Below are 57,671 nucleotides of genomic sequence, written 5' to 3'. Positions count from 1 at the left end.
AGACATGTCAGCACCTTCGAATTTGCTGTCGTTACCAACAATATGGTCAACAGCGACGGTTGCCATCTTGTAACCAGGAGCAACTAGTCCGTAGAAGGTTTCGTTCCAAGAAGCACACTCACCAATCGCATAGATGTTCTCATCAGAAGTCTGACAGAAATCGTTAATAGCGATACCACCGCGTGGAGCAACGTCTAATTGCATGTCACGAGCAAGCTTGTCTTGAGGACGAATACCCGCAGAGAACACGATGAAGTCTGTTTCTAGTTCAGTACCGTCTGCAAAACGCATAACGTTACGTGCTTCTTTACCCTCAGGAGCGATTTCAAGTGTATTTTTGCTGGTGTGAACCTTAACACCCATGCTCTCGATTTTTTGGCGTAATTGATTACCACCCGCTTGGTCTAGCTGTTCAGCCATCAGTTTTGGTGCAAATTCAACTACGTGAGTTTCTACGCCGAGCGCTTTCAGTGCACCTGCCGCTTCGAGACCAAGTAGACCGCCGCCGATAACCACGCCGACTTTACTCTTCTTCGCACACGCTTCGATCGCTTTTAGATCTTCGATAGTACGGTAAACAAAGCAGTCTTTACTTTCACGGCCCTTGATAGGTGGGACAAATGGGAATGAGCCAGTCGCCATAATCAGCTTGTCGTATTGAATTTCACGACCAGTACTAGAATGGACAATGCGTTTCTCACGGTTAACGTTAATTGCACGTTCACCAATCAACATGTTCACACCGTGCTTGTCGTAGAAACCTTCTTTAACCAAAGATAACTCGTCCGCTGTGTGGTGAGAAAAGTAAGAAGAAAGGTGGACTCGGTCATAAGCGACACGCGGTTCTTCACAGAAAACAGTAATGTCATACTGGGATGCATCTGCCTTCTCTACTAGGTCTTCAATGTAACGGTGTCCTACCATACCGTTACCGATAACAACCAGCTTCAACTTGCTCATAATACTTCCTAAGGGTTAGGTTCTTTATCTGAGCCAATTGTTAATTGTGAAAGAAAATTAATACATGATGTAAATCAATTACAGTTTTAAACTACCCTAAAGGGGTAGGAACACAATTTAACCGATTGCAAAACGTAATTATGTTACACATAACGTAACGAACTCTCATTTGTTCGTTACATCTCAACTTAATTCGCCATAGTCTCATTAAATTTTAAGCGCATGTCGCATTTATCATCTACACACCATGAGACAGTCAACATCACATATGAATGAATGATTAATGAAAATCAGTCTTATTTTTGGGGCAATTTAGATAAACCATTGATGATTCTATAAGTAACCACCTGAAATTGATTCATATCATTTATAAGACAAAGTCTCACCAGTTAGCATGGTCAAGTAACTACAAGAAAAACAAAAAATTACTAGTCATCCATTCGCATGGAGCTAATGAGCCAACAATTGGAACCTTATATGATAAATTCAACGCTCAATAAAGATTACTGCGCTACTGCTAACCTCATTTCGACAACAGATGCTTCAAGCCACATCACTCACGCAAACGACGACTTTTGTAATATTGCGGGTTACGATCGTCACGAACTTATCGGTAACCCTCATAATATGGTGCGTCACCAAGACATGCCCAAACAGGCTTTTGCTCAGCTCTGGTCCTATTTAAAAGAGGGAAAGAGTTGGATGGGTTTGGTTAAGAACCAATGTAAAGACGACAATCACTATTGGGTATCTGCTTTTGTTACACCAATTAAAGACGCAGACGGCAACACCATTGAATACCAATCCGTACGCTCGAAACCAACTGACGAACAAATTGAGCGCGCTGAATCACTGTATAGTAAGCTATCTTCTAACAAGACAACGGCTAAGCTTCGACTCCCTCTGCACCTACTATCAATCGTACTAGCCGCTATGTTTACGGTCACGTCGCTTATTTCAGCCGTATTGAGTCCAAGCCTGCTTTCTTTACTCAGCACTTTTCTAGGCTTAGTCATGGTCGGCTGTACAATTTATCAAAACAAACGCTTTGCCCAGGTAAAAACGCTAGCGCAAGATGCCTACTCTAACCCATTAATGGAGAAGCCTTACACCAATCGCTATGATGACTATTCTCAAGTAGAACTCGCTCTGATGATGAAGAAAGCGGAACTGCGCGCTGTAACCGCTCGTGCGACAGAAACTTCAGGCAAAATATTGATTTCTGCGGAAGATGAATTTGGAACGATCCAATCTATTGGTCAAAGCCTAGACCAACAATGTCACGAAACAGAGCAGGTGTCTGCGGCAGTTGAAGAGTTGACCCAATCCATTAATGAGGTCTCTAATGCAGCATCCGCCGCTTCAATGTTGGCCGAAGAGGCTGACCAAGAGTCCAATCGAGGCCTTGAGAGCATTCAAGCGACAATTTCAGAAGTTAATGTCATGGCAAGTGAACTTGCTCAAGCGCAATCGATCATTACTCAGTTGTCACAAGATAGCCAAAAAATCGATAGTATCTTAGAAGTCATCACCACCATCTCAGAACAAACCAACTTATTGGCGCTAAACGCTGCTATTGAAGCAGCAAGAGCCGGTGAAACCGGGCGCGGTTTTGCAGTGGTTGCTGATGAGGTAAGAAATCTTGCTTCCAAAACGGGTACATCGGCTAACGAGATTCATACCATGATTCGCCACCTTCAGGGAACTGCCGAAAATGCAGTCGAAGCGATGGCTAAAGGCATCACGCTATCAAATCAGTGTAAAGAGCGAGCCAATAACACCGGACAAGTTCTCGATTCTATTTCAAGTAAGCTTAATTTGGTTACCGACAGTAGTCTTCAAATCGCTGCTGCTGTTGAACAACAAGCCAGTGTCACGCAAGAGATCAACCGCAACATCATCAACATCAAGACCTTATCTGACGACACATCCGAGACTTCTCGCACTTCTATTCAGCGTACGAGTGAACTCGTTGAAAAACTCGAAGGTTTAGAGCGGTTAATGAGGCAGTTCCAAGTTAACTGATAAAAGACCCAACTAGTGATGTCACCTCTTCTCACTTCTCTTCACGCGCTGAGGTGACATTCGTTCCATATTTATACAAGTTATACCACCAGGAAAACTCAGCACACACAGGACTAGTTAGCCTCAAAGATCAACACATTCATTAACTTAGTTGAAACATTCCGCAATCTTGTCGTTCACAATGTAAGCTATCATTTGAATAGCGTGATCTCTATTCAGATTTTGCCTTGATTCCACCTATAAAAAGCATATGATGAAAGCCATATTCAAGCTTTGGCATATTTAAATTTACAAAGGCGACAAGGATGGAGCTAGACATTTTTAATCCTTCTCGGCAGTTACGCCGAGCAGTGTTATTTTGGCTTAGTACGCTACTAGCATTCATCTCGGCATCTGTTACCGCATACCACCTTGTTGTCCAACATTACAGCCCACATCACTATATAGAAACGGCATTTGGACTGTTTTCACTTTATATCGCTTACCACACTTACCAAGAAAGCATCTCAAAAGCCTTCATTGTCGCTTATGTTTTCAGCCTAACGGGTGTCACAAGCCTAGCGACCTACGAATATCCGATAGAGTTTGGCGTCTTTATCTGGGCTTGTCTGTTTCCGATGATGTTCTATTTAATCCTAGGCCGCCGTGCCGGGGTTCTAGCAACAAGCATCGGCTTTATCACCCAAATCGGAATTATTTCTTACAAGCTGTGGACAGATGGCATCGATGGAAACTCTCAGCTTGCAATCAATTTTTCACTCGCATTTATCACCATTTGGCTAACCTCCCATGTACTGGAGGTAAAAAGACGAGTCTCTGAAGCTTCGCTAGGACAACTTGCCTCCCGTGATGCGTTAACCGGTGTCTATAACCGCCACGCCCTGACTCATAACTTTGAGCGTTACCGCAATGAGAGCATCAAGCTGCCCCTTTCCCTTTTGATCTTAGATTTAGATTTCTTTAAAGCGGTGAATGACAAGCACGGCCACGATGTTGGCGATAAGGTATTGGTGCAAACTGCCGCTCTGATTGATGGCCTAAGTGACGAGCACCTTGTCTATCGAATTGGTGGTGAAGAGTTTTGTATCGCCTTGCACAATACCAATGTACAAAAAGCAAAAGAGAAAGCTGAACAAATCCGTAATGCGATTGAAAGCTACGCATTCAATGATAGCAGTACCCCAATTTCTCTTACGGCAAGCATTGGCGTTTATCAATGCGACCATTATGCGAACTTAGAGTGCGTATTAAAAGAAGCGGATAAAGAACTGTATCGCGCTAAACAAAACGGCCGCAACCAAGTTATGGTATGCAGCCGCCCTTCTAAAACCGAGTTAAGCTTTTCCTCGATTTAGTTTCCGTTGTCTTCTTCTTCAAACACCACATTGTAGTTTTCTGTATACGTACATTGTGGCTGTCGGCTACAAGTAAAGAAACGTCGGCCTTTATGTTCGCCCTGACTCGCCGTTTTGATCGTCATTGGGCTACCACAACGCTTACAAAAGCGAATTTCTTTGTCAGGTTCAATCAAATCGATATGCGCGGCAAGAAGGCGACGTAAACGCCCAACTTGATAACTGTGTTTGATGTTAGCGCCAATCAGAGGAATGCCAGCAGACTTACTCACGTGAATCAGTAGTTTTTGACGATCGACCTTGCCTTTATTGAGCTCTTTTCCATCATCAAGCTCAATCGCGACACGAACTTCCAGTGTACGAGGGTCACATACCACATAATCATAGTAGCTTTTAGAAATACGATTGTTGGCGATAAACCACTGCTTTTTATCCGTAGCGAGTGGCGTGATCACGTTAGACAGGTTCACTTTACTCATCACCACACCGTGCTGACCTACTGCTGTAATCAGTGCGTTGTAGAAAGCTGACTCTTGCGCATTAAGCAGCGCCCCTTTCTTTTTGTAGGTACTATCTTTCAACTCATCTTGTTTGAGATAGCGCTTTTGAATCACAACAAAGAAAATGACCAGTATGGCGACGACGATAAAAACACTTTCCATTGACGTTTGACTAACCTTAAATGAGTTTAATTGTTTGATTATTAGATATTATACGCAGAGGGCAATAAGACGTTAACGTTTTTGAGATGTCTGATTCGGTAACTCCAATTTGATGACGACTCTTTGGTCTGGTTTGATCTGCTGGAAGCTCTCCCCCCAATGTTTTCTAACCAGTTGATCGATTAAGCCCGATACTTTGGCTTTATCTAACGCGTCTTGAATCGCTGGCTGGTATTTTGCCATGCTCGGTGAGAGGTAGAATTTGAAATCTCGGTCGTAAACAAGCAGCAGCCTTTGCTCAATGGCCAAGTGATTGTTTTGCGCCGCTTCAGCGCCTACTTCATTCATCCCTCGGGGAAAATAGTTAACTTGACCATCGGTTGTAAGCTTATGATACAGCGCGCGCCACTCGCCATCTTCTTCGTGGACCTTCAATCCGTTCGCTTTCCATACATCAACATCAAACCAATTGACTCCTAAACCGGCGACCAGATTCGCCTGCTTGAGATCCTCAAGTGTGGTGATATTAATAAGTTTTGATTGCAGCTCTGGCGGTATCAGCATGACCCGCTTTCCTATTAGCCCATTGGTCAAAGGCACATCGATCGCGAGATACTTAGCATCTCTTTCAGGTGTTGCGAGCAACCATGTCAGGCTTAACTGCCCGCTTTCCACCATTCTTATCACACGCTTTTGCGGTATATGCTCACTGGGCACCATGATTTTGACGTCATAGCCGTCTCGCGTTAGCGCTTCAAACAAAAGCTCATGGTAAAAGTGATGCCCACCATCCACCTGTGACGCAAGAGTTAAGGTAATAGATTGCTGGGCAAAAGTTTGGCAAGCAACAAAAAACAGTAGTAGAGCACCAAATCTCATCCAATTTCCTTATTTGTACTTACCGAGTATTTGTTGATAAACACTCACTTCACCCTCACTCGTGGCCTGTTTGATGGCATCAATACCTTGCTGAAGCTGATAAACCAGTCTGCTGTCTGTTTCCAAGTTAAACGCAAAATAAAGGTCCCCTTCACTCAACACATAAACCGCTTCAAACTCTTGCGTATTATAGCCGCCTCGTTTCAGCCACCATTTGGCAACATTCTCTTCGTATGCCCATAAGTCTATACGATCTTTGACAAACTGGTTGGCGAGTGTTTCAGGTACCGAACTTTCAACCATGGAGTCTCTTGGAACCCCTAGCTCTAACAGGAGTTGCTCTCCGACATCATCGCGAATCACGCCTATCCGATACTGAGCAAGTGCCATCGGCTGACTAACGCGAATGTTTTTGCTCTTCTTAGCCAACACAACAATGCGGGTTTCGATGATCGGCCCTGCCCATTGAAATATATGCTCTCTTAGTTGGGTACGAGTCGTTGAGAAAAGCACAGTATCGGGTTTAATCAATGCGCTGCGATAGGCGCGCGGCCAAGGCTGAACTTGTATCGATTCTAAAGAGACCTGGCTGCTGGCTTGTTCACTGGCAGACCTAAGCACATCAATAGCGATGCCTTCAACGCCTGTGCCCTGGTCGTAGTTATAAGGTGGGTATTGCTCTGTAAGATAACTCAGTTCATTTAGCTCTGTACTATGCGTCACTTGACCAAGCGAGCTAAAGATGAAAAGTAATAATGTTAAGAGTCGCATGGGACGACCTCTAGTCAATTCGTTTATAGCCTATAAACAAATATAGAGGTCAATCACAATTACATCTAGGTTAGTTGATAGTTTAGTTATTAGAATTTCGGTAGGTTCTTTCAGGGCGGCCTACCGTTCCATAGTTTAAGTCCGCTTCAAGCTCGCCCGTGCTGATTAGGTATTCTAAGTAACGACGGGCCGTCGTGCGGCTAGCACCAATCTGTTCTCCTGCTTCATCGGCGGTCAGGTTTTGGTTATCGACAAACAGAGCTTTAATCTTTTCCAATGTTACGCCGTCGATACCTTTAGGTAGTCGATTCTTAGGTGAATCATTGCTATTCGCCGCTTGAAGCATTTTGTCGACAATACTCTGGTCAAGATCGTTTGCATGGTTTAACTGATGCTTTTGTAATACATACTTTTTCAATGCCGCTTCTAATCTCGGAAAGACGACTGGCTTGAGTAAGTAGTCAACGACGCCACCACGCATCGCTTGTTGTAAGGTATCGACATCTCTCGCTGCGGTGATCAAAATGACATCACAACTGAGATTCTTAGTTCTTAACTCTTGGAGTATTTCTAGACCCGTTCCGTCAGGCAGATAAACATCCAATAACAGCAGATCAGGCTGAAGAATATCGAGTTGCAAGTTAGCCTCAAGCTTCGTTGTCGCAATACCTATTACTTCATAGCCACCGATTTGTTCAAGGTAGCGTTGATGCAATTGGGCGATAGCGAGATCATCTTCAATGATCATCACTCGAGTTACTGTCGTCATATCTGCTCATCCTTAGGTAGATATACTGTCATCCTTGCTCCACACTCTTTGTTATTCATCATCTCAAGCTCGCCGTGATAACGGGTGGCAAGTTGATTGGTTAAAAATAGCCCGACACCACGAGTTGACGAGTCTTTACTCGATACGCCCCGCTCAACTAAAGAGTCGACACTGACGTTGTCCGGTAAGCCGCAACCTTGATCAACCACTTCCAATATCACTTCGTTGCCATAATCACTGATTGAAACTTCAACCAACCTCCGATCCGCAGGAAACAGAGGGTCTCGTGTGATGGCGTCTCGTGTTGCATCAAAAGCGTTATCAATCAAGTTACCCAGAATCGTGACGAGATCTTCAGGGTTAATGCGCTGCGGCAGAGGTTCAAGACGCGACCCCTCTTCAACCACAAGCTGCAAACCAAGCTCACGGGCACGTTCAGTTTTGCCCAATAGCATGCCTGCGATCAGCGGTTCTTTGATTGTTTCGCGGAGGAATTCGATCAAAGCTTGGTAGTGCGCGGTTTCTTGACCAATTAAATACTGCACCGCTTCCAGTTCACCCATTTGCACCATACCACTGATGGTATTGAGTTTATTGCGATGTTCATGGGTCTGCGAACGCAGCATTTCGGCATATTCTTTGGTTTTCGCTAGCTGTTCAGTCAGTTCGGTTAAATCATCACGGCGGCGGAAACTCGAAACAGCGCCCACGACTTTGCCATCGACAATAATTGGGCTTCGATTGGCAATTAAGCGCTGTTTATTCAGATAGAGGTTGATATCGTGATCAGTACGCGCAGTTTGAATCACACTGTGTAAGTCACTCTCAGGCAGAATCTCACTCAATGGGCGGTTGATGCTCTGCTCTTTGTTTAGATTAAGTATTTGGCATGCACTTCGGTTAATTGAACGTAACTTCCCTTGATCATCAATAGTGATAATTCCTTCTTTAAGGGTCTCTAGTGTTACATCCAGTTCAACGTATAATCGCCCTATCTCTTCTGGTTCAAAGCCTAGAATAGCTTTCTGAAAACGGCGTGACGCATAGCTAGACACAATTGCGTTAGCGCCAACAACAATGAAAGCCATCAAAATGAGAAAAATAATGAAGGGCTCAATGCGATCTTGCAGGCGATCAATCAGATAACCGACTGAAACCACACCAATAATTTCGCCCTGCTCATTGAAGACTGCCGTTTTACCACGTACTGAGTAACCTAACGAACCTTCAGCGACGGATATATAGGCTTCTCCCCCCACTAGCGCACGATCATTATCCCCACCTTTCATTGGCTTACCAATACGTTCATCTAAGGGGTGGACAAGGCGAATGCCGTCCTTGTCGCCGATAACGATAAAGGCTGCGCCAATTAAATTGGTTAGACTTCGATAGCGCTGCTGACTCTCTTGATCAACACCATTCTCAATAGCACTAATGACATAGGGAGATTTGGCAAGAAATGAAGCGACACCGAGAGCCTGATGCCCCATTTCGTCTTCCTGAGCTTGCTTAATATAGATAAATCCTGCCGCAACAAGAATCAACAGCTCAATCAGACCTGATAGTGTCATGATTATCAGCATTCTCTTGCGAAAGCTGATACTACTCCATTTCATACGTTCTCCTTTGTACACTTGCAGAATAACATTCGTCTAACATGACAACGATTGCTTGTTGAGTAATTTGTGAAGCTTACAAAGGTAATTTATTCCTATCGGTTATTACGCAACCACTGCTTATTCTTCAATCGATTGCTTTTAGATCTGATTAGGAATTTCACATATAAAACCAGTGGAATAAGTGATTTAGATCACATGGATTTTAGATTATTTTTTATACTAACCAATCACAAATTTCGTATAATTATTGAGCACAATGAAATGTGTAGGAACGTTTAAATCGGCTGTCAGAATCCAGATAAATATTAAACTAACCAAATGATGGCCTACTTGTCAGAGGGAAAGACGATGAAACGGGACGTTTTTGGAATTTGTTTGTCCAAAGGTATGCTGTCAAATAACCTATCGAGCACTTTTACGCATGTAAGGGCTTACCAAAGGTCTGAAGAAAGCGAGGATGTAACGGTATTACTTGCATTCCCGCAAATGTCTGGTCAAGAGTTACTGACCAACATGAAAGAGACAAAAAGGCTTTTGTGGCGTGCTGAATTTATATGCTCGGGCAACAAATAGTTCTGCTTTAAGTAAACGAAGAGGGAAGTCGATTGGCTTCCCTCTTTTTTGTTAACTTGTCGTCTGATCTTTGGCTTGTCTCAACTGGGTTAGGTATTTAATCCAACTCTTTGATTGTGCTGAAGGCTCGACATTGTTTGCGCGTTTCGCTTCGATCAAGGCGTTGTCTAGCTGATCTAACTTGTAAAACGCACGGGTTTTGGCCAAAGCAACATCCGCTTTCCTACCCTTCACCTTTGCCAACACACTGAGCGCAGGACGGTAGTAACCTTGTTGAACCATAAGTTGGGCGACATTCCAATGGAATTTAGAATCTAGCTTGGCCGCTAGTTTCCAAACATCCAATGCTTTATCCCACTCCTTAGCCAGTTGCCAATAGGTTGCTTGCTCAGAAAGCAGCTGCACGTCTGTGTCTGCACCATCTAGCTCACTAATCTCAATGGCTGCGCGCTCTGGCACACCACGTTTGGCATAGAGTTGAGCGAGCATTCGGCGATCACTTTGACTGAGTTCAAGCTTGTTTAGTTTCGCCAATGACAAGGTATCAAGCGCATCACGATCTTTACCTATTCTTAGCTGCAAGCCAACAAGCTGTCGCCACCAATTTATCTTCTCAGGCTGTAAGGCAATCAGTAACTCCAACGTCGGAATCGCCTGTTTCCATTTTTTAAGCTGAAGCTGAGCGCCGAGCTTTAAAGATAACGGCTGTAGGGGGCTCTCTTTGCTGACCTGCAGGTATTCATTTGCAGCAGGGATAACCTTTGACCATTGCTCTAGCTGATAATGAGACTGCGCGATACGAAGCCAAATATCATCCGCTTTCTGAGTGCTTGGGACGCTCTTTTGCAACACATAATAGTGCTTTAAAGCGCGCTCAAACTGCTGCTCATTGAGATAAAGATCAGCGAGCATTCGCTCTGTAATCCAACCTTGCTCATCTTGCAGCAGGCCACTGGTCACCGCTTTCTCTAGATGCTTGATTGCCTGTTTAGGCTTACCGTCTTGCCAGTAAAACACGCCGAGCATACGAGCGACAAAAGCTTGATCGTATTCGCGGGAGGTGTCTACCTCTCTAAGCATGGTAATGGCTTGCTTCACTTGCTCTTCTTGGGCAAGCTCATGCGCCTTTTGTACTCTGGTCGCGGTATATTGGCTTAGCTCCTGCGCAAACGAAGTACCGGAAGCCAATATAAGAGATACTAACAATAATCGTTTAATCATTTCGCTATCTTAAACTCCAGTCTTACGGTTTGACCAAGCTGAGCAATAGCTCCCCCATTCACCACTTTTGGTTGATACTTCCATTTCTTCAGCGCTCGAATCGCTTCACGCTCAAACATGCGCTTAGGATTAGCTTCAACCACTTCAACATCAATCGGTTTACCCGTTGGATCGATCGTGAACTTCATGACCACATAACCCTCTGCGCCCCGTTTCAACGCTTTTGTCGGGTAACGAGGTTCAACACGATACAGTGGCATTGCCTGCTGATTGACACCGAAGTCACCGAAGGTCGGAGCGCTGATAGCCAGTCCATCGATTGCCGTATCTAAGCCTAGCGTTGGTTGAGCAACTGGCGACACTTGAGTCAACTGAGTATTCGCCTGAGACGTTGGCATCTGCTCTGGCACTTCTGGTGCTTGAGGCTGTTCTGGTACAGAACGTTGGCGTCTTTGAACGTCTTGTTCGTTTTCTACCATCACCATATTGAAACTCAGCGCTTCACTCGGTTCAGGTGCACGGCGGTGGCTAATATCGACCATCCACGCCATTAAACTGAAAATAGCCACAACGCATGATAACGCAATTGGTGTGGCAATGAGCAATCGACCCACTAGATCTTCTCCGCCGCCAAAGCAATGTTTTTCACCCCAGCCCCTTTTGCTGCATCCATCACCTTCACCACCGTACCACTGTAGGCGTGCTCATCCGCTTGAATGACCAAAGAAGCATCAGGTTTATCGAGCATCAGGTGCTCCAAGGTCGCTTCCACTCGCTCTACATCGACCATGCGTTTATCAATGTAGATATCATTTGCTGAGGTTATCGCAACGAAAATGCCCGCTTCTTTTTGACTGACGACATTTGAAGCGGTTGGTCTGTTCACTTCTACACCAGACTCACGAACAAATGAGCTTGTCACGATGAAGAAGATCAACATAATAAATACGATATCAAGCATTGAAGTCATGTCGACTTGAGCTTCTTCTTGTTTATGATGACGTCGACCGAGTCTCATCGTTGACTCCTTAATGATTTTTCCAATTTAATTTCTTTCGTTTGGCATACTTTAACTAGCCGCGCGTGACAAAACATACCGGTCAGTGCTGCGACCATACCTGCCATAGTCGGCAAGGTCGCCAAGGATATGCCCGAGGCCATGAGTTTCGGATCGCTACTGCCTTGATTCGCCATAACATCAAATACTGAAATCATGCCTGTCACCGTGCCCAGCAGACCAAGCATTGGGCAGATCGCCACCAGCACTTTAATCACATTGAGGTTCTGGTTTAGTAGTGAGTGCGCTTCCGATAACCAACCTTCGCGGATTGAACGTGCATACCAAGAATGCTGATCACTGCGCTGTTTCCAAGCGTCTACCCACTGGTTACGCTGTTTAGGAAACTGAAACCACAGAAAGACAATGCGCTCAATGATTAGCAACCAGCAAACCAACGCCACACCGGATAGCCACCAAAGCACCTGGCCACCTTGTTGCATGAAATCTTGCAACGAAGTCATCCAGTTACTGGTGGCAATCGCCTCAGGAAATAGAGCGAATATCGCTTCCATTACGCCGCATTCTCCTAGCAATTCTCGCGAGTTAACGTCTCTTTCTCAGCTTGCTCTGCAACAAGCGCAATACCTTGTTTCTCAAGAATATTGCGGATGCTTTCCGCTTGAGAGCTCAAAATATTGTGAACAAGTAGCAATGGCATAGCCGCAATAAGGCCGAGCACTGTGGTCACAAGTGCCATAGAAATACCGCCCGCCATTACCTTAGGATCGCCGTTACCAAACTGGGTGATCACTTGGAATGTTTCAATCATCCCGGTTACCGTACCCAACAGGCCTAGCATTGGTGCAAGCGCTGCCAATAACTTAAGCATAGAGAGACCTTTTTCTAGCCCTGCTTGCTCATCAACCACAGCTTCAAGAAGACGCAGTTCCAATGCTTCAACGGTTTGGTTCTTCTCTTTACTGTAAACAGCGAGAACGCGACCAAGTGGGTTATCCGTTGGTGTTTGTGGTGTTTTCAGTTGCTTGCGAATCTTTTGGCGTGCCAATGAAAGGCTAACACCTCGAACCAATGAAATAATCAGACCAATAACCAGCAGCCCGATAATCACTTTACCTACCACACCGCCTGCTTGGAATCTGTCCATCAAACTTGGCGTCAAGGCAAGTTGCTCAAGCATAATGCCACGCGAAGGATCAACAATAAGGTTGGTACGCTCACCGACTAATAAGCCCGTCAAAGACGATGTAGTCGGCCCGTTTTCTGGCTGTTTGATGTAAGCTGCAGCGTCTTGTTTAGCACCGTTCCAATTTAGGTAGCCTTGCTCGCCAACCAAACCGAAAGCACCAAGACGTTGCGCTGTCACATCTTGAGTAAGGCCTTCACCGTCGACAAATTTAATTTGCGTAGACTGAACCTGACCCGTCGCCTTAATTTGTTCTGCTAACGCTGACCATAAACCAGTTAATTGAGGCATAGAAGGTAGCTTGGTTGCAGCAACGATCTCTTTAATGGTATCAGAATGAGTTTGAGCACCCGCGCCTGTTACTGAATGAGAAAGCTCCGTTTCAAGTTCTTTTGCATGCTGGCGTACGACACCAAACACTTCACCTAGGCTACCTGTTTCAAGACGCAGTTTTTCTTCAAGTCGCGCTAGTGTGTCTTCATTTTGGCTAAACTGAGCTGCCAGTAGATCGTTTTGTTGCTGTAACGTTTCTCTTTGTTGAATTAACTGCGCTTTTAGTGCCGCCAGTTCACGCTCGGTTTGCTTAAAGCCTGATTCACGTTGAACGTTATGCTGTTTTTGAACTTTTGCGTCCGCTCTGGCCGGAGAAGCTAAATCAGCCGCAATGCTATTAAATGAAAGAGCGGTAAATGCAATTAAAGAAGCAATCAGTGTACGTTTCATTATTTTGCCTCCGCCACTTTAAGAGAAACAGGAAGAGTGATTAAGCTTGGCGCGGTTTGTTTCGCGGCAATACTAAATGCTTTGTCTAACTCTGATTTAAGCGAAGCATCGACATCTAACCATTGATTGGATTTTTGATCCCAAGACCAAAACTTGCTGCCATTTAAGCTACGTGCAACTAACGAAATTCGGCCTAAGTAAAGCACGTCCGCTTCTCTGCTTTCAGCATTAACGGTGATTTGACCTTGATACAAACCAAGTTTAGTACCGTAATCTAGCTCGATTTGATAAGCCTCTAAGATACGACGATACTTTTCTGCATCGCTTACATCAGCTCTGGTCATCATTGATTCTAGCTTTGCGATTCGCTCTTGACGCTGCTCCAATTTGATTGGCACGTCTTGCGCTACGATCTGTTTTAAACCGTCGATCATTTGATACATCAGAGGAACAATCCCTTGACGTGTAGACTTAATCTCTTCTATCTGGCTATCTAAACTTGTGACTTCTTGATCTTGGCTTGCAACCAAGGCTGTCAGGTGATCGCGATACACTTTTAGATTTTTCACTTCCTCTTCAAGCTGTTCAATTTCCGCTTTTAAGGTCAGTGTCTTTTCCGCACTTACGTCGATTCGTTTTTGACTTGAGGCAGAGGCCGCATTGGTTTTGCTCTGAATTGACTGGGCAGAGTCAAGGCTATTCGCCGCCATTGTAGTTGAAGCTGACGTAGCAAGGATGAGCGCCAAGCTAGTTTTAATTAAATTCATAACGTCTATTATTCACTGATGCGATATACGATTGAGAAACACTCTCATTTTCACTCGCGACATAGTACCGCGATTGGGTAAAATTGCAATTGTCCTTACACTTTATACAAAAAAAGGGGAAAGGCTATGCCCTTCCCCTATTAAAGCCGTGGATATTTATCAGTAAGGCTTGTTAGTATTTGATTTGTAAGGTCGCCATGTAGTTACGGCCTTCGCCGATTACCACATCTTCCGCATAGCTGTGCTTGGAAGAAGTGGAACCACCACCTGCTAGGTATTCAGTATCAAACACATTTGCAACCGTTAAGCGCGCAATCATATCTAGGTTTTCATCGTACTTGTGAGTGTATGCCACGCCCATGTCGACACGAGTGTACCCGTCTTTCTTAAAGGTGTTTGATGCATCACCGTAGCGAGAACCTTCATAGATAACACCAACATTTAGGTCTACTTCATTGGTTGCAGCATAGTTTGACCATACGCTCGCAGCAAACTCCGGTACATCAACAGGACGGTTACCTGCGTAGTTTTCATGGTTTTCAATTTTTGCATCTAGGTACATCGTTGAGCCCGTAAGAGACAATTTGTCTGTCACAAATCCTTGAGCTGTTAGCTCCACGCCACGGTGCACTTGTTTTCCATTTTGCGTCTTAGTCCAGTTTCCAGATGAAGTATCTTCAACATCCATACTGATATTATCTTTGGTAATATCAAACACGGCACCTGATACGAACAAACGACTGTCTAATAGCTCCCATTTAGTACCCAATTCATAGGATTTACCCAAAGCGGCATCAAGCAATGCCCCATCATTGGTGTATGTTCTGCTCCCGCTTGAAACTGTACCCTGCGGCTCAAAGCTTTCTGAATATGAAGCATAGATACTACCGTTATCGGCTGGATGGAAAATAACGCCAAGCTTAGGCGATACATTTTCCTCAGCTACACCATTAGCTACTTTACGGTCAAAACGCGCTCCAGCAAGAACTTGCCATTGCTCAGATAGCGTGACTAGATCTTGTACGTAGAAGCCCCACGTGTCGTAACTAGAGTGACTGACCTTATCCTTTCCACTGTATGTTGGGACTGGTACAGATTGGCCTGGAGCAACACTTTGGCTGTTGAAGCCTTTTTGATTACGATCGTAGCTGTAACCTAGCCAGTTTGCCCCTAGAAGAAGTTGGTGGTTCATGCCTGCCAGTTCAAGATTACCCGCCAGATCAAGGTAACCAGTTCTAAAACGCCATTTATCATGACGGTTGCTACCACCATGTTTGACGGTACCGTTAGAATCTAATGTAGAAAAGTCTGGGTAGCTTTCAATATCAGTACGTTCAAAGTCTTGGTAATTGAAGCCACTCTTTATCGCCCACGCATCAGTTAGATTGGCATTCACATTGAAACCGATATTCTCGACGTCATTTTCAATTTTCGACCACTGCGCATCCCAGATGTGCTCTTCGCTACCGACACGCTGACCATCTAGTGTGTAAAGTGCTCCAGAGTCGACGCTACCATCGTCATTTGTCTTATCATAGTGGAACGAAACTGTGACATCTTCATTGATATCATAATCGACAAATAGGCCAGCGACGAGACGCTCTGTTTGAGGTTTCGAGCCGTCCCCGTAGGTTCTCCACGAGCTATAACTCTCTTTGGAAACAACTGTGCGTGCTCTTAATGTTTGATCATCATTGAGCGAACCGCTTACATCGACCATCGTACGTGAACGGTCATTTGAGCCTATGTCTTGGCTAACATTTACTTTAGTGTCGTAAGTTGGTTTTTTTGAGACCATATTGATCAAGCCACCCGGTGCAGAAACACCATACAGTAGGCCTGAAGGTCCTTTAACTACTTCTACGCGTTCTAGTAGTTCAACTGGTTGGCGATAATGCGACCAGTGTTGATGTCCGTCACGAAGAAATCCAGATGAGCTTTGTACTTCGAAACCTCGTAGTGAGAAACGCTCACGATTTCGGCCTGTACCACCTGCACTCACACTAGCATCGTTCTTTAGTACTTCACCAAGAGTGCTAGCACGCTGCTCATCAATGATTTGTTCATCGATAACCGCAACCTGTCCAGGAGTTTCCAATTGTGAAGCTTCCATACGCATTGCTGTTGAGTTTGTGTCAGCTTTGTAGCCATAGTCACGGCCTTCAACCACCATGTGTTCGTCAGTTTCAACACTTTCAGCAACCACTGCTGGAGCAGCTAATACAGCACCGATTACAAGTGCTAACTGGCTCTTTGTGAACATATTTTTCTCCGAATATTTCGTGCAGAGCTCACTCGCTCTGTTGAGTTATTTATAACGAAGCGAAATATAAGTGATAACCAATATCATTTGCATTAAATTTACAATCTTTGCATTCGTAAACAAATGTTGTCGTTCTGAATCCATAAAAAAAGCGAACATCTAAGATGCTCGCTTTTAGCTCTGCTCATTTACCACTAGAGAGGTAACGTCAATTGAACCCTTAAGCCACTTTCTTTACAGTTAGAGGCTTTCACTTCTCCACCAAGCAGCTTCATCGCTTCTTTGACGATTGCGAGCCCCAGTCCATAGCCACCACTCTGCTTATCCCGTGCCGATTCCAGCCGGGTAAAAGGTCTGAAAATCTCTTCCAATTGAGCTTGTGCAATCCCGGGGCCATTATCCGCGACTTCGATGCAGACTGATTTATTAGGCTGCTCATCGAGCTCATAGATAGAGACTTCGATATGCGCACTCTCTCCTGCATATTTCATCGAGTTAGAAAGCAAATTGGTTATGCAGCGCACTACTAAACGTTCATCTGTCATAACCACAGGTATCGTTGAACCCGTAGAGATGGAGAGCGACTGCCCTGCCTTTAGTTGTAGTCGACTTTGTTCAACCTGTGTCGAGATAAGACTTTCTAAGCATACCGGGGTCGAGTCAGCCTCATAGCGTGAGTTTTCTAAACGGCTAAATTCAAGAATCTCTCCAACCAATGAGTCCATTTCATCGACTTCTTTTTCTAACCTTTCGACCAATGGCAACTCTGAGTCAGCAGCTTTGCTACGTAGCAAATGGAGTGCTAAATTTTGCCTTGCTAGCGGGGTTCTTAGCTCATGAGAGACATCGCGAATCAAGCGACGCTGCCTTTCCGCTAAAGCGTGGATCTCTTTGGTCATGTTATCGAAGTCATGCGCCAGATCGTTAAATTCTCTCGTGTTAGACCTAAGCTCTTTAACAACCTTAACCTTAAAGTCTCCTGACGCCAGTCGACGGCTAGCTTCTCGCAGACGGTCGAGTGGCATCTGTAACTTTCTCGCGAAGATCAATGAGAACAACAGCAGAATAGCGATAACGATAATGAACTTGCTCACAGAAAAAAAGATGATGAAGCGATGAGCCGGATGAAGCTGACTCGGCAGCTGGACAACCAAGGTGTTCCCTTTATCCAATCGCACGCCGATAAGTGGCTTATTGACTCTGTCGTCTAGTAGCTCATCAATCTCTCTGAGAAATCTCAATTTAAATTCAAAGTGAGGATGCATCTGACGATGAGACAGCGGCTTGTTCTCTGGATTTAGAACGAATAGATAATACGGCTGAGCATTCGCCCAGTCCGCTAGCTCATCCATATCACCATCTTCAATTAACACATTGGCCTGATGTGCCAAACTCTGAATATCTTGCTTCACTTCGAGCGGTACTTTCAGCATAGTTTTGATAAGCGCTTGTTCAGCGACCGCTTGCAAAATCACTATCGAGATAATAACCGTCGACATGTAGCTGAACAGCTGGAATGCGAGCGAATCTTTACGTTTTGAGAGACTTTTCACTCTCCATGACCAAGCCATAAGCTACCTAACACTATCGACAAAACTGTAGCCTTTGCCCCTAATGGTTTTGATATGTTGTTTCGACAAACCCGCCTCGACAAACTTGCGCCTTAAATTGCTAATATGCATATCAAGGTTGCGATCAAACGGGCTTAGCTCTTTTTTGAGTACTTCAATTTGCAACTCGGCTTTTGAGACCACAATACTTTCCCGGCTGATCAGATAATTGAGTAGATCGGCCTCAGTGCTAGTCAGTGGTAAGTTAGATACTTGACTCGCCGCTCCTGTAAGATCGAAGCATTGACTTTGCCGCTGTTTTTCTAAACCCACCCGACGAAAGATCGCCTTAATACGAGTCAATAATTCAGGGACTTTGAAGGGTTTACCTATGTATTGATCCGCACCCGACTGGTATCCATCTAACATAGACTCTTCATCATTCAGTGCGGTAAGCATAAGAATTGGCGTAGCAAAGCGTTGGCAAATTTTGCGTGCCACCTGCATACCATTAAGTTTTGGCAACATGACATCAAGCAATACCAAGTCGACCGGTTTTTTCTCGATGTGTTTAAGTGCCGTTTCCCCGCAGTGAACACACTCTACGCTATACCCTTCCGTGATAAGCACATCAGCAAGCAATCCACACAACTCGATATCATCATCGACTACTAAAATTCGCGACATGAGAACAACAGTACAATTGAAAAGAGTTCGCATTCTAATCTGAACCCTAAAACAACACAATGTCCGGCTACAAGATAATGTACTAAAACGTCTTTATACCAACTAGCATATGTAGATGTTCAGATGTTGGCTCTGGAAGGTATTACTTACGTTTTGAAACGCCCAATCGCCAGACTGCTCCCGTAAGACTTTTAAGTTTAACCTTAGTTGCACGCCAGTGAGTCGAAGGTGTGCGAGGCGCAGTATCGACCAAATGCTGGTACACCTGTTCATTCAGCTCTACTTGTCCACCGTGTGCCACCAGCAGCACTTTTGGGTTTAGATTGTAAACGCGCTTTAGCGACGCTTTGTATTTGTTTGGATGGAAAATCGGAAAGGGTGAAATCAGTCTTTGCTTCACTTCAACCATAAGATCAGCGACGTAAAGAATGTCGCGCTCAACATTATGCAGTGAGAGATCTCTATCCGTATGCCCCGGAGTCTCTAGTACTTTCCAATCTTCAAAGTTGGGAATCGCTTCCCCGTCGGAAAGCTCTACGTCTGCATTAAGCTTTCTTGAGTACCATAGGTTACGTTTTGGCTTACGCTTTCTATTGGCGACCCATCGAGCCAGCGCAATATCCGTCAGATGCATTAGGAAACCATCGATACCGGAATACCAATCTTTGTCCCTTTTTGCCGAGACGATATTACAACCGGTTATTTCACGTAATTTATGTGCGGCACCTGCGTGATCGGGATGCATGTGGGTCACCACAACCGTTGTCAGATCCGTGAAAGGTCTTTGAAGTTCATGAGTAATGAATTTTTTGATGTAGGAGATATCCGCTCTAGACGCTCCGTCGAGCAGCATTAACTTATCTGTATATTCAGCAAGGTAGATCTTTTGAATATACCCGTCTAGAGCATGAATTTTCATGACGCAAACCAATTTAACAAATCATTTACATTTCAATGTAACAAGCTTGGCGGCGATTGACAGAGTAAACACTCTATTTTGTGAGCTTTGAAGACTTCTGAAGCGCGAGCATTGAACTTATCTAGTTCAATCGGATTAAAAACGGGTGGCTTTAATACCACCCGCATTAGGTTGTTTATAGCACCAACCATTTATTCTTTGTGCATGGCAAGACCCGTTTTATCCGACACCTGCTTCACGACCTTATTCACTTCAATCGCTATATTTGATAGCTCTTCCATCTCTTGCTGGGTAAATGGATGGATAAGAATCGACTCTGCGCCGTTTTTCCCTACCACAGTAGGTACACTTAGCACCACATCATTCAATCCATACTCTCCATCAAGCAAAGTTGCAACAGGTAGCACTGAACGCTCATCAATCATAATCGATTGGATGATACGGAAAACACTAGCGGCAATACCGTGAGTAGTATTTTGCTTACGTTTAAATATCTCGTAGCCCGCTTGTTTTACCGACTCAAGTAGCTCGTCGGCACAGATTCGCTCGATATGGTGAGTATCACAATAGAAATCGGCCGGCTGCCCAGCAATGGAGATGAGGCTCTTAGGCGTAAAGCAATGACTCCCATGTTCCCCTAACACATAACCAAACACGTTTTTAGGATCCAGATTGACACGGCTAGCGACAATACTCATCAAGCGTGCCGTATCAATTACACAACCACTACTGATGACTTTCGAGCGCGGAAAACTGGTATTGGTGGCAATAAAGTGGGCGACTAAGTCACAAGGGTTACTGACAACAATCAATGTGGCGTTAGGTGCGACTCGTTCAACTTGTTTTGCAATATCAACACCGATGCGGCTATTGATTTCAGCCAGATCGATACGAGTTTGACCTTGCTTGATTTGAGCACCCGCGGTAATAACCACGATGTCGGCACCAATCAGCGTTAAGTAATCATCAGTAGGTACTAGATGGGTATTTTTTGAAAACGTCAGTGCTGAGGTGTGCCTAAAGTCAAACACCTCTCCTTCTGCTCGTTGCAAGTCTTTATCAAGCAGCACCAATTCACTAATGCTACCCAGTGTCAGGAGGTAGTTACACACCCCAACCCCGACTGAACCTGCTCCAATTACACCGATTTTCATTTAACTTTCCCTGTATTCGTTACCTCTTAACTGTGGATTGTACTAACAATTACATCAATTATTCCAATTTAATTTTATGCTAAAAATAAATAACAGAATTTACGACTACGGATGAGCTATGATCAGTTTCTTCCTTTAAACAGTCGACCATCAGTTCGGTAGAAGATCAGAGCAAGTAGAATTAAGCTGCATCCAATTAACTTGTTGCGTGATAGTTGTTCTCCATACCAGAGAATACTCAGGACAACCGTCCAGATTGGTTCCAAAAGCATGATAAGCGCAGCGTTGGCAGGGTTACATCCCTTCTGCCCTAGTGTTTGCATCACGTATCTAAGACTGGTGGCTAGCAGCGCGCTGAGAGCAAACCAACCCCAAATAGACGCTTCAACACTTTCAGGTATTGTTTCAAATAGTGACGAGGCAACCAGTGCCAGAACTCCGGTTACAAACAGTTGAATGCAAGTTAGCATCAAAACAGGAATTTTCTGCGCGAGCTTGCTGTTCACATTGAAGTGAAGCGCAAGAAGACAGGCATTGGCAAGAAACCACAATTGCCCTGCTGAGCTTTTCCACCCATCCGTTAATGACAGCATTGCTAAGCCAGCGATAGCAATCGGCATCGAAACCCAAAAGGCTCTTTTCGGTCTTTCTTTGTAAAGTACCCATGCAATGATTGGCACAATGATCATCGAAAGGCTGACAATAAATGCCCCTTCACCGAGCGTCTCACTGATAGAAATTGCATAAACCCAAGTCAGTAGCGCTAACGCCAGAATGCTACCTCCTCCTATGGCTTGAAGTAGCAATTGGGTTGTTAAGTCCCTAAAGCGCTTATAGCACAGTGGTAACAAGCAAATAGAAGCCACAACAAAGCGCAACCCAACAAAACCAAATGGGGGAAGACCTTGTATTGCTTCTTTGGAGAAGATCCAGCCTAAACCAGCGAGTGCAGTGGTGAAGAACAGAATCCAGGCAGCTTTACTTTCAGCGTTCAATTTACATCTCTCTAAGGTCTAACGACCTATCTATTTTATTATTAATATCCGACTGATAGTGTCAGATTTAGGCTGTAATGGCTATGAATTATCTATCCAAAATTTCAGCGAAGGAGTAATCTGTTCTCTTTCCATCATTGAGAAGAAAATATGATTATTGTTGGACATCGCGGAGTCGCCGGTCGCTACCCTGAAAATACAAAATCGAGTATAGAAGCGGCCATTAACCTCGGGCTCCATTGGGTTGAGGTAGACGTACAACCCACAAAGGACGACCAACTTGTTATCTGTCACGATCATACAATTAATCGATGCAGTGACGGTTCCGGTCGAATCGATAAACTGACTCTGAAGCAGCTAAAGCAGTATGACTTTGGCGCTTGGTTTAATACAGAGTTTGCTAATCAGCGCCTTCTCACACTAGAGGAACTTCTCACCTTAGCTAAAACACACAACTTAAAACTCAACCTTGAGATAAAAGTAGACCGCCATGATGCTCAAAAAGTGTGTGAGTTGCTCAAAGAGCAATTAGCCAAGAGTAATGTTGCTCCTTGCGATGTTGTGCTTTCAAGTTTCAGTCATGCAGTGATACGTCAACTTAGCCAATCGCTCCCGCAATATCGACTTGGTGTCTTGTGTAACCGTCTCGACAAGAAAACCAAAGCTCTCCTTAAAGAAGTCGATGCGTTTAGTTGCAACATCAACTACCGCTGGGCTAACAAGCAGCAGATTGAACAACTCAAGCGTGACGGATATCAGGTATGGAGCTACACCGTCAACAACCCGAACTCACTGAAACACCTCCCTAACCTAGACGCGATTTTTAGCGACTTCCCCGAGCGATTCTTATAGCGCTACTGACGATCTGACATACAGTGCTATCCAGTACTACTGTATAACACTGTATAAGCCATAGTGACCTGCATCACTATTTATGAATTATTTGTCAAATCTCTCTCACACCCAAAAACCTCATATTTATTATATATATCAACACCTTAAATAACACCTCAAACTCGCGCCGTTCTAATTCTGTTTAAATGCTGCACAAAAATGCTTGCCAACACAGCCAATAAAAACTACTGTATAACCATACAGCATGTACAAAGGAACAGTAATTATGATTCAGGCACATACTCAAACTCACACGTTCTCTAAATACAATGTTTTGGCTCAACCTACCGCGCCAATGAACATCGATAACGATACGTTAAGTCGCCTAGCTGGCCTTTCTGGCCAGAAACAATGGATCTTATTTACTGCTGAATGTCCTCGCCCTGACTATGAGCAGTTCGCTGCCTTCAATGTGAGCTGTAAGAAAATTATCCAGATGAAAGCTTCTCAAAAACAGTCTGAGTTTGAAATTGTTAAAAAAGCGATTGAATCAGGTAATGCCAGTGCTGTTGTTGCATCAAACAATATTCCTATGGTTGAGCAAAGCTTACTGCGCAACCATGCTATCCAATTCCAGTGTGAAGTCTTTTTCGTTGAGGGCAGAGTTAACCAGTATCACTAACAAGCTCAACAAATTCACTGTCTTTTTGCCCTACCTTGTGTGGGGCTTTTTCTTTTTTGCACCCTATTGAGCTGTTTTTCGCCATATAGAGAAAAAACAAAGCAAACGTTTGCTTTTTCTCTGGCAGCACAAAATAGTTCTGGTATTATGCGAAGCAAATAAATTATCTGCGTTGATAATTTCACCACCTTGCTAAAGTATAGGAATGTCAAAATGAGTCTCGCTGATCAAGTTCTTGCTGTTAACGATGATCTTCCAATTCGTACCGATAAACCCGTCCACAGCGGAAAAGTACGCTCTGTTTACTGGCTAACTGAAGAAGACAGCAAGCGTCTTATCCAAGAAAAAGGTTATGACGTTGCCCCTGATGCGCCTCTTGCTATCATGGTAATCAGTGATCGTATCTCAGCGTTTGACTGTATCTGGCATGCTGAAGGCGGCTTAAAAGGGGTTCCTGGAAAAGGCGCAGCGCTCAATGCGATTTCCAACCACTGGTTTAAGCTGTTCAAAGACAACGGCTTGGCTGACAGCCACATCCTTGATATTCCTCACCCTTTCGTTTGGATCGTTCAAAAAGCGAAACCAATTATGATCGAAGCGATTTGCCGCCAATACATTACTGGTTCAATGTGGCGCTCTTATGAGAAAGGCGAACGCGAGTTCTGCGGTATTGAGTTACCGGAAGGACTAGAAAAGGATAAAGCGCTACCAGAGTTGCTGATGACACCTTCAACAAAAGGTATTTTAAAAGGCATTCCGGGCGTGCCTGAAGCGGATGACGTCAACATTACTCGCCAAAACATCGTTGATAACTTCGCAGCATTCAACTTCTCTAAAGCAGACGACATTGCTCAATACGAAAAGCTGCTACGTGAAGGTTTTGTTGTAATTAGCAACGCTCTTGCAGAAATCGAGCAAATCTTTGTTGATACCAAATTTGAGTTTGGCTACGTCAATGATGCGGCAGGTAACGAAAAGCTTATCTACATGGATGAAGTAGGCACACCAGATTCATCACGCATTTGGGACGAGCGCGAATATGACGCAGGTAATATCGTAGAGAACTCGAAAGAAGGTTTCCGTCAGTTCTTGCTTAACCACTTCCCTGACCCAGACATTCTGCTTAACAAAGAGCGTATGGATGAGCGTGAAGCATTAGCGCGTGACAATGCACTACCACTAGAAGCCCTGATGGATATTTCTAAGACTTACCTCGGTATTGCTGAGAAAATCACAGGCTCTGAAATCCACCTGAGCGAAAATCCGAAGCAAGAGATCATCGATATCCTTAGCCGCGACTACGGCCTGATCGATTAAGCTCCCCCAACCGATTGCAAATGCCCTCGCTTTGAGGGCATTTTTGTTTTGATATGTTGTCGTTAATTGGATTTTCGGTTTAAAGCGAACTAGAAATCATAGAAAAGGTTGGATTGTTTATGCCTCAAAGTTTGTTTGGATAGCCCCAAAATTTCATAAGATTAATTTAGTCAACAGAGTCAATTCAACAACTCTCATTTCTAAAAAGAGTTGTATCCCCATCCGAATGCTGTAGTTCTATCGCTAGGCCATAACGTAAATAGGGTATCTTTCGCCTTGATTATGCAATAAATTGCAATCAAAATCGTAGCTCCCTTTTGGACTGGCTGAGCGCGCAAGAAGTGTATTGGTAAGTCAGAGCTCAAACTAAGCAGTAAATGTTTGCAGGTGATTTCATGAAAAAAATTTTATTAGGTGTCCTTTTCAGTGCATCGGTCTTTGCTTCCTCAAGCAAAAACGTTCCAACGATGAATGATAAGAACGGTTATGTAGAACCGTTTCAGATGTTTGATAATGTTTATTATGTTGGGGACAAATGGGTTTCATCATATGCAATTGATACAGATGACGGATTAGTGATAATTGATACACTTGATTTCCCTTATTCTAAGTGGATTCCTATCAATCTTGAGAAGCTAGGGTTAGAAGATGAGCCAATAACGCACATATTGGTAACGCATGGGCATTCTGACCATGTTGGGGGCGCTCAGTTACTTCAGAAGATGTACGGATCAAAAGTTTTGATGACAAAAAGTGCTCATGAGCTATCCATACAGCAGTCAAACAAAAGCAAAGGTGAGAATAAGTTCCTTCCACCAACCCTAGACATAGAGATAAAAAGTGATACCTCTATGGTTATTGGTGGTCATGGGTTTAAGTTCTATCTCACACCGGGTCATACCGAAGGTGATTTTTCCCTAGAATTTACAGTCAAAGATAAAGGCGCTGAACATCGTGCTTTTATCGTTGGTGGCCATAGCGTAAGTAGCAACGACCCTAAAATGATTAAACAGTTCTTGAGTAGTATGGAGAAAATTAGAAAGATTTCACTCCAGCCGCCTTTAGTAAGCGTTAACCTTTCAAACCATCCACATAAAAATTATCTATTTGAGAATAGAGAGAAGCTAGGTGCAAATGGGAACCCATTTATTAGTGAGACAAACTTCTTCATGTTCCTTAAGCAACAAGAAAACTTAGCTAAGAATAAAATAAAAGGGTTATAACAATTCTTCAGATAATGTGTAGCCTTCGCTCCTAAATTCCGAGATGACGCGACCTTACGACACCGTCATTCCTGAAACAATGCACCCACAAAAGTAAGTGTTTTCACCCTAGGAGGGCATTGTTGCCAGGAATCTACTTTAGGGGTGTGCAGGCTTATATTGGTAGATGCGTTCCCCGGACTGAGAAAAACGAAAGCCCCCTGACTATCAAGGGGCTCTTTGTATTTCATGTGCATGGAAAAACTAACACTTCGTCTAGCTAATACTATTTATCTTTACCGCCTTTATTTCCACCGCCATTGCCACCACCACGGTTACCACCGCCGCCACGATTACCGCCACCTTTGTTACTATTGCCGCTGTTTCCTCGGCTTTCGCTGCGGTTACTGTTTCCCTGACTTCGAGAACTCGATGAGCTACTTGTCACGTTGTTCGATTGTCGATTCGTTTTAAGCTCCCCTGTCCCATTACCCGGATTAGAGTACTTAGCATGTGCATTAAGCTCCTCTTGAGTGACAAAACCATCGCGATCTTTATCGAACGAAGCAAACGCACTGAGTCCGTCTCCTTCTTGCTCAGAGTCATCGCCTTCTTCCTCGTCACCGTCATCATCACCCTGACGGAACTGATTAAACTCTTCTTGCGATACCAATCTGTCACCATCGGTGTCAATGTCTTCGACACTTGGTGGCGTTTTGGTTCTGTTGCTGCCCGTCTCTTCACCCTCTTCTTCTTCCGCGTAAGCGTTAGAAAATGCCAGTGCTAACAAGACAGCAGTCAATAGCAATTTCTTCATAATCCACTCCTGATATATCTCTCAATTAAAGTCTAGCGGATATCGCGGTGATCGCTTATGTGAGTGACAGGCTATGAATTATTGCGGCGAAACGGTATAAGTAGCATTCCCAATTTAAGTCCCTTTGAATTATGGATTACCTAGCCCTTTCTCGAATCAGCCTTAAACACCTTACCGTGTTACATGTCCTTCTCAGCACTCATAGCGTGACCAGTGCCGCCAAAGTTTTATGCGTTACCCCATCGAGTGTGAGTAAGACTCTCAATCAACTGCGTGATCAACTTAAAGATGAGCTGTTTTACCGCGAGGGGGGCCAATTAATTCCAACACCATTTGCGCTTAGTATTGGTTCTGAAGTTCATAAAATATTGTCGAGCATGAATGGTATTTTGCACCAAGGTGCTTTCAAACCAGCGGAATTCGAGGGGACGATTTCTCTCTCTATGCGCGAAAGTACCTTTGAACTGTTCGCGTCAAAAATCGCGCTCATCATAAACCAGCTCGCTAATGCGAGAGCCATCAATGTTTACGCGAAAGAGCAGTTAAGTTTTGATGCCTTGGTGCGCGGGCAAGTCGATTTTATGATCTTGCCGCATGATATTAGCCAACCGCCAACTCGTAGCCGAGAGCTAATGTGGAAGCAGATTCATTCAGATGAGATGGTGTGCTTGATGTCAGAGCAGCACCCACTCGCAAAGTGTGAGTTGGACATACACGGATACCTCTCGTATCAGCATATCGGTATTTTGGACAAAGATCTCGCTGAGCCCTACTTCGAGCAAAACCTGACCCAAAAATACGGTACCCGTAAGGTGGCTATGTCAGTCGCGGATTTCGGCGCTGCCGCGATCATGTGCCACCATTCACAACACTTGCTAACCTGCTCTAAAATGTGGGCTGAAAGTGCAGCGCAAGCAAAAGGCTTAGTTTCTAAACCTCTTCCTTTTGAGTATGGTGAGGTCGCCTATAGCTTAGTGTGGAACCAAGCAAGCTTAAACAACCCTGCACTACACTGGCTCCATCAGCAATTAACGACCGCAGACTAAGTATAAATAGCGGGGATAAGTATCGGTTGGACAATTCTATCTGCAATGAGTGAGCGAAACCGATTCATCTCATATTCGCTACATTTCTCCCACTCTAGCGCTTGCCCGCTTACCCCGTGATGCTGAAACGCATTGAGCCGGACGACCACATCGGCCGGCAGTGAACGAATTAGCTTAACAACCTCGTCGATTTCACCATCCAGATCGCTTTTACCCGGAATGTGTAGCAGCCTAAGCTCATGCAGTTTTTTGGCGCTTGCTAGGTAGCGAATCGAATCAATCACCCTGTGGTTGTCTCTTCTGGTTAACCACTGATGCGTTTCACTCTGCCACGATTTTAAATCGAGCATAACACCGTCAAGAACAGGTGTGACTCTCTCCCAAGCATGAATAGGTAAATAGCCGTTACTATCAATGAAACAGGTTAGATGTCCTAGCTCTCGGTCTGCTTTGATTGCACTAAATAGCGCTATGATAAATGGGAGCTGAAGAGTGGCTTCTCCACCCGAAACCGTGATGCCGGAAATAAAGAAGTGTTGGCTACGGATGAGCTCCAAGATTTGAGTGACATTGTAACGCTTAATCTTGGGACTCGATTTGTGACCACAGATATCGATACATTTATCGCAGTGAGAGCAAAGCCCTTCGTCCCAAACCACTTTGTTATCAGTCATAGCTAATGCTTGTGTAGGGCATGAATCAACACAATCGCCACAGTGATTACAATGATTGATCGTATGTGGGTTATGGCAATTTAAGCAATCGAAGTTACACCCCTGTAGGAAGATGACCAGGCGATTGCCCGGCCCATCAACACAAGAGAAATTAAGAATGCGGCTAACTAACGCTGACTTCTCATTCACTGCTGTGCCCTACTACTTGTAAACTGGCTCTGTTTCCATGCTTACCACTCGAGGTGAACGGTCTAGTATGCCAGTGTTCTTCGCCGCCTCAGCTCCCAAGAAAGTGGTATTTTTACGCGAGCCTTCCTCAGCAAACTTGTTGATATCAGAAAGCTTAATCATATAGCCTGTGACACGGACTAAGTCATTAGACGCAACGTTCGCGGTAAACTCTCTAAAGCCTTGCTTCAATGCCCCCTTGCACAAGTTGAACATCGCCTCAGGGTTGGATTTCACCGTTTCATCTATGGTCAAAATATCACTAATGCCAGAGGTGTAATATTTGTGCTGCTCAGCCGTTGCTTGAACATAAGACACAGGATCAGGTTCTGTGCCATAAGGGATACGAACACCTGGCGTCACATCTTCATCCAAGCTTATCCCACCTTGAGCATGAAGCAGCGCCTTGCCCTCTAAGCCGTATTTCACTGGGCTGCTATCGACAAGGTGAGCGAGCTTTTCAGATATTGCCAGTGCAAGTCGATTTGCCTGATGGCTATGACCGTATTGCTCATCAATGCCTTCTTTATCAAGCAAGATATTGACCGCTTCAGCCATACCATAAATGCCATACATGGGCGCAAATCGATTCTCTTCAACCAAACCCTCAGTGGTTAAGAAACCTTTGAAGAAATTCGATTTCTCATGCAGGTGGCTGCTTCGCGCATCCATAAGCTCAATCATTAGCTCACTATAAGATGGTAAAACGTAGTCTAGAAAATCTGTTCTATCTTTGGCACGCAATGCGACTTGTTTTAAGTTCATTCGAACTAAGGTATTCGAGCCACCAGCAAGAGGTAGAGAGTTGTAGCAACTAACAATGCCAAACTTGTTCTCACCATAAGCGGCGGCATGCATCGGATAATTAGCAATATGAGGTTTGCTACATTCACAGATATTGGTCGTCGCTTGTTTGAGTAGATCGTCTGGAGTGACGTTCGCATCGTACATAAAGGTTAAGTTCGGAGCGATCTGCTTTAACTCTGCGTCGACTCGTAAAATTGTTCGGCAAATGACATTGTCTGTAGGGCCAATATTCACATGCATAAAGGCATCTGGCAGCGTTCTATCGAGCATGATCCAGAAACGTTTCAGCTTGGTGTAAATTTCCGCTTCACTTAAGGTTCCTACATAAGGCAGCAAGACATCATCAAGCTGACCAAGATAGACAGGAATATTCGTTACAGAAGGAACATGGTGGTAGATGATCGTCAGTAGATTCAGTGCATCATCAAAATCAGTCGCGGGTTCTAGCTCTAGGTAATCTGAGCCTTGCTTAAGGAACTTCGCATAGTCAGGTAAAACATAGCGAGGTTTGAAAGGAGCATGGCCTTCAAACATGTCACAAATTACGCCCTCTTCCATGGCTTTTGAAACACCTTCAGAAACCTTCATATAGGGAAGACTGGCTTCCGCTTCTAGGGCTAAGAATTGGTTTTTCTGCTTTGGAGAGAGCTTAGCATCGGTAACGATATTGTTTACACGTTGCTGAAATGCGTTGTTAACATCAGACATAGTTATTTTCCTTATTATTTATAAGGATTCTAACCAAATTTCTCTATGTCCACTATTGAGTTTATGTTGATGGCTAATGTCCATTTTGGAAATCAATAGTCAAGAAAAAGCCCCGAACTTTCGGGGCTTTAAGAGTCATTGGATTACAGTTTAAATCGTTGAATCTCTTGCTCTAGTTCGTGAGATAGCTCAGACAACTGTGCGGCTTGTGCTGCTGCGTCGTGCGCTTCATCGGCAAGTTCATTCGAAACATCACGAATACCAACGGTGTTACGCGTAATTTCAGAAGTGACTGACGCTTGCTCTTCAGCAGCAGAGGCAATTTGAGTCGCCATATCGCTAATACGCTCTACCGCTGTTTGGATTTGAGTCAGACTAACCGCCGCTGAATCAGCGTCCGCCACACTGGTATCGGCTAACTGACGGCTATCACCCATGATGCCCACAGCTTTACCCGTTGTGCCTTGCAGCGTTTCAATCATCTGCTGGATTTCTTGGGTTGAAGCGTGTGTACGCTGACTTAGAACACGGACTTCATCAGCTACCACAGCGAAGCCACGACCTTGCTCACCTGCACGCGCAGCTTCAATAGCAGCGTTGAGCGCAAGTAAGTTCGTTTGCTCTGCAATATCTTGAATCGTCGAAAGAATAGTGCTGATGCTCTTGCCATGAACTTCAAGCTCTTGGATAACTTCTGTCGCTACCTGAACTTCCGTTGCTAAGTTTTGAATCGAGCCTTGAGTCTGAACGACCTGCTCACCGCCGTGAACACAAGCTGTTACCGCTTCCGAAGAGTTCTGAGCTGTATTGTCAGCATTACCCGCAATTTCTTGCGTTGCAGCTGCCATTTCATTGATCGCTGTTGCGACCATGTTGATCTCATCTTGTTGAAGGCGAATACGAGCACTGCGTTCTTCTGCTTGTTGCGCTGTTTGCTTAGATTGCTCTGACAGTGATGCAGATACCAGGCTTAGCTTAGAAACCATAGTGTGCATATTACCAACGAAGGTATTGAAGTTAGTTGCAAGCTGCCCCACTTCATCGTCGCTACGTGGTTCAAGACGCTGGGTAAGATCACCTTCACCGGATGCAATTTCCTCAAGTGCATTGGAAACACGAACTAAGTCTTGGAACAAGAAGGTCACTAACCAAGAAACCACCACAATAACAATTAAAGTAATCACGATTGCAGTAATAATTAGGCTTTGTAGCAGTTCTGTGTGTGCCGCTTCTTCTGTTGCGCGATCCATCTCAATAGCAAAGATCCACTGAGTGTCTGGAACCTTAGTAAAGAAATACAGCTTCTCTTGACCATTACGTTCAATCAGCTTGATTGAACCCGCGTTAGCTGCCTCTTCGATAGCACGTAGAGTGAACTCTTTTGAAAGTGTGGTAACAGGTTTAAGAGAAAGAGATTTGTCAGGGTGTGCTAAGAAAGTACCATTTTGCGTATCAATCAACATCGCGTAGGCATTCTTACCCGCATCTAAGTTGATCACATCGTTAATTAGTTGGTCAATTAATACATCCGCACCAACTACACCAACGAACTGACCGTTACGGCGAATTGGTTCAGCAATCGTCACTAACAAAGCATTTGTAATCGCATCTTTGTATGCCGTAGTGATGATCTGACGGCCAGCATTGTTCGCATCGATATACCAAGGGCGAACACGTGGGTCGTAATCCGCTCGGTTACGCTCTGGGTGCGAACGGTACATACCCCCTTCTGGCGTGCCCAAGAAGATGTCATCAAAACCACCTGCTTTTCTCGCTTGTTTCAAGTAAGGTACAACGTCGACTTCATTGCTGTAGTCATTGAACGCAGAAGCAATATCTTTACGAATATTGATCCAGTCTTTGATGCCTGCAGACGCCGTCGTAGCGAGACTTTCTGCACGTGCATAAACACCATTTTGCGTTTGCTGCTCAAGTTGATCGGCGGATAGCCATGTTAACGCGCTCGCCATTAGCACTACTGCTAATAGGCTCGCACCTATAAGTTTTTGCTTTAGTGATAAGTTCATAAATTAAATATTGGTTGTGGAACAGACAGAGGTTGCGAATTTTATAGCCAAATTCTTCTATTTGCACGCAATATTATCGAGTTATTAACTTACACTAACTATCTGTAATATGGTTATTTTTTTGGCGTCAGAGAGTCGTCGCATGGTCGTTATTAGCTTCAGATTTATCTAGCTCTAACTGTGCCTGCGGGTTGTCTCGATAGTACTTATCGAGTAACTCTTTTCCGTATATCACTTTAGTTTGCATATGCAGCCCAAACACTATCGCAGCAAAGAGTGCGCAGATAATGTTGAACCATTTGGTGACTTTCTTTCGTCGGACTGGAGAGTAAATAGCAATGTTCACAGCTACCAGTGCGAATGGATATATCACGATGATTGCGATTAAAACGGCGAGATAGTTGGAAATCGCCATAGGTGTGTCGTAACCCATAAACACCTCCGAGTTAGGTTTCAATACAATCTAACCTTGAAGCATGTCTTAAGTCTCAGACCTACGTAGGCTCCTAAAGTATTAATGCTCAGTAATTGAAGTCACTCGAAGAAATGAAGGTAGCGAATGATTAGAGCAAAAAAAATGCCAGACACTAGGTCTGGCATTTGACGTTCAATTAACTGAATTACTCTTCAGTATCATCGCTTTCGCTTGGTGCTTCTGATGATTCCGCCGCTTGAGCTACTTCGCCCTCAGCTGCCTCTTCACCTTCAGCAAGTTCCGCTTCTTCTACCTCATCGATACGCTGTAGACCCACAACGTTTTCGTCTTCAGCAGTACGGATTAGCGTGACACCTTGAGTATTTCGGCCAACTTGGCTAACTTCAGCAACGCGTGTGCGAACTAGAGTACCAGCGTCGGTGATCATCATCATCTCGTCGCCTTCTTCTACTTGTACCGCGCCAACAACTGGACCATTACGCTCAGACACTTTGATAGACACAACGCCTTGAGTCGCACGACCTTTAGTTGGGTATTCTGCAAGCTCAGTACGCTTACCGTAACCATTTTGCGTCACTGTTAGGATGTCACCTTCATTTGAAGGAACAATCAGTGATACAACTTGATCATCATCAGCAAGCTTCATACCACGTACACCTGCCGCTGTACGACCCATTGCACGTACTTTGTCTTCTGCAAAGCGAACCACTTTACCCGCTTTAGAGAACAGCATGATATCGCTTTCACCGTTTGTGATATCAACACCGATTAGAGAGTCTTCATCACGTAGGTTTACAGCAATCAGACCGTTAGCACGTACGTTAGCAAATTGATTCAATGGTGTTTTCTTAACGGTACCATCGCCTGTCGCCATGAAGATGAACTTATCTTCAGAGAACTCATCAACAGGTAGAATAGCAGTAATACGCTCACCTTCTTCTAGTGGAAGAATGTTAACGATTGGCTTACCACGAGCGGTACGACTTGCTTGCGGCAGTTGGTAAACTTTCAGACGGTAAGTTTTACCACGAGTAGAGAAACATAAGATGTTGTCGTGGGTATTCGCCACTAAAAGACGTTCGATGTAGTCTTCATCTTTCATCTTAGTTGCGCTCTTACCTTTACCACCACGACGCTGAGCTTCGTAGTCGCTTAGGATTTGGTACTTAACGTAACCTTCGTGAGATAGCGTAACAACAACATCTTCACGAGCAATCAGCTCTTCCATGTCAATGTCGTGGCTTGCCGCTGTAATCTCTGTACGACGTGCATCACCGAAGCCATCACGTACTGCTTCGAGTTCTTCACGAATCACTTCCATCAAACGCTCAGTGCTTGCAAGAATGTGCATTAGCTCAGCGATCTCATCTAGAAGTGCTTTGTACTCGTCTAGAATCTTCTCGTGCTCTAGACCCGTTAGACGGTGTAGACGAAGCTCTAGAATCGCTTGTGCTTGAGTTTCAGTCAGGAAGTACTGACCGTCATGGATACCATACTGATCTTCTAGCCATTCAGGACGAGCAGCATCCGTACCCGCACGCTCAAGCATTGACGCTACGTTACCAAGATCCCAACCACGCGAAACCAAGCCAACTTTTGCTTCAGCTGGTGTCGGCGCGTTTTTGATCAGTTCAATAACTTCATCAATGTTTGCAAGTGCAAGAGAAAGTGCTTCAAGAATATGTGCACGCTCACGCGCTTTACGCAATTCGAAGATGGTGCGGCGAGTCACCACTTCACGGCGGTGATCAACAAAGCACTTCAACATATCTTTCAGGTTGAATAGCTGTGGCTGACCGTTGTTCAGTGCCACCATGTTGATGCCGAATGTGGTTTGAAGCTGAGTTTGTGCGTAAAGGTTGTTTAGAACCACTTCGCCAACTGCATCACGCTTACATTCGATAACAATACGCATACCGTCTTTATCTGACTCATCGCGTAGTGCACTGATACCTTCAACTTTCTTATCTTTAACTAGCTCAGCGATCTTTTCGATCAAGCGTGCTTTGTTAACCTGATAAGGAATTTCGGTAACAATAATGGTTTCTTTACCATTCTTGTCTGTTTCGATATCCGCTTTCGAGCGCATGTAAATCTTACCGCGGCCCGTCTTATAAGCATCGACGATACCTTTACGGCCACTGATTAGCGCAGCTGTTGGGAAGTCTGGACCAGGAATGTAGTCCATTAGCTCATCAATAGTGATCGCTTCATTATTGATGTACGCAAGACAGCCATCAATTACCTCAGTCAGGTTGTGCGGAGGAATGTTGGTTGCCATACCTACTGCGATACCAGAAGCACCGTTTACCAATAGGTTAGGAATTTTTGTAGGTAGAACAGCAGGGATCTGCTCAGTGCCATCGTAGTTAGGCACGTAGTCTACTGTTTCTTTATCTAGGTCAGCCAAAAGTTCGTGGGCAATTTTTGCCATGCGAACTTCGGTGTAACGCATTGCTGCCGCTGAGTCACCATCGATCGAACCGAAGTTACCTTGACCGTCGACCAGCATGTAACGAAGTGAGAACGGCTGAGCCATACGTACGATTGTATCGTACACAGCGCTATCACCGTGTGGGTGATATTTACCGATTACGTCGCCAACAACACGGGCAGATTTTTTATATGGTTTATTCCAATCATTACCTAGTACATTCATCGCGAACAAAACGCGGCGGTGTACAGGCTTTAGGCCATCACGCACATCTGGAAGAGCACGACCCACGATTACTGACATCGCGTAGTCTAGGTATGAACCTCGAAGCTCATCTTCAATGTTTACGGGCGTGATCTCTTTCGCTAGATCGCTCATAGAGCCATTATCCCTCTATTTATAGATCGTATGTACAATACGCTTAAGGTGCAAAAATATAACATACATTTCAGTGGTTCGGCATTACTTTCCCTCTCCTTTTATCAGGTTGTGAGCTTGGTTGTGAATCAAACGCCGAGAATTTGCACACTCATCTGATATCTTGCTGATAAATGGTTATATTTTATCCACCCGTAGAGAAAAGTGATCCCGTCTATGGAGTGTGTGTGGTTAACAGGTATAATGCCTGTCATTCAAGGAAGCGGTTAAATTAGTAGAGTTGTTATGACCCAATCACAAAACGTCGATCCAAACGAAATTAAGAAGTTTGAGGATATGGCCTCACGCTGGTGGGATTTAGAAGGTGAATTCAAGCCTTTGCATCAGATCAATCCTTTACGCCTCAACTATGTTTTGGACAATTGTGATGGCTTGTTTGGCAAAGAAGTCTTAGACGTCGGCTGTGGCGGCGGCATTCTAGCGGAAAGCATGGCCAAAGAAGGCGCGATTGTCACCGGTCTTGATATGGGTAAAGAGCCATTAGAAGTAGCCAGACTACACGCTCTAGAAACGGGCACTAAGCTTACCTACATCCAGAGTACAATTGAAGATCATGCGACTGAAAACCAAGGTAAGTATGACGTTGTGACCTGTATGGAGATGCTTGAGCACGTCCCTGACCCACAATCAGTGATTCGTTCATGTGCGGCCTTGGTGAAACCGGGCGGCCATGTGTTCTTTTCAACACTTAACCGCAACCTTAAGTCTTATCTGTTCGCGATTGTCGGCGCAGAAAAGCTATTGAAGATTGTCCCTGAAGGCACTCATGATCACGATAAGTTCATCCGCCCTGCTGAGATGATTAAAATGATTGATCAAACTGACTTAACCGAAACCGGGATTACTGGCCTGCACTACAACCCTCTTACAGACACCTACAAGCTAGGTCAAAATGTTGATGTAAATTACATCGTTCATACTCAGAAATTTTAACATTTGTCACATGCTAGATGTAGTGGTCAAGATTAAGGCGATAGCACATGCTCATCGCCTTTTTTAGTGCCAATTGAAGCAATTTTTGTCGGTTTGATTCCAAAATAATCAAAGCAAAAATCGAAGACAACTTTGACCAAAGATCAAGGAATTTTTTTTTGTTTATGGTTACTTCTAAACCGATCTAAAAACGGTAATTAATTACAATCTTACCCGCTCTAACCTCATCGGTTAGTAGTCACTTACTGTTTTTTTTAATTTTGTTAGTTATCCACAAGTCATCCAAGATCTGTAACTTGAAAAGCCATGGGGATAGCACTATCTTGTAACTCGCACCTTGGTGCACCCCTATATGTTGTGTTTGTACTACAATATATAGATAGACTTTGATCACAAAGCCGGAACGATTTTTACAAGAATTACACAAAAATACGGCTTTTATCAGTTTTGTTAGGGAAATGAAGCAGAATGAACCAACAACTTACCGTTACTAAGCGTGACGGACGCAAAGAAAGTATTGATCTCGAAAAGATCCATCGCGTTATCACCTGGGCTGCCGAAGGTCTAGACAACGTCTCTGTATCTCAAGTAGAACTACGCGCTCACATTCAGTTCTACGACGGTATCACTACATCTGATATCCATGAAACCATCATCAAGTCTGCAGCAGATTTGATTTCTGAAGAGACGCCTGATTACCAATATCTAGCGGCACGTTTGGCTGTATTCCATCTACGTAAAAAAGCGTACGACCAGTATGAGCCACCAACGCTATACGATCACGTTGCTCGCCTTGTGGACATGGGTAAATACGACCAGCACATTCTGGAAGACTACACCAAAGCAGAACTTGATGAGCTAGACGCCTACATTGATCACAAGCGCGATCTCGATTTTTCTTATGCAGCCGTAAAACAGCTTGAAGGTAAGTACTTTGTTCAAAACCGTGTATCCGGTGAGATCTACGAAAGTGCTCAGTTCCTTTACATCCTAGTTTCTGCTTGTCTATTCGCGAAATACCCGAAAGAGACACGTCTTGATTACATCAAGCGCTTCTACGACGCGACATCGACATTCAAAATTTCTCTACCTACGCCAATCATGTCTGGCGTACGTACTCCTACTCGTCAGTTCAGCTCATGTGTACTTATTGAGTGTGGCGATAGCCTAGATTCAATCAACGCGACAGCAAGCTCTATTGTTCGTTACGTTTCTCAACGTGCTGGTATTGGTATCAATGCGGGTCGTATCCGTGCTCTAGGTTCAGAGATCCGTGGTGGTGAAGCATTCCACACGGGCTGTATCCCTTTCTACAAATACTTCCAAACAGCGGTTAAATGTTGTTCTCAAGGTGGTGTTCGTGGCGGTGCGGCGACTGTGTTCTATCCACTATGGCATGGTGAATCTCAAGCACTGATGGTTCTTAAGAACAACCGTGGTGTTGAAGAGAACCGTGTTCGTCACATGGACTACGGCGTACAGCTGAACCGCTTGATGTACCAACGTCTAGTTGAAGGTGGCAACATTACTCTGTTCTCACCATCAGATGTACCTGGGCTTTACGACGCATTCTTTGAAAACCAAGACGAGTTCGAACGTCTGTACGTGAAGTACGAAAATGATCCTTCAGTTAAGAAAGAGACCGTAAAAGCTATTGAGATGTTCTCTATCTTGATGCAAGAGCGTGCTTCTACAGGCCGTATCTACATCCAGAACGTCGACCACTGCAATACACACAGTCCATTCGATTCTGAAGTGGCTCCTGTTCGTCAGTCGAACCTATGTTTAGAGATCGCGCTACCAACTAAGCCGCTAACTAACGTAGAAGATGATTCAGGTGAGATTGCGCTATGTACGCTATCTGCATTCAACCTTGGTGCAATTAAGTCCCTTGATGACTTCGAAGAGCTGTCTGATCTCGTGGTTCGTGCACTAGACGCACTACTAGACTATCAAGACTACCCGCTACCAGCGGCGTACAAGTCAACCATGAACCGTCGTACTCTAGGTGTGGGTGTTATCAACTACGCTTACTACCTAGCGAAGAACGGAGTGAAATACTCAGATGGCAGTGCAAATGGTCTAACACACCGTACATTTGAAGCGATGCAATACTACTTGCTGAAAGCTTCGGTTGCGTTGGCGAAAGAGCAAGGTAAGTGTCCTTTATTCGAAGAAACGAATTACGCGAAAGGCTTAATGCCAATCGACACTTACAAGAAAGCCGTTGACCAGATCTGTGACGAGCCACTGCACTACGATTGGGATGGCCTACGTGAAGAAATCATGACGCACGGCCTACGTAACTCTACCCTAACCGCGCTAATGCCTTCTGAGACATCTTCTCAGATCTCTAACGCGACCAACGGTATTGAGCCACCACGTGGTTACGTTTCAGTGAAGGCGTCTAAAGACGGTATCCTGAAGCAAGTAGTGCCAGATTTCCTTGAGTACAAAGACAACTACGAACTGCTATGGAACATCGGTTCAAACGATGGTTATCTACACCTAGTGGGTATCATGCAGAAGTTTGTTGACCAAGCGATTTCAGCAAATACTAACTACGACCCAACGCGTTTTGAAAGTGGCAAAGTGCCAATGAAGAAACTGCTTCAAGATCTGCTCACTGCGTACAAGTTTGGTGTAAAGACACTTTACTACCACAACACACGTGATGGCGCGAGCGACGATCAGAAAGACGCAGTACAACCACAAGACGACGATTGCGCAGGCGGCGGTTGTAAGATTTAAACCATAATCCTGACTAAAGGGTTATCAAGGCTTAACAAATTATTCGCCCCTCAGACATGAGGGGCTTAAAAGGAATTGAGGCACCATGGCTTACAGTACTTTTAACAGAAACAAAAATGACCAGCTAAAAGAACCAATGTTCTTGGGTCAATCAGTAAACGTAGCTCGTTACGACCAACAGAAGTTCGAGATCTTCGAGAAACTCATCGAGAAACAACTGTCTTTCTTCTGGCGTCCTGAAGAAGTGGACGTTTCAAGCGATCGCATCGATTACAACAAGCTGCCAGAGCATGAAAAGCACATCTTCATCTCAAACCTTAAGTACCAAACACTACTTGATTCTATCCAAGGTCGTAGCCCTAACGTTGCCCTACTACCCTTGGTATCGCTACCAGAAGTAGAAACTTGGATTGAAACTTGGTCTTTCTCAGAGACAATTCACTCACGCTCTTACACTCACATCATCCGTAACATCGTGAATGATCCAGGTCTAGTGTTTGACGACATCGTAGAAAATGAGCACATCCTTAAGCGTGCTGAAGACATTTCTCGCTACTACGACGATCTGATTCAAATGACTAATGATTACCATCGTTACGGCGAAGGTACTCATAACATCAAAGGCGAAGAAGTGAAGATTACCCTTCACGACCTTAAGAAGAAGCTCTACGTTTGTTTGATGTCAGTGAACGCACTAGAAGCAATTCGTTTCTACGTGAGTTTTGCGTGTTCATTTGCTTTCGCTGAGCGTGAGCTAATGGAAGGTAACGCTAAGATCATCAAGCTTATCGCTCGTGATGAGGCGCTGCACCTAACCGGTACACAGCACATGATTAACCTGCTACGTAACGGTCAAGACGACTTCTCTTTCATGCAAATCGCTGAAGAGTGTAAGCAAGAGTGTTTCGAGCTGTTTAAAGACGCTGCTGAGCAAGAGAAAGAGTGGGCAGAATACCTATTCAAAGATGGTTCAATGATCGGTCTGAACAAAGACATTCTTTGCCAGTACGTTGAATACATTACCAACATTCGTATGCAAGCTGTTGGCCTAGACGCTGCTTACCCAGAAGCAACTTCTAACCCAATTCCTTGGATTAATGCATGGTTGTCTTCAGATAACGTGCAGGTTGCGCCACAGGAAGCAGAAATTTCATCTTACCTAGTTGGTCAGATCGACAGCGACGTACGTGCAGACGACTTCAAGGATTTCGAACTGTAATGCCTAGTATCAAAATCAACGCTATTACATCGGTTCAGTCTCACCCTTCTAATACCATTCTCGAAACCATGGAGAATGCGGGGTTAGAGCCTGAATACAACTGTAGAGATGGGCACTGTGGCGCTTGCCGCTGTAAACTGGTCTCAGGTGAAGTTGAATACGTTGGTTTTGCAATGGCGTACACGCAAGAAAAAGAAATTTTGCCGTGTATCTGTAAGGCGAAAACAGACATTGAAGTGGAAGGTGTCAATTACTCGCTTAAAGAAAAACGCGCATAAATATGCACAAAATAGACAACGGCCAGCTTAATGCTGGCCGTTCTTATATTTGAACTCGTGCTCCAGACAAAAACTCATCCGCAGTCAGCATAGAAACAGGCTTATCTGCGATCTCCCTTCCATCATCATCAAATAACGAAAGTCGATAGCCCAAATACTCACCACTTGGCTTATCTTCTGGCGCTTGTAGCCACAAAGAGATAACGTCTTGATGCTTTCCATTAAGTGCTTCACCTAGAAAGACTTTTTGGCTCGCCACTTGATACCAAACAAGGATCTTGGACTGATTAAACATGCTAACCTCCCTGAGCAATTGAAATCCTGAATTGTCATTTTATAGGTTATTTGGCCGAATGCACGTATCAAATCTAAGACAAAATCCTCTTCTATTGAAAATCATCCAGTTAAGCGATATTCGAATTTGGCATATAAAAATAATATGAGTATGAATGAGTAATAAGAAATAGGATCATTCACTTAATACAGAACAGCAGACTGAGCCAATTTGACAAAATTGGCTCACTATCCTAGTTGAATAATTATGCTTCTATTGCGCTTCGTGGCACAAACATTTCTTTGTTTCTGCTCAATGAGCTGTACTGGGCAAACATAGGTTTAGCGTTGAGGTAACGGCGTAACATATCCCCAGCCACGGTTGTGATCACCAAAGTACGCTCTTCGCGGGTATAGTTACGATTGAACGTTAGCGTTTGTCCCCACTCCCCTTCTGGTGCGGCGAGTGCAACTGAGAACGTTTTATCAATAACCTTGGCTGTCACTATGGCAATATCCGTCGCACATTTGTCTTTCGTTGCTCCAGCAAGGGCAAATGCGGCGGCAAGTTGGTCGTCATTTTCATCACCAACATTAACGCGTTCGCCTAACACCCAGCCATGACCACAGTATTGAGCTGCGACTTCTTTGGACTGCAGCCAGTGTGATAACGAACCATAAGTCGATTGTTCCGCCGTCGCGATAGATTGTTTCCGCTCTTGGATTAGATAGGCAACATGGTCCTGCATAGATTCATCAACACTCACCACATTGCTTTCAATCAGGTTAAAGATAATCTGCAGCAGTTTGACTCGGTTATCTAAATCATTCTTAGGGCCAAACAACTTCACTTCAATGTAAGGCAGGTACGAACGGTAACCCAGTGTGTAGCCATCAGGAAGTTGTACCTTGTCGAGCTTATCTGATAACGCCGACTCAGAAGTGCCAAAAGTATAAAGCTTACTGCACTCCTGCCCTATTACATTACTATGAGTGGCTCTCATATCGGGCAGAATTTGTTGCTCTACCATTAGCTTAAATTCACTCGGTACACCCGGCGTGAAGTAGAAATCACACTCATTAAAGCGAATTTTGAAGCCGCAAGCAGTTCCAATTGGGTTATCAAGTAGAACCGAATCTTTTGGCAACATGGCTTGTTTACGGTTGCTCTCAGGCATAGCTAACCCACGAGAGGCAAAAAACTTCTCTAGCCTTGCTAACCATTCAGGATATAAGACAAGCTCGGTCTCTGAAGCGACAGCCACAGCTTCTGCGCTTAAGTCATCACTTGTTGGACCTAGCCCACCGTTCACCACGACAACATCACTATTAAAGCTAAGCATCATTAACTCTTCGACAAGAGCTGACATCTCGTCGCCAACGGTTGAACGCTTAGTTACGCTAAAGCCGTGTTCAAAAAATCTTTGTGATAACCACGCAGCATTCGTATCAACGATGTCTCCGTGGAGGACTTCTTCCCCAGTGCTCAGCATTGCGATTTTCAACATTATTTTATCCTTAGTGGGAAAACGTCACATATTTTATGAGTTTAACTGATATTTATTATGGCATTAGGCCAAAAAACAACTAAGTTTCTTAATTAGGACAATTTCAGATTCCCAATACGCCAACTTTGTTGGATACTTGTGACCCTGATCATTAAAATAATAACGATGGAGTACTCAGTGTTGAAAAAAAGCATCACCGCTTTAGTTTTGTCAGCTTCTGCCCAGGCCAGTGCCAATGTACATGATTCTAATCAACATATTGAGTTTTCATACACTGTAGATCAAGCTGAATCCGACACGTTTTTCTATCATTCTTATCAATATCAATCGTCAGACCCATTTTCACTCGGTTTAACGGAAAATGACCTAAAACTTGAAGGCCCAGGCTTACCTAAATATCTCACTGTTTCCGACGGCAAAGATTGGGATTACTTAATGGGGCAAACCTACACGATTTTAGGACTGAGTGTTGCCACGGTCGGCTTGATGACGCTTCTTCCCGAATCAATTACAAAATGGGATGAAGAAGACCGTGACCTTAGTGGTCTTGGCTCTAAATGGAAAGACAATGTCACTTCGGGCCCTACATGGGACCGCGATGAGCACTTCCTAAACTATGTCATGCACCCTTATTTTGGTGGTGTCTACTACACAGCAGCTCGCCATGCCGGCTTTAACGAATTTGAGTCTTTCTTATACTCAGCGACGATGTCGACCTTCTTCTGGGAATACGGTGTCGAAGCCTTTGCAGAAGTGCCTTCTTGGCAGGACATCTTTATTACCCCGTTCTTTGGTGCTGTCGTCGGTGAGATGATGTTTGAAGCAGAACAAAACATTGTCGCATCTGGTGGCGAAGTATTGGGCTCTGAAACGGTCGGCGATGTTTCTCTGTTTTTCCTCAATCCAGTCGGTCATATCCACGGTTGGGTGAGCGGAGCTTGGGGTGGAAGTGCAGAATTCCAATACAGTAGTAAACCTTGGTTCGGCAATCAAGATGCCGCTAAGTTCGCTATGGATGCAGGTGCTAGCTATGACAACGTTTTCTACGGCGTTGAGATGAAAGTTAGCTTTTAAATCACACCACCTCTGGCTGAAAAAGCGATGTTTTACATCGCTTTTTTTGTGCTCGCGGTTAAAGATCCGTAGCAGTGACAAGGATTTAGGTGTAAAACTTGACTCAGGTCAAACCCAAGCTTTGCGCGCATTCTAAACTGAAGTTAGGTATTAAGATCGCTTTCCTTATTAAGAAATATTGAAAGCACATGCCTTTCTCAGCGTTTGGAGGCCCAATATGAACAGCACATTTATTGTTAATTTCGTTGGCAAAGCGACGCCTGCCACTATCAAGCAACTTGCCGCTATTACCCATGAAAATGGAGGTAAATGGCTCATCAGCAAAGTCAATTTCATCGAAGATCAAGTTGCCGCGGTGATTAAAGTTGAGCTTCCTAGTGCGAACGAACACCTTGTCAAAGACGCCTTCACTTCCCATCCTGACTTACTGGTACAAATTACAGATTCAGATCAGTTGGCTCACGATGTTGATACTATTTACCAACTCAGACTCGATTCCAATGATCGAGCGGGTATCGTCAACGAAATCACTCATGTTTTAGATGGGCAAGGCATTAGTATCCTTGATATGGATTGCCAAAGGGTATTCATTGCGGGTGGCGGTGGTGTCAGTTCAAGTCTGTTTACAGCCAGCCTGTCAATTCGACTACCAAAACAAATCAGTATTGGCGACGTGGCTAATGAACTTGAGTCTTTAAGTGAAGACACAAGGGTCATGGTAGAAAACTAAAAATAGAGTCTAATGAATAAGAGAGCGACGAATCGCTCTCTTTTTTTTGTCTAGTTCACAGACCATTGAGAGAGTGAACGTTTAAAGTCTGAATAATCAAATTCATTCAGCTTCTGAACCTCTCCCGAGCTTCTCTCGCAGTAGACTGACGGCATACGCAAACCATTGAACCAGTTAAGCTTAACCATGGTATAACCTGCACTATCCATGATGTGGAGGCGTTGACCAATCTCTAGCGGCTTGTCAAAGTTAGCTACACAGAATTGGTCCCCAGCAAGGCAAGAGCAAGAGCCAATCACATATTCATGCTCACCGCTCTCCGATGCTTCAAGAATCGATGCTGGCTCATCATAGATTAACGTATCTAAGCGATGTGCCTCTGTTGCTGAATCTACAATCGCTGTCTTCTTCACGTTCTCAACAATATCAACCACAGTCACAACAAGATCCGTGGTTTTGGTAATAATAGCTTCACCCGGCTCAAGGTACATCTGTACCGAGTGTTTTTCTGAAAACGCTTTTAGCGCCAAGCCTAATTTCTCAATATCGTAACCCGGCCATGTAAAGAACACGCCACCGCCCATGCTTACCCAATCAAGCTTATCTAGGTATTGACCAAACTGCTCGGAGATCGAGTCAAGTAAACCAATGAACGCATCAACATCTTTGTTTTCGCAATTCATATGGAACATCACACCATCAATGTCATCGAACACTTCTGGGTTGATGTGATCCGCTTGTACCCCTAATCGAGAGAACTGGCGCGCTGGATTTGCCAGATCTTGACCCGCATAGCTAACACCCGGATTTAAACGTAAACCTACGGATGCTTTACCTTCAACGATATGACGATAAGCCGCGAGCTGAGACTGCGAGTTAAAGATCATCTTGTCACAAATATCAGCCACTTCACGTACGTCATCTTCACTGTAGCCCACACTGTATGCGTGCGTTTCACCGCCAAACGTTTCATGGCCAAGCCTTACTTCAAAAGGACCAGAGCTTGTGGTGCCATCTAAGTAAGGCTTAATAATGTCAAACACACCCCACGTAGAGAAACATTTGAGTGCCAACACCAGTTTCACACCAGAGATTTCTTTCAGCTGTTTTGCTTTCTCTAGATTTTCAATCAACTTATCTTCGTTGATCATAAAGTAAGGGGTTTTGAGTTGTTCTTTATTCGATGTCATTTATATGTACTCAAGCTCTAACTAAAGGTGAAAGAGTAAAACCAAATGGGTTGGCATTGGTAATTTTCAATTTTGTCCTGTCTGAACGAAGTGAGTTACAAAATTAAAATTACTAATGCCCACTTCCTATACCTAAAAAAGGGAACACTACTGTCCCCTTTTGATACCAAACTAAAAAATCAGTCGTTACTTTTTAAGTTCGTGAATGACTGGCAGACCTTTACCCGCTTCAAGCTCTTGAACATGCCAATCAAGACCAATGCTCGGCATTGTTTCTAGGAATGGGTCTGGGTTTAGCTGTTCCATGTTGAACACACCCTTATCCGCCCACTCACCACGGAAGAACTGTAGCGCTGCTGTAATAGCAGGAACACCCGTTGTGTAAGAGATCGCTTGGTGTTCTACATCTTCGTAAGCCACTTCGTGGTCAGCGTTGTTGTAAATAAATACGCTGCGTTCTTTACCGTCCTTCTTACCTTGAACCCAAGTACCGATACAAGTTAAGCCAGTGTAACCCGGAGCAAGTGAAGTTGGATCTGGAAGCAGTGCCTTCAAAACGTGTAGAGGTTGAACAACCGTACCGTCATGCAGTGTTAGAGGATCTGGACTAAGCAGACCGATGTCACGCATACAGTTAAAGTAGTTTAGGTACTTGTCACCAAAGCCCATCCAAAACTCAATACGTTTCGCTGGGATAAACTCTTTCATTGAACGAACTTCATCGTGCGCCATAGAGTAAACTTTGTGTGTACCACAGTTAGGGAAATCGAATTCAAGCATACGTGAGTGACAAGGAACTTGTTTCCACTCTTCGTTTTCCCAGTAGAAAGAATCACCCTGAATTTCCAGCATGTTGGTTTCTGGGTCAAAGTTAGTAGCGAACTTCTTACCGTGATCGCCCGCGTTAACATCCATTACGTCAATCGTATCGATCTCATCAAACAGATGCTTCACCGCGTAAGCAGCAAATACAGATACTACGCCCGGATCGAAACCTGCGCCTAAAATACCCGTAATACCCGCTTCAGCAAACTTCTCGCGGTAACCCCACTGCCAATCGTAAGCTTGTGGAACCTGCTGACCTTCAGAACATAGGTCAACCGCCACTGATGTATCTAGGTAGTTTACCTTCGCTTGGTAACACGCTTCCATAATCGCCATGTTTACCCACGGAGGACCCGCGTTGATAACCAGATCAGGTTGCACTTCTTTGATTAGAGCAACTAACGCTTCCACCTCATCCGCGTTGACGGCACGAGCTTCAAGTTTCTTCGAGCTGTCTTTAAGGTTGTTTTTCTTCTGGATAGATTCGATGATCTTTTCACATTTACCGATTGTGCGAGACGCAATAGTAATGTCACCTAGTACATCGTTGTTTTGCGCTGCTTTGTGCGCTACAACCCAACCGACACCACCTGCACCAATTTGTAAAATAGCCATAGTATTACGTTACCTTTATTTCGCTAGCTCAGAAGCTAAATTTTTGATTTTGTTTAATAAAGACTCAAAGTCAGAAATCTTCAAGCAAGGGTTTAGAATAGTAAATTTAAGCGCCGACTTATCATTCACTACTGTTTCTCCAAGTACGGCAATGCCACGAGTCAGGGCCTGCAGTCTTAGAGTCTTATTCAATTCATCTAAATCGCTAGTGTGCGAGTCACACACTCTAAACAGCACAGTCGACAGTGAAGGCTGTGCGAGTAGCTCAAATGCCGAGTCACTTTCAATCAGATCCGCCACTTGTTGAGTCTGCTCAAGAAGGTGGTCATACATTTTACCCAACGTCTCTGGACCTACGCTTTGCATCGTCATAAAGACTTTTAGTGCATCAAAACGCTTGGTCGTTGCAATCGACTTATCGACTAAATTAGGCAGTTCATCATGTTCGCGATTCAGGTAATCAGCATGATGAAGAAGGTACTTAAAGTTCGCTTTGTCTTTTAGCAACACCGCGCCACAACTGATTGTTTGATAGAACAACTTATGGAAGTCAACGCTGACTGAATCTGCTCGCTCAATACCCGCTAAACGCGACTTATGGCTGCTTAGAATCAATGCGCCGCCGTAGGCACTGTCAACGTGGAACCACAAGGCATTTTGCTCAGCGATATCAGCAATAGATGCTAAGTCATCAATCGCACCGTGATCGGTTGTGCCCGCCGTACCCACTACAGCAAACGGTATTAGGCCCTGCGATTTCAATGCCTCGATTTCAACCTTTAAGGCGTCAACCTTGATGGTTCCATTCGGGTTGGCATCAACACAGCAAACTGAGCTTTCACCTAAACCGAGCAAAGAAGCAGATTTTTGCACTGTAAAGTGAGATTTCTTCGAGCACAGGATACGCAACTTACTCGCGTACTCTGGTAGACCTAGCCTTTGAATCGAATGTGAATCAAGCTTATCGGCAATCCAATCGCGTGCGAGTAATAAGCCCATCAGGTTACTTTGGGTTCCACCACTGGTGAAGATACCGTCTGCTTGAGTACCTAACTCATATTTCTCGCACATCCAGTCAATCACTTTCTGTTCAACGTAAGTGGCTGCGGATGCTTGATCCCAAGAGTCCATTGATTGGTTTAGCGCAGCGATCATCGCCTCAGCGACAATCGAAGGCATCAATGGTGGCGTGTGAAGATGCGCAATACAGTCAGGGTGCTGCACTATGATTGAGTTCTTGGCAACTAAGTCTGCCGTCTCACCAATCACGTCAATCAACGAAGCGTTTTTATTATCGAGATCAACAGCGTTGATTGCCTGCTCAAGCTGCTTAGGTTCTAAACCAGAATATGGCGCACCAATTTGCTCAAACACCGCTTTCATTTTCGCTGTAGTGTGATTCATGGCTTTAGCGAACTCGTCACTGCCAGACTCACCTGTTTGAACAAAATGCTGCTTCCACGCAGCGTTGCCCTCTTGTGAATCAAGATGACTACCGCCCGCGACAATAATCGCTTCTTCAAGCACGCGCAGAGCAAAATCAATTTGCTCGAAAGAGATAATCAATGGCGGAAGAAAACGGATCACGGAACCGTCACGTCCACCTTTTTCAACCATCAGACCACGTTCTAACGCAGCGCGTTGGATTTTCAATGTGAGTTCACCGTCCGAGACAGGCTCACCAAATTTATTCAGTTCACTGCCCGGCTTGCGAATTTCGACACCAAGCATTAAACCCTTACCACGAACTTCTGCGATGCAATTTACTCGTGCTTGAATCGCTTCTAAGCCGTGACGCAAATACTGACCAGCAATATTGGCGTGCTCAACTAAGTTGTCGCGTTGGATAATTTCTAGCGCTTTAGCACCAGAGACCATCGCTAACTGGTTACCACGGAATGTGCCCGTATGCTCGCCCGGTTTCCATGTGTCGTGCTGCTTGTTAATCACGAGCAAAGACATTGGCATACCGCCGCCAATCGCTTTCGACAGACATAGAATATCGGGAACAATGCCTGCTTCTTCGAATGCGAAGTTATAGCCTGATTTGCCGACACCACATTGAATCTCATCAAAAATCAGCAAGATCCCATGCTCATCACAGATACGACGTAGTTCTTTAAGCCAGAAAGCAGGTGCTGGAACAACCCCACCCTCACCTTGTACAGGTTCAACAACAATCGCCGCAGGTTTCATGATACCCGCTTCGTCATCGTGCAATAGACGTTCAATATAGCGAATGCTTGCTTTTGCCCCTTCGTCGCCACCAAGTCCAAATGGACAGCGCAAGTTATATGGGAACGGCATAAAGTGAACGTCAGACATTAGGCCAGTTCGACGTGCCTTAGTCCCTAGGTTACCCATCATTCCCATCGTGCCATTTGTCATACCGTGGTATGCACCACGGAAAGCAAACATGGTGTTTCTGCCTGTAGTTTGCTTGGCAAGCTTAATCGCGGCTTCAACGGCGTCTGCACCAGAAGGTCCACAAAACTGAATGACACAATCGTCGGCCAACTCTTGTGGCAAAAACTCTTTTACAGTTTTGATAAAGTGCGTTTTTGCTTGGGTAGCGATATCAAGCGTTTGGTACGGCAGGCCACTGTCTAGCTGAGCTTTTAGCGCTTGATTGATTTCTGGATGGTTATATCCCAACGCCAGAGTGCCTGCGCCAGCGAGGCAGTCTAAAAATAACTGACCACGAGTGTCTTCAACAAGCGCACCGTAGGCCTGTTTAATAGCAATAGGCAAGCGTCGTGGATAAGAACGAACCTCAGATTCATGTTGCTCTTGGTCTAGTAGGATCTGATCTGGAGTCAGATCGTAGGTTCCTTCCAAAACTGGAATCTGAGTTGAAAAAGGAGTTGCGATAGCAGTGCTCATCACTGTGTTATCGACTTCAAAGGCTGTGCTCATGATTTAATCCCTTGAAATATAATTCTTTCCCCTCGTAAGAACAAATTCTAAACTGAGGGTATAGCAAGCCGTAGCGCGACATATTTAAAAAGCGCATACGAGAAAACGATCCATCATGGATGGATTACATATCGAGAAATTAGATCAAGGTTCAGTAATGCAACTGTCCTGTAAAACAGGGCATTGAGGAAGAACTAAGCTGATTAATGTAGTTTTGTTGTGTGAGTTCAATGTTGGGTTTCCCATTCACATGCCGCTTAACGACATTAGTATCCCGTCTATCGACAAAAGGACTTGCCGATACCTACCCTACGTGATGTTCACTCAGCCCGAATGCCATCACGCGTATCCCCCAGAATGTCCTTATTGAGACTCTTCTCCGAGATTGCGGCGAAAATTATCATAAATTGAAATCATCTGGCAATAAGTTTTCACGATCCGATTAAAATAATGACCTAATTATCAAAAAAAGACCAACCGATTGGTTGGTCTTATAAGCCAAAATGATTACGCTGCATCTGTTTTGAGCACTTGAGTTAACATTTCTAACTCACTGGTTATTGAGTTGTTTTCAACGAGTCCAGCATCTTCAAATGCGTTGGTCACTCCTTCAAGAATGATGGTTTGCTCTCTACCTTCATCAGTCACTGTCATTACGATGTCATCGCCATCGACTTCAGCACTAATAGAGTCAATTAAGTCACCGACTAAGACATTATCGTCTTCTTCTAAAATACCTCTCAAGTCTATCAAGTCGCTGCCTAAATCAAAGTTGTCGACGACGTCAGTTCCGTTATCGAGAGTGGCATCTAGCCAGACAAACACGTTGTCGTTTTCATCACCAAGCATAACCTGGTTACCTAAGTCGGCATCCAAATCATCCCCTTCAGCCGCAGATAACACCTCATACTCTGGTGAGTCTGATACATCAATGGTAACCGTTGACTCATTACTAACAGCTAGGTCTGAGTCGACCGCCACATAATCGAATGTTACATCTTCAGTAATATCTTGGGTGCCAGATAGGTATCTCAGCTCCCAGTTGCCTCCAGTTGAACTCAATTCCATCTGTACAATTGGATTATCTGGCGAGGAGTAGCTGAAATCGTATAGAATTTGCTGATTACCGACATCACCTTCATCTTTCTGGTACTGTTCTACATGAGTTGTACCATCTGCGAACGTGTAGGTAACTTCAACATAGACGTTGCTGTTGGTATTAAATGAACCTCCCATGCCGTCTAAACCAAAAGTCACTACATCAAGTGGGTTGTCACTTAGATCAATGATTAAGGTTTCTTGTTTGTTCATCCCGTTACCATCAGTATCACCAATACCCCAGCCGACGTGCGGTTGATCCCCGGTATACTGTTTAAGTGGTTTGTTGTTGTTATCGGTAATTGAGATACCTATTATATTACCGTTATCCAACGTAATGAGGCGCTCTGTATCACTCACCCACTCACCCCAGTTGTAGAACCCATCTTCATCTAGGACTATGTCATCTGGGTCGCCACTATAACCGATTTCAAATGGGTCACCCGGGCCTGGTACATAGGTAAAGTTGTCAGGATCAAACAATTTTTCAGGGTCGATTTCATCCCCAATGACATGAAGATCTGCTTCAGTAATCACCCGAGTTTCACCAAAGTCATCGGTGTAGAGTAAGGTGCCATATTGAGGAAGAGAAGTAATCATGACGTTAAGTTCTACGCCATTAAAATCATCGTCTTCATCAGAGATATGGTCCAAGTCTTCGTCATCGGAATCAAAAATGATAGGCACAAAGATCGCGTCACCGGCATCAACGTTGAAGTCTTCGGAAACGGGAAGCTCATTGACATTAAGTTCGCTAAGTACGACATCGATGTCTGTCGATTTCTGGATACCAAAACCATCAACTTCGGTGGCGGTTACAACAAGTGTATGTACATTAGCTAACGCTTCGAAATTGTTGGTAAATGCCAACACCCCTGCTGCTGTTAGACTTATGTTCCCGTTGGTTGGGTTAATCTCAAATAGCGGCTCGTCAGCGTCATTGAAAATATTTGTTTTGATGCTGTAGGTGACATCCTCACCGTCTGCATCCGTCGCAGAGACAGTACCAATCACATAGTCTTCTGTATTGTTTTCAAAGTAGGAGAACGCATACTGATCGCCGTCGTTTGGATCAAATACTGGTGCGTTATCATCAAGGTTAACCTCATCCAGATTAACCGTGACATCGGTGGTTTTGACTGGACCCAAGCCTTCATCTTCGGTCGCCGTAACTACGATGCTGTGCTCATTTTCTGCGAGCTCGTAGTCGTTGGTGAACGCGGCAACACCAGCCGCCGTTAAGCTGATTTCGCCAGTGACTGAATCAATTTCGAAAAGTGGCTCTTCAGCATCATTAAACACATTGGTTTTAATGCTGTAAGTGACATTTTCCCCATCCGCATCAGAGGCGCTGACGGTGCCAATGACGTAGTCATCGGTTGAATTTTCATCATACTCAAAGTTATATTCACCACCTTCATCGGTGCCTTCAAATATTGGGGCGTTATCATCCAGATTAACTTCATCCAGATTGACCGTCACATCGGTGGTTTTAACCGGGCCGAAACCTTCATCTTCCGTCGCGGTAACCACGATACTATGTTCATTTTCGGCTAACTCGTAGTCGTTAGTGAACGCTGCAACGCCAGCTGCGGTTAAGCTGATTTCACCAGTGACTGAATCAATCTCAAACAAGGGCTCTTCAGCATCATTAAACACGTTGGTTTTAATGCTGTAAGTGACATTTTCACCATCTGCATCCGTCGCACTAACTGTACCAATCACATAGTCGTCAGTTGAGTTTTCATCGTATTCGAAGTTGTATTCACCGCCTTCATCGGTGCCTTCAAATACTGGCGCGTTATCATCAAGGTTAACCTCATCCAGATTAACCGTGACATCGGTGGTTTTGACTGGACCCAAGCCTTCATCTTCGGTCGCCGTAACTACGATGCTGTGCTCATTTTCTGCGAGCTCGTAGTCGTTGGTGAACGCGGCAACACCAGCCGCCGTTAAGCTGATTTCGCCAGTGACTGAATCGATTTCGAAAAGTGGCTCTTCAGCATCATTAAACACATTGGTTTTAATGCTGTAAGTGACATTTTCCCCATCCGCATCAGAGGCGCTGACGGTGCCAATGACGTAGTCATCGGTTGAATTTTCATCATACTCAAAGTTATATTCACCACCTTCATCGGTGCCTTCAAATATTGGCGCATTATCATCCAAATTAACTTCATCGAGATTAACCGTGACATCGGTAGTTTTAACCGGACCGAAGCCTTCATCTTCTGTTGCCGTAACCACAATGCTGTGTTCATTTTCCGCTAACTCGTAGTCGTTAGTAAACGCTGCAACGCCAGCTGCGGTTAAGCTGATTTCACCAGTGACTGAATCAATCTCAAACAAGGGCTCTTCAGCATCATTAAACACATTGGTTTTAATGCTGTAAGTGACATTTTCACCGTCTGCATCCGTCGCACTGACTGTACCAATCACATAGTCATCAGTTGAGTTTTCATCGTATTCGAAGTTGTATTCACCGCCTTCATCGGTGCCTTCAAATACTGGCGCGTTGTCATCAAGGTTAACCTCATCCAGATTAACCGTCACATCAGTGGTTTTGACTGGACCCAAGCCTTCATCTTCAGTCGCGGTGACCACGATGCTGTGCTCGTTTTCTGCCAGCTCGTAGTCGTTGGTGAACGCGGCAACACCAGCCGCGGTTAAGCTAATTTCACCGGTGACTGAATCGATTTCGAAAAGTGGCTCTTCAGCATCATTAAACACATTGGTTTTAATGCTGTAAGTGACATTTTCCCCATCTGCATCTGAGGCGCTGACGGTGCCAATCACGTAGTCGTCGGTTGAGTTTTCATCATACTCAAAGTTGTATTCACCGCCTTCATCGGTGCCTTCGAATACGGGTGCGTTATCATCAAGGTTAACCTCATCCAAATTAACCGTGACATCGGTGGTTTTGACCGGACCCAAGCCTTCATCTTCGGTCGCGGTGACAACGATGCTGTGCTCGTTTTCGGCTAACTCGTAGTCGTTAGTGAACGCAGCAACGCCAGCCGCCGTTAAGCTAATTTCACCAGTGACTGAATCGATTTCGAATAATGGCTCTTCAGCATCATTAAACACATTGGTTTTAATGCTGTAAGTGACATTTTCACCGTCCGCATCCGTCGCACTGACGGTGCCAATCACGTAGTCATCAGTTGAGTTTTCGTTGTATACAAAGTTATATTCGCCACCTTCATCGGTGCCTTCGAATACAGGTGCGTTATCATCAAGGTTAACTTCATCCAGATTAACCGTCACATCGGTGGTTTTGACCGTACCAAAGCCTTCATCTTCCGTCGCGGTGACCACGATGCTATGTTCATTTTCGGCTAACTCGTAGTCGTTAGTGAACGCGGCAACGCCGGCCGCGGTTAAGCTGATTTCGCCAGTGACTGAATCAATTTCGAAAAGTGGCTCTTCAGCATCATTAAACACATTGGTTTTAATGCTATAAGTGACATTTTCCCCATCCGCATCCGTCGCACTAACTGTGCCAATCACATAATCGTCTGTTGAGTTCTCATCATACTCGAAGTTGTATTCACCGCCTTCATCGGTACCTTCGAAAACAGGTGCGTTATCATCAAGGTTGAGCTCATCCAGATTAACCGTTACATCCGTAGTTTTAACTGGCCCTAGACCGTCATCCTCCGTCGCGGTAACCACGATACTGTGCTCGTTTTCGGCCAACTCGTAGTCGTTAGTGAACGCGGCAACGCCAGCCGCGGTTAAGCTAATTTCACCGGTGACTGAATCGATTTCGAATAATGGCTCTTCAGCATCATTAAACACATTAGTTTTAATGCTGTAGGTAACGTTCTCGCTATCGGCGTCGGAGGCGCTAACTGTACCAATGACATAATCATCGGTTGAGTTTTCATCGTATTCGAAGTTATACGCTCCTCCCTCGTCAGTGCCTTCGAAAACTGGTGCATTATCATCTTCATTAAGCTCAGTAAATATCACATCGACATCGACAGATTGTGGCTCACCAATTCCGTCCCCTTCAGTGACAGTGACCACGATATTGTGGACGTTTTCAAGAATTTCAAAATCATTCACAAAAGACGCAGCACCTGCCGCTGTCAGGGTAATAATCCCGCTATCTGGGTCAATGGCAAATAGGTCTTCTCCACCTTCGTTTTGAATATTTGTCGAAATGCTGAAAATAAGAACATCGTTATCTGGGTCAGTCGCTGCTACTTGTCCAATGGCAACTCCCGCCGCGGTGTTTTCTGGTATATCAAAACTGTAAACACCGTCTTCAAATGCAAACGTAGAAAGCTGCTCTTCCCCTTCACTGCCACCCGGGACAAAATCATCTGTCGCGACAAATTGAGGAAGATCATTGGTACCGTTAATCGTCACTGTAACACTGCCAACTGTGCCGTCAGTAGATTCAATAGGGAATACGTCAACGAGCGAATCACCGATATTAAGTTCATCAAAGGCGCTGTTCGCTACATAGGTCCAATTACCATCGGCATCAATAGAAAATGTACCGTTGTCACCTGCGACATCTTCTTGAGGAATAAATGTCGGGACATCTGTTTCTGTTGCGACAACCGTACCAGTAATGACCCAAGGAACATCCGTTTCAAACACGGTAACGGCATCATCTCCAACAAAGACGGCCTGCGCCACTAGATCGAGTAGAGCGAGGCTCTGTGTTTCAGAAAGGCCTTGAGACTCAAGACCTGTTGTATCAAATTGAGTTTCCGCTAGTGTTTCGGCTCCAGTTCGCTCGATGTCTCCAGTCCCTGTAGGACTCGAACCATTTTGTCCACCGGCGGCGGTAGCAAAGTCTTCATTTTGAGTTGGGTCGACACCTTCTTCAATCTGCTCGATGATCGAAGCTATTTCATTGTCCAAGTTAAGATCGAAGTTTTCACCTCCATCACCTATAAGCTGAGCTTCTATTTGCGGCTCGGTTGCGGCGGTGGCCCCCTGTCCCAAAACGACAATGACTTCTCCAGGCCCTGGTACCTCTCCTGGTACTAGTTCTCTTATCTCACCATTGATGTCAATTACTACCGTCGTATTAGCTAACATAAATGGCGCTAGACTCTTCGCATTCATAACCCAATTCCCATCTGTGCGATATAAGTCCCCCCACCCCATTCATGGTGTTAAAACTTTCGCATACTCCCACATCCTATAAAGCTAGAACCCCAGTTACTGACATTCCACTCAATAGCAAAAAAGTCCATACGAAAGTTTATAAGTCACTAATAATTCAACTCATCAATTTCGCATAAAGATTCTCATTTTTGGAATACGTCGACTAAGCTTTTGGTACTTACTGTAGGGGTGTCGTGCTCCTACGATAATTGACTATTGACTTAGCAGACATTAAGGAGGCTCCCTTGAACCTGAAAAAGTCACTTATCGCTAGTTGTGTGGTTCTTGCGAGCTTCACTGCTTCCTCGCAAACATTGGAGCAGGCAGTCGCAATCACACTCGCTACCAACCCTGAACTAAAAAGCACCTTCAACGAGTTTAAAAGTGCAGTTAAACAGGCCGACGCCGCAGGCGGAGCTTATCTGCCAAGCTTGGATCTAGATGCGGGTATTGGGTATGAAGGTATAAATCCAGCAGAATCGACCGGGAGAAGTGATTCTGATCTAACGAGAAAAGAAGCAACCATTAGCCTTACCCAACTCTTATGGGACGGTAATGCCACTCTTAACGATATGGACAGAACCGCGGCTGATGCCGAATCCGTTCGCTTCCAACTTTTATCAGACGCCTCAGATCTCGCGCTTCGTGTCACTCAAGTTTACCTTGATGCTGTAAAAGCGACTGAGATACTCGCTCTTTCGGAAAGTAATCTAGCCGTTCACAAAGAGATTTACCGCGATATTCAACGTCGTGCTGACTCAGGAATCGGCTCGACTGCGGATGTATCGCAAGTAGAAGCTCGTATAGCGAAAGCTCACGGGAATCTCCTTGCAGCTCAAAACAATCTTGTTGATACCCATACGCAGTTCACGCGTTTAGTCGGGCAACAGCCACTGGGCTTAATCTATCCAAGAGCGGATGAAACTAAGCTGCCCCTTTCTTTACAAGATGCGCTCGTCGAGGCTTATGAAAAGCACCCCGTGATCAAGGTCTCTCAAGTCGATGTTGATTCCGCACGCTTTCAGTACAAACAATCTAAAGGTAATTACTACCCAACATTTTCCATTGAAGCGAGTCAAACGTGGCGTGATGACGCTGGTGGCGACCGAGGCAGTAGTGACGAAACCTTAGCTATGCTTCGCATGCGATACAACCTATATAACGGTGGCTCAGACAGCGATCTGTCTGAAAGAGCGGCTTACCAGCTCAACCAAGCCAAAGATCTGCGTGACAATGCTTTTCGTCAAGTTGAAGAAAGCCTTCGACTATCTTGGAGTGCATTGGATTTAACATTGCAACAAAAGAACTTTTTGGCAGACCACGTAGACTCAGCGTCTGAAACCGTCATTGCTTACGAGAAACAGTACCGCATTGGTCAACGAACC

The 57,671-nt window shown here is 44.6% G+C and carries 45 protein-coding genes (2 of these 45 running past the window's edge); 15 read left to right on the top strand and 30 right to left on the bottom strand.

The features are described from left to right. On the bottom strand, nt 1–960 hold the beginning of the coding sequence (nirB, locus tag AC5O63_RS10730; protein WP_494504951.1) for a nitrite reductase large subunit NirB. 1,599 nt of this gene lie to the left of the window's left edge; the window shows 960 of its 2,559 coding nt (coding positions 1–960); the start codon lies at nt 958–960; the stop codon falls past the left edge of the window. A gap of 477 nt (nt 961–1,437) precedes the next feature. On the opposite strand from nirB, the gene AC5O63_RS10725 reads away from it, so the two are divergent. Both AC5O63_RS10725 and AC5O63_RS10720 read left to right on the top strand, forming a co-directional pair. Then, nucleotides 1,438–2,985 carry a methyl-accepting chemotaxis protein gene (locus AC5O63_RS10725; RefSeq protein WP_494504950.1) on the top strand — a complete coding sequence of 516 codons (1,548 nt, stop codon included), beginning with the start codon at nt 1,438–1,440 and terminating at the stop codon, nt 2,983–2,985. A gap of 305 nt (nt 2,986–3,290) precedes the next feature. Beyond that, nucleotides 3,291–4,340, top strand: a complete 1,050-nt coding sequence (locus AC5O63_RS10720; RefSeq protein ID WP_494504949.1) for a GGDEF domain-containing protein — start codon at nt 3,291–3,293, stop codon at nt 4,338–4,340. Here the strand turns inward: AC5O63_RS10720 and AC5O63_RS10715 are convergent. The 5 genes from AC5O63_RS10715 to AC5O63_RS10695 all read right to left on the bottom strand — a co-directional run bounded on the left by AC5O63_RS10715 (nt 4,337) and on the right by AC5O63_RS10695 (nt 9,037). Next, nucleotides 4,337–5,002 carry a DUF2726 domain-containing protein gene (locus tag AC5O63_RS10715; protein WP_494504948.1) on the bottom strand — a complete coding sequence of 222 codons (666 nt, stop codon included), beginning with the start codon at nt 5,000–5,002 and terminating at the stop codon, nt 4,337–4,339. The two genes, AC5O63_RS10720 and AC5O63_RS10715, sit on opposite strands and share 4 nt — an antisense overlap. A 72-nt stretch (nt 5,003–5,074) precedes the next feature. Beyond that, nucleotides 5,075–5,881, bottom strand: a complete 807-nt coding sequence (locus AC5O63_RS10710; protein ID WP_494504947.1) for a hypothetical protein — start codon at nt 5,879–5,881, stop codon at nt 5,075–5,077. Between the two features lie 9 nt (nt 5,882–5,890). Continuing rightward, entirely contained in the window at nt 5,891–6,652 is a 762-nt protein-coding gene (locus AC5O63_RS10705) for a substrate-binding periplasmic protein (RefSeq protein WP_494504946.1), read from the bottom strand. Between the two features lie 82 nt (nt 6,653–6,734). Then, nucleotides 6,735–7,421, bottom strand: a complete 687-nt coding sequence (locus tag AC5O63_RS10700) for a response regulator (RefSeq protein WP_494504945.1) — start codon at nt 7,419–7,421, stop codon at nt 6,735–6,737. After that, nucleotides 7,418–9,037, bottom strand: a complete 1,620-nt coding sequence (locus AC5O63_RS10695) for an ATP-binding protein (RefSeq protein WP_494504944.1) — start codon at nt 9,035–9,037, stop codon at nt 7,418–7,420. The genes AC5O63_RS10700 and AC5O63_RS10695 overlap by 4 nt, the downstream gene beginning before the upstream one ends. 351 nt (nt 9,038–9,388) lie before the next feature. Between AC5O63_RS10695 and AC5O63_RS10690 the strand changes: the two genes are divergently transcribed. Next, entirely contained in the window at nt 9,389–9,613 is a 225-nt protein-coding gene (locus AC5O63_RS10690) for a hypothetical protein (RefSeq protein WP_494504943.1), read from the top strand. 51 nt (nt 9,614–9,664) lie between these two features. On the opposite strand, the gene AC5O63_RS10685 is transcribed toward AC5O63_RS10690, so the two are convergent. From AC5O63_RS10685 to AC5O63_RS10630, 12 genes are all read right to left on the bottom strand, one after another. After that, nucleotides 9,665–10,834, bottom strand: a complete 1,170-nt coding sequence (locus tag AC5O63_RS10685) for a tetratricopeptide repeat protein (protein WP_494504942.1) — start codon at nt 10,832–10,834, stop codon at nt 9,665–9,667. After that, on the bottom strand, nt 10,831–11,448 hold the full coding sequence (locus AC5O63_RS10680) for an energy transducer TonB (protein WP_494504941.1): 618 nt from the start codon (nt 11,446–11,448) through the stop codon (nt 10,831–10,833). Before AC5O63_RS10680 ends, AC5O63_RS10685 begins: the two co-directional genes overlap by 4 nt. After that, nucleotides 11,448–11,852: an ExbD/TolR family protein gene (locus tag AC5O63_RS10675; RefSeq protein WP_004745213.1), complete on the bottom strand. Its 405-nt coding sequence runs from the start codon at nt 11,850–11,852 to the stop codon at nt 11,448–11,450. Before AC5O63_RS10675 ends, AC5O63_RS10680 begins: the two co-directional genes overlap by 1 nt. After that, the gene (locus AC5O63_RS10670; protein WP_494504940.1) at nt 11,849–12,406 is read right to left on the bottom strand and encodes a MotA/TolQ/ExbB proton channel family protein; all 558 of its coding nucleotides are present in this window, start codon (nt 12,404–12,406) and stop codon (nt 11,849–11,851) included. The genes AC5O63_RS10675 and AC5O63_RS10670 overlap by 4 nt, the downstream gene beginning before the upstream one ends. Before the next feature lie 14 nt (nt 12,407–12,420). After that, entirely contained in the window at nt 12,421–13,761 is a 1,341-nt protein-coding gene (locus AC5O63_RS10665; RefSeq protein WP_494504939.1) for a MotA/TolQ/ExbB proton channel family protein, read from the bottom strand. Beyond that, nucleotides 13,761–14,528 (bottom strand): DUF3450 domain-containing protein, encoded by a 768-nt coding sequence (locus tag AC5O63_RS10660; protein ID WP_494504938.1) that lies wholly within the window; start codon nt 14,526–14,528, stop codon nt 13,761–13,763. Before AC5O63_RS10660 ends, AC5O63_RS10665 begins: the two co-directional genes overlap by 1 nt. Nucleotides 14,529–14,700: 172 nt before the next feature. Beyond that, a complete protein-coding gene (locus AC5O63_RS10655; protein WP_494504937.1) occupies nt 14,701–16,791 on the bottom strand; it encodes a TonB-dependent siderophore receptor in 2,091 nt (696 codons plus the stop codon). A 194-nt stretch (nt 16,792–16,985) separates the two neighbouring features. Then, the gene (locus AC5O63_RS10650) at nt 16,986–18,362 is read right to left on the bottom strand and encodes an ATP-binding protein (protein WP_494504936.1); all 1,377 of its coding nucleotides are present in this window, start codon (nt 18,360–18,362) and stop codon (nt 16,986–16,988) included. A 3-nt stretch (nt 18,363–18,365) separates the two neighbouring features. Continuing rightward, on the bottom strand, nt 18,366–19,028 hold the full coding sequence (locus AC5O63_RS10645; RefSeq protein WP_171324528.1) for a response regulator transcription factor: 663 nt from the start codon (nt 19,026–19,028) through the stop codon (nt 18,366–18,368). A 142-nt stretch (nt 19,029–19,170) separates the two neighbouring features. Next, nucleotides 19,171–19,947 carry an MBL fold metallo-hydrolase gene (locus AC5O63_RS10640; protein ID WP_239825732.1) on the bottom strand — a complete coding sequence of 259 codons (777 nt, stop codon included), beginning with the start codon at nt 19,945–19,947 and terminating at the stop codon, nt 19,171–19,173. Nucleotides 19,948–20,138: 191 nt separating this feature from the next. After that, nucleotides 20,139–21,101, bottom strand: a complete 963-nt coding sequence (locus AC5O63_RS10635; protein ID WP_239825731.1) for a lactate/malate family dehydrogenase — start codon at nt 21,099–21,101, stop codon at nt 20,139–20,141. A gap of 122 nt (nt 21,102–21,223) precedes the next feature. Continuing rightward, nucleotides 21,224–22,096, bottom strand: a complete 873-nt coding sequence (locus AC5O63_RS10630; RefSeq protein ID WP_494504935.1) for a DMT family transporter — start codon at nt 22,094–22,096, stop codon at nt 21,224–21,226. A 150-nt stretch (nt 22,097–22,246) separates the two neighbouring features. On the opposite strand from AC5O63_RS10630, the gene AC5O63_RS10625 reads away from it, so the two are divergent. The 4 genes from AC5O63_RS10625 (at nt 22,247) to AC5O63_RS10610 (ending at nt 26,152) form a co-directional block, all read left to right on the top strand. Beyond that, a complete protein-coding gene (locus AC5O63_RS10625) occupies nt 22,247–22,948 on the top strand; it encodes a glycerophosphodiester phosphodiesterase family protein (RefSeq protein WP_494504934.1) in 702 nt (233 codons plus the stop codon). A gap of 268 nt (nt 22,949–23,216) precedes the next feature. Then, nucleotides 23,217–23,612, top strand: coding sequence for a hypothetical protein (locus AC5O63_RS10620; RefSeq protein WP_494504933.1), 396 nt, complete (start codon nt 23,217–23,219; stop codon nt 23,610–23,612). Nucleotides 23,613–23,825: 213 nt separating this feature from the next. Continuing rightward, nucleotides 23,826–24,929: a phosphoribosylaminoimidazolesuccinocarboxamide synthase gene (locus AC5O63_RS10615; protein WP_494504932.1), complete on the top strand. Its 1,104-nt coding sequence runs from the start codon at nt 23,826–23,828 to the stop codon at nt 24,927–24,929. A 395-nt stretch (nt 24,930–25,324) separates the two neighbouring features. Then, a complete protein-coding gene (locus AC5O63_RS10610; protein WP_494504931.1) occupies nt 25,325–26,152 on the top strand; it encodes an MBL fold metallo-hydrolase in 828 nt (275 codons plus the stop codon). Between the two features lie 265 nt (nt 26,153–26,417). Here the strand turns inward: AC5O63_RS10610 and AC5O63_RS10605 are convergent, their stop codons facing one another. Then, nucleotides 26,418–26,948, bottom strand: a complete 531-nt coding sequence (locus tag AC5O63_RS10605; protein WP_494504930.1) for an EF-hand domain-containing protein — start codon at nt 26,946–26,948, stop codon at nt 26,418–26,420. Between the two features lie 131 nt (nt 26,949–27,079). On the opposite strand from AC5O63_RS10605, the gene AC5O63_RS10600 reads away from it, so the two are divergent. Continuing rightward, entirely contained in the window at nt 27,080–27,994 is a 915-nt protein-coding gene (locus AC5O63_RS10600; protein ID WP_494504929.1) for a LysR family transcriptional regulator, read from the top strand. On the opposite strand, the gene AC5O63_RS10595 is transcribed toward AC5O63_RS10600, so the two are convergent. From AC5O63_RS10595 to gyrA, 5 genes are all read right to left on the bottom strand, one after another. Further along, nucleotides 27,991–28,857: a YjjW family glycine radical enzyme activase gene (locus tag AC5O63_RS10595; protein ID WP_494504928.1), complete on the bottom strand. Its 867-nt coding sequence runs from the start codon at nt 28,855–28,857 to the stop codon at nt 27,991–27,993. The two genes, AC5O63_RS10600 and AC5O63_RS10595, sit on opposite strands and share 4 nt — an antisense overlap. A 12-nt stretch (nt 28,858–28,869) precedes the next feature. Beyond that, the gene (locus tag AC5O63_RS10590) at nt 28,870–30,411 is read right to left on the bottom strand and encodes a YjjI family glycine radical enzyme (RefSeq protein ID WP_494504927.1); all 1,542 of its coding nucleotides are present in this window, start codon (nt 30,409–30,411) and stop codon (nt 28,870–28,872) included. Between the two features lie 143 nt (nt 30,412–30,554). After that, on the bottom strand, nt 30,555–32,438 hold the full coding sequence (locus AC5O63_RS10585) for a methyl-accepting chemotaxis protein (RefSeq protein ID WP_494504926.1): 1,884 nt from the start codon (nt 32,436–32,438) through the stop codon (nt 30,555–30,557). Between the two features lie 127 nt (nt 32,439–32,565). Continuing rightward, nucleotides 32,566–32,871 (bottom strand): hypothetical protein, encoded by a 306-nt coding sequence (locus AC5O63_RS10580; protein WP_494504925.1) that lies wholly within the window; start codon nt 32,869–32,871, stop codon nt 32,566–32,568. Between the two features lie 187 nt (nt 32,872–33,058). Beyond that, nucleotides 33,059–35,686, bottom strand: a complete 2,628-nt coding sequence (gene gyrA, locus AC5O63_RS10575; protein ID WP_494504924.1) for a DNA topoisomerase (ATP-hydrolyzing) subunit A — start codon at nt 35,684–35,686, stop codon at nt 33,059–33,061. A gap of 285 nt (nt 35,687–35,971) precedes the next feature. On the opposite strand from gyrA, the gene ubiG reads away from it, so the two are divergent. The 4 genes from ubiG to yfaE all read left to right on the top strand — a co-directional run bounded on the left by ubiG (nt 35,972) and on the right by yfaE (nt 40,927). Continuing rightward, nucleotides 35,972–36,679, top strand: a complete 708-nt coding sequence (gene ubiG / locus AC5O63_RS10570) for a bifunctional 2-polyprenyl-6-hydroxyphenol methylase/3-demethylubiquinol 3-O-methyltransferase UbiG (protein WP_494504923.1) — start codon at nt 35,972–35,974, stop codon at nt 36,677–36,679. Nucleotides 36,680–37,147: 468 nt separating this feature from the next. Continuing rightward, on the top strand, nt 37,148–39,430 hold the full coding sequence (gene nrdA / locus AC5O63_RS10565) for a class 1a ribonucleoside-diphosphate reductase subunit alpha (RefSeq protein WP_494504922.1): 2,283 nt from the start codon (nt 37,148–37,150) through the stop codon (nt 39,428–39,430). Between the two features lie 85 nt (nt 39,431–39,515). Next, a complete protein-coding gene (nrdB, locus tag AC5O63_RS10560) occupies nt 39,516–40,649 on the top strand; it encodes a class Ia ribonucleoside-diphosphate reductase subunit beta (protein ID WP_494504921.1) in 1,134 nt (377 codons plus the stop codon). Further along, nucleotides 40,649–40,927 carry a class I ribonucleotide reductase maintenance protein YfaE gene (yfaE, locus tag AC5O63_RS10555; RefSeq protein WP_494504920.1) on the top strand — a complete coding sequence of 93 codons (279 nt, stop codon included), beginning with the start codon at nt 40,649–40,651 and terminating at the stop codon, nt 40,925–40,927. The genes nrdB and yfaE overlap by 1 nt, the downstream gene beginning before the upstream one ends. 43 nt (nt 40,928–40,970) lie before the next feature. Here yfaE and AC5O63_RS10550 read toward each other — a convergent pair whose 3' ends face one another. Beyond that, nucleotides 40,971–41,222, bottom strand: coding sequence for a hypothetical protein (locus AC5O63_RS10550; protein WP_494504919.1), 252 nt, complete (start codon nt 41,220–41,222; stop codon nt 40,971–40,973). Nucleotides 41,223–41,466: 244 nt separating this feature from the next. After that, on the bottom strand, nt 41,467–42,708 hold the full coding sequence (locus AC5O63_RS10545; RefSeq protein ID WP_494504918.1) for a CinA family nicotinamide mononucleotide deamidase-related protein: 1,242 nt from the start codon (nt 42,706–42,708) through the stop codon (nt 41,467–41,469). Between the two features lie 177 nt (nt 42,709–42,885). On the opposite strand from AC5O63_RS10545, the gene AC5O63_RS10540 reads away from it, so the two are divergent. Next, on the top strand, nt 42,886–43,782 hold the full coding sequence (locus AC5O63_RS10540) for a DUF3943 domain-containing protein (RefSeq protein WP_367939614.1): 897 nt from the start codon (nt 42,886–42,888) through the stop codon (nt 43,780–43,782). A gap of 217 nt (nt 43,783–43,999) precedes the next feature. Next, nucleotides 44,000–44,512 (top strand): glycine cleavage system transcriptional repressor, encoded by a 513-nt coding sequence (locus AC5O63_RS10535; RefSeq protein WP_494504917.1) that lies wholly within the window; start codon nt 44,000–44,002, stop codon nt 44,510–44,512. Nucleotides 44,513–44,562: 50 nt separating this feature from the next. Here the strand turns inward: AC5O63_RS10535 and nspC are convergent, their stop codons facing one another. The 4 genes from nspC to AC5O63_RS10515 all read right to left on the bottom strand — a co-directional run bounded on the left by nspC (nt 44,563) and on the right by AC5O63_RS10515 (nt 56,244). Further along, nucleotides 44,563–45,702, bottom strand: a complete 1,140-nt coding sequence (nspC, locus tag AC5O63_RS10530) for a carboxynorspermidine decarboxylase (protein WP_494504916.1) — start codon at nt 45,700–45,702, stop codon at nt 44,563–44,565. Nucleotides 45,703–45,888: 186 nt separating this feature from the next. Then, nucleotides 45,889–47,142, bottom strand: a complete 1,254-nt coding sequence (locus tag AC5O63_RS10525; protein WP_494504915.1) for a carboxynorspermidine synthase — start codon at nt 47,140–47,142, stop codon at nt 45,889–45,891. 15 nt (nt 47,143–47,157) lie between these two features. Further along, complete coding sequence (locus AC5O63_RS10520; protein WP_494504914.1) at nt 47,158–50,058, bottom strand: pyridoxal phosphate-dependent class III aminotransferase; 2,901 nt, start codon at nt 50,056–50,058, stop codon at nt 47,158–47,160. Between the two features lie 507 nt (nt 50,059–50,565). Continuing rightward, a complete protein-coding gene (locus AC5O63_RS10515; protein WP_494504913.1) occupies nt 50,566–56,244 on the bottom strand; it encodes a VCBS domain-containing protein in 5,679 nt (1,892 codons plus the stop codon). 287 nt (nt 56,245–56,531) lie between these two features. Between AC5O63_RS10515 and AC5O63_RS10510 the strand changes: the two genes are divergently transcribed. Then, a protein-coding gene (locus AC5O63_RS10510) for a TolC family outer membrane protein (RefSeq protein WP_494504912.1) crosses the window boundary here: on the top strand, nt 56,532–57,671 show its 5' portion. 174 nt of this gene lie beyond the right edge of the window; only the first 1,140 of its 1,314 coding nucleotides appear in the window; the start codon lies at nt 56,532–56,534; the stop codon falls past the right edge of the window.

It is taken from the genome of Vibrio sp. SCP2 (assembly GCF_059295395.1).
Note: the sequence above shows the minus strand (reverse complement) of the source record. Positions and strands in the feature narration are given on the sequence as shown.

Excerpts from the sequence above, each read along its gene's own strand:
- AC5O63_RS10635 (WP_239825731.1), bottom strand. The coding sequence starts at position 21,101 with ATGAAAATCGGTGTAATTGGAGCAGGTTCAGTCGGGGTTGGGGTGTGT.
- yfaE (WP_494504920.1), top strand. The coding sequence starts at position 40,649 with ATGCCTAGTATCAAAATCAACGCTATTACATCGGTTCAGTCTCACCCT.
- AC5O63_RS10550 (WP_494504919.1), bottom strand. The coding sequence starts at position 41,222 with ATGTTTAATCAGTCCAAGATCCTTGTTTGGTATCAAGTGGCGAGCCAA.
- AC5O63_RS10590 (WP_494504927.1), bottom strand. The coding sequence starts at position 30,411 with ATGTCTGATGTTAACAACGCATTTCAGCAACGTGTAAACAATATCGTT.
- ubiG (WP_494504923.1), top strand. The coding sequence starts at position 35,972 with ATGACCCAATCACAAAACGTCGATCCAAACGAAATTAAGAAGTTTGAG.
- AC5O63_RS10605 (WP_494504930.1), bottom strand. The coding sequence starts at position 26,948 with ATGAAGAAATTGCTATTGACTGCTGTCTTGTTAGCACTGGCATTTTCT.
- AC5O63_RS10515 (WP_494504913.1), bottom strand. The coding sequence starts at position 56,244 with ATGAATGCGAAGAGTCTAGCGCCATTTATGTTAGCTAATACGACGGTA.
- nrdA (WP_494504922.1), top strand. The coding sequence starts at position 37,148 with ATGAACCAACAACTTACCGTTACTAAGCGTGACGGACGCAAAGAAAGT.
- AC5O63_RS10535 (WP_494504917.1), top strand. The coding sequence starts at position 44,000 with ATGAACAGCACATTTATTGTTAATTTCGTTGGCAAAGCGACGCCTGCC.
- AC5O63_RS10650 (WP_494504936.1), bottom strand. The coding sequence starts at position 18,362 with ATGGCTTGGTCATGGAGAGTGAAAAGTCTCTCAAAACGTAAAGATTCG.
- AC5O63_RS10665 (WP_494504939.1), bottom strand. The coding sequence starts at position 13,761 with ATGAAACGTACACTGATTGCTTCTTTAATTGCATTTACCGCTCTTTCA.
- AC5O63_RS10525 (WP_494504915.1), bottom strand. The coding sequence starts at position 47,142 with ATGGCTATTTTACAAATTGGTGCAGGTGGTGTCGGTTGGGTTGTAGCG.
- AC5O63_RS10685 (WP_494504942.1), bottom strand. The coding sequence starts at position 10,834 with ATGATTAAACGATTATTGTTAGTATCTCTTATATTGGCTTCCGGTACT.
- nspC (WP_494504916.1), bottom strand. The coding sequence starts at position 45,702 with ATGACATCGAATAAAGAACAACTCAAAACCCCTTACTTTATGATCAAC.
- AC5O63_RS10720 (WP_494504949.1), top strand. The coding sequence starts at position 3,291 with ATGGAGCTAGACATTTTTAATCCTTCTCGGCAGTTACGCCGAGCAGTG.
- AC5O63_RS10600 (WP_494504929.1), top strand. The coding sequence starts at position 27,080 with ATGGATTACCTAGCCCTTTCTCGAATCAGCCTTAAACACCTTACCGTG.
- AC5O63_RS10660 (WP_494504938.1), bottom strand. The coding sequence starts at position 14,528 with ATGAATTTAATTAAAACTAGCTTGGCGCTCATCCTTGCTACGTCAGCT.
- AC5O63_RS10655 (WP_494504937.1), bottom strand. The coding sequence starts at position 16,791 with ATGTTCACAAAGAGCCAGTTAGCACTTGTAATCGGTGCTGTATTAGCT.
- AC5O63_RS10585 (WP_494504926.1), bottom strand. The coding sequence starts at position 32,438 with ATGAACTTATCACTAAAGCAAAAACTTATAGGTGCGAGCCTATTAGCA.
- AC5O63_RS10640 (WP_239825732.1), bottom strand. The coding sequence starts at position 19,947 with ATGAAAATTCATGCTCTAGACGGGTATATTCAAAAGATCTACCTTGCT.
- AC5O63_RS10520 (WP_494504914.1), bottom strand. The coding sequence starts at position 50,058 with ATGAGCACAGCCTTTGAAGTCGATAACACAGTGATGAGCACTGCTATC.
- gyrA (WP_494504924.1), bottom strand. The coding sequence starts at position 35,686 with ATGAGCGATCTAGCGAAAGAGATCACGCCCGTAAACATTGAAGATGAG.
- AC5O63_RS10545 (WP_494504918.1), bottom strand. The coding sequence starts at position 42,708 with ATGTTGAAAATCGCAATGCTGAGCACTGGGGAAGAAGTCCTCCACGGA.
- AC5O63_RS10715 (WP_494504948.1), bottom strand. The coding sequence starts at position 5,002 with ATGGAAAGTGTTTTTATCGTCGTCGCCATACTGGTCATTTTCTTTGTT.
- AC5O63_RS10580 (WP_494504925.1), bottom strand. The coding sequence starts at position 32,871 with ATGGGTTACGACACACCTATGGCGATTTCCAACTATCTCGCCGTTTTA.
- AC5O63_RS10670 (WP_494504940.1), bottom strand. The coding sequence starts at position 12,406 with ATGGAAGCGATATTCGCTCTATTTCCTGAGGCGATTGCCACCAGTAAC.
- AC5O63_RS10695 (WP_494504944.1), bottom strand. The coding sequence starts at position 9,037 with ATGAAATGGAGTAGTATCAGCTTTCGCAAGAGAATGCTGATAATCATG.
- AC5O63_RS10725 (WP_494504950.1), top strand. The coding sequence starts at position 1,438 with ATGATAAATTCAACGCTCAATAAAGATTACTGCGCTACTGCTAACCTC.
- AC5O63_RS10625 (WP_494504934.1), top strand. The coding sequence starts at position 22,247 with ATGATTATTGTTGGACATCGCGGAGTCGCCGGTCGCTACCCTGAAAAT.
- AC5O63_RS10620 (WP_494504933.1), top strand. The coding sequence starts at position 23,217 with ATGATTCAGGCACATACTCAAACTCACACGTTCTCTAAATACAATGTT.
- AC5O63_RS10700 (WP_494504945.1), bottom strand. The coding sequence starts at position 7,421 with ATGACGACAGTAACTCGAGTGATGATCATTGAAGATGATCTCGCTATC.
- AC5O63_RS10710 (WP_494504947.1), bottom strand. The coding sequence starts at position 5,881 with ATGAGATTTGGTGCTCTACTACTGTTTTTTGTTGCTTGCCAAACTTTT.
- nrdB (WP_494504921.1), top strand. The coding sequence starts at position 39,516 with ATGGCTTACAGTACTTTTAACAGAAACAAAAATGACCAGCTAAAAGAA.
- AC5O63_RS10610 (WP_494504931.1), top strand. The coding sequence starts at position 25,325 with ATGAAAAAAATTTTATTAGGTGTCCTTTTCAGTGCATCGGTCTTTGCT.
- AC5O63_RS10675 (WP_004745213.1), bottom strand. The coding sequence starts at position 11,852 with ATGAGACTCGGTCGACGTCATCATAAACAAGAAGAAGCTCAAGTCGAC.
- AC5O63_RS10645 (WP_171324528.1), bottom strand. The coding sequence starts at position 19,028 with ATGTCGCGAATTTTAGTAGTCGATGATGATATCGAGTTGTGTGGATTG.
- AC5O63_RS10690 (WP_494504943.1), top strand. The coding sequence starts at position 9,389 with ATGAAACGGGACGTTTTTGGAATTTGTTTGTCCAAAGGTATGCTGTCA.
- AC5O63_RS10705 (WP_494504946.1), bottom strand. The coding sequence starts at position 6,652 with ATGCGACTCTTAACATTATTACTTTTCATCTTTAGCTCGCTTGGTCAA.
- AC5O63_RS10615 (WP_494504932.1), top strand. The coding sequence starts at position 23,826 with ATGAGTCTCGCTGATCAAGTTCTTGCTGTTAACGATGATCTTCCAATT.